General features: G+C 45.1%; 34 protein-coding genes (1 of these 34 running past the window's edge). 19 read left to right on the plus strand and 15 right to left on the minus strand.

What is annotated here, in order from left to right:
• The 9 genes from ACLI08_RS14210 to ACLI08_RS14250 form a co-directional block, all read left to right on the plus strand.
• Window positions 1-406: the end of an aspartate kinase gene (locus ACLI08_RS14210; RefSeq protein ID WP_411429167.1), read on the plus strand. The gene continues 854 nt to the left of window position 1, outside the view; 406 of the gene's 1260 nt are visible here — the last part of the coding sequence; the start codon falls outside the window, past its left edge; its stop codon occupies window positions 404-406.
• Between the two features lie 990 nt (window positions 407-1396).
• Window positions 1397-1810: a response regulator gene (locus tag ACLI08_RS14215; RefSeq protein ID WP_411429168.1), complete on the plus strand. Its 414-nt coding sequence runs from the start codon at window positions 1397-1399 to the stop codon at window positions 1808-1810.
• Between the two features lie 34 nt (window positions 1811-1844).
• On the plus strand, window positions 1845-2381 hold the full coding sequence (locus tag ACLI08_RS14220; RefSeq protein WP_411429169.1) for a heme NO-binding domain-containing protein: 537 nt from the start codon (window positions 1845-1847) through the stop codon (window positions 2379-2381).
• Between the two features lie 10 nt (window positions 2382-2391).
• Complete coding sequence (locus tag ACLI08_RS14225) at window positions 2392-4323, plus strand: PAS domain S-box protein (protein WP_411429170.1); 1932 nt, start codon at window positions 2392-2394, stop codon at window positions 4321-4323.
• Between the two features lie 3 nt (window positions 4324-4326).
• Entirely contained in the window at window positions 4327-5460 is a 1134-nt protein-coding gene (locus tag ACLI08_RS14230; protein WP_411429171.1) for an FIST signal transduction protein, read from the plus strand.
• Window position 5461: 1 nt separating this feature from the next.
• The gene (locus ACLI08_RS14235; protein ID WP_411429172.1) at window positions 5462-6517 is read left to right on the plus strand and encodes a sensor histidine kinase; all 1056 of its coding nucleotides are present in this window, start codon (window positions 5462-5464) and stop codon (window positions 6515-6517) included.
• On the plus strand, window positions 6490-6807 hold the full coding sequence (locus ACLI08_RS14240; protein ID WP_411429173.1) for an Hpt domain-containing protein: 318 nt from the start codon (window positions 6490-6492) through the stop codon (window positions 6805-6807). The genes ACLI08_RS14235 and ACLI08_RS14240 overlap by 28 nt, the downstream gene beginning before the upstream one ends.
• Window positions 6808-6821: 14 nt before the next feature.
• Window positions 6822-7604 carry a LytR/AlgR family response regulator transcription factor gene (locus tag ACLI08_RS14245; RefSeq protein ID WP_411429174.1) on the plus strand — a complete coding sequence of 261 codons (783 nt, stop codon included), beginning with the start codon at window positions 6822-6824 and terminating at the stop codon, window positions 7602-7604.
• A gap of 155 nt (window positions 7605-7759) precedes the next feature.
• On the plus strand, window positions 7760-8170 hold the full coding sequence (locus ACLI08_RS14250; protein WP_411429175.1) for a response regulator: 411 nt from the start codon (window positions 7760-7762) through the stop codon (window positions 8168-8170).
• A gap of 72 nt (window positions 8171-8242) precedes the next feature.
• Here ACLI08_RS14250 and ACLI08_RS14255 read toward each other — a convergent pair whose 3' ends face one another.
• The 6 genes from ACLI08_RS14255 to ACLI08_RS14280 all read right to left on the minus strand — a co-directional run bounded on the left by ACLI08_RS14255 (window position 8243) and on the right by ACLI08_RS14280 (window position 13631).
• Window positions 8243-9283 (minus strand): cytochrome-c peroxidase, encoded by a 1041-nt coding sequence (locus ACLI08_RS14255; protein WP_411429176.1) that lies wholly within the window; start codon window positions 9281-9283, stop codon window positions 8243-8245.
• A gap of 12 nt (window positions 9284-9295) precedes the next feature.
• A complete protein-coding gene (locus tag ACLI08_RS14260; RefSeq protein ID WP_411429177.1) occupies window positions 9296-10099 on the minus strand; it encodes an MbnP family protein in 804 nt (267 codons plus the stop codon).
• A gap of 176 nt (window positions 10100-10275) precedes the next feature.
• Window positions 10276-11232: a transporter gene (locus tag ACLI08_RS14265; protein WP_411429178.1), complete on the minus strand. Its 957-nt coding sequence runs from the start codon at window positions 11230-11232 to the stop codon at window positions 10276-10278.
• Entirely contained in the window at window positions 11232-12278 is a 1047-nt protein-coding gene (locus ACLI08_RS14270) for a cytochrome-c peroxidase (protein ID WP_411429179.1), read from the minus strand. Before ACLI08_RS14270 ends, ACLI08_RS14265 begins: the two co-directional genes overlap by 1 nt.
• A 12-nt stretch (window positions 12279-12290) precedes the next feature.
• Window positions 12291-13094: an MbnP family protein gene (locus ACLI08_RS14275; protein WP_411429180.1), complete on the minus strand. Its 804-nt coding sequence runs from the start codon at window positions 13092-13094 to the stop codon at window positions 12291-12293.
• 144 nt (window positions 13095-13238) lie between these two features.
• Entirely contained in the window at window positions 13239-13631 is a 393-nt protein-coding gene (locus ACLI08_RS14280; protein WP_411429181.1) for a hypothetical protein, read from the minus strand.
• Window positions 13632-13718: 87 nt separating this feature from the next.
• Between ACLI08_RS14280 and ACLI08_RS14285 the strand changes: the two genes are divergently transcribed.
• The gene (locus ACLI08_RS14285; protein ID WP_411429182.1) at window positions 13719-14186 is read left to right on the plus strand and encodes a hypothetical protein; all 468 of its coding nucleotides are present in this window, start codon (window positions 13719-13721) and stop codon (window positions 14184-14186) included.
• Window positions 14187-14262: 76 nt separating this feature from the next.
• The gene (locus ACLI08_RS14290) at window positions 14263-14652 is read left to right on the plus strand and encodes a hypothetical protein (RefSeq protein ID WP_411429183.1); all 390 of its coding nucleotides are present in this window, start codon (window positions 14263-14265) and stop codon (window positions 14650-14652) included.
• Between the two features lie 57 nt (window positions 14653-14709).
• Here ACLI08_RS14290 and ACLI08_RS14295 read toward each other — a convergent pair whose 3' ends face one another.
• Window positions 14710-14991: a hypothetical protein gene (locus tag ACLI08_RS14295; protein WP_411429184.1), complete on the minus strand. Its 282-nt coding sequence runs from the start codon at window positions 14989-14991 to the stop codon at window positions 14710-14712.
• 215 nt (window positions 14992-15206) lie between these two features.
• On the opposite strand from ACLI08_RS14295, the gene ACLI08_RS14300 reads away from it, so the two are divergent.
• Both ACLI08_RS14300 and ACLI08_RS14305 read left to right on the plus strand, forming a co-directional pair.
• Window positions 15207-15725 carry a hypothetical protein gene (locus tag ACLI08_RS14300; RefSeq protein ID WP_411429185.1) on the plus strand — a complete coding sequence of 173 codons (519 nt, stop codon included), beginning with the start codon at window positions 15207-15209 and terminating at the stop codon, window positions 15723-15725.
• 292 nt (window positions 15726-16017) lie between these two features.
• A complete protein-coding gene (locus ACLI08_RS14305) occupies window positions 16018-16863 on the plus strand; it encodes a hypothetical protein (RefSeq protein WP_411429186.1) in 846 nt (281 codons plus the stop codon).
• Between the two features lie 76 nt (window positions 16864-16939).
• Here ACLI08_RS14305 and ACLI08_RS14310 read toward each other — a convergent pair whose 3' ends face one another.
• Entirely contained in the window at window positions 16940-20617 is a 3678-nt protein-coding gene (locus ACLI08_RS14310; RefSeq protein WP_411429187.1) for a metallophosphoesterase, read from the minus strand.
• Between the two features lie 77 nt (window positions 20618-20694).
• On the opposite strand from ACLI08_RS14310, the gene ACLI08_RS14315 reads away from it, so the two are divergent.
• Window positions 20695-21882, plus strand: a complete 1188-nt coding sequence (locus tag ACLI08_RS14315) for a Pycsar system effector family protein (RefSeq protein ID WP_411429188.1) — start codon at window positions 20695-20697, stop codon at window positions 21880-21882.
• 102 nt (window positions 21883-21984) lie between these two features.
• Here the strand turns inward: ACLI08_RS14315 and ACLI08_RS14320 are convergent, their stop codons facing one another.
• A complete protein-coding gene (locus ACLI08_RS14320) occupies window positions 21985-24345 on the minus strand; it encodes a GAF domain-containing protein (protein WP_411429189.1) in 2361 nt (786 codons plus the stop codon).
• Window positions 24346-24577: 232 nt separating this feature from the next.
• Between ACLI08_RS14320 and ACLI08_RS14325 the strand changes: the two genes are divergently transcribed.
• A complete protein-coding gene (locus ACLI08_RS14325) occupies window positions 24578-25468 on the plus strand; it encodes an enhanced serine sensitivity protein SseB C-terminal domain-containing protein (protein ID WP_411429190.1) in 891 nt (296 codons plus the stop codon).
• A 109-nt stretch (window positions 25469-25577) separates the two neighbouring features.
• On the opposite strand, the gene ACLI08_RS14330 is transcribed toward ACLI08_RS14325, so the two are convergent.
• Window positions 25578-26399, minus strand: a complete 822-nt coding sequence (locus ACLI08_RS14330; RefSeq protein WP_411429191.1) for an alpha/beta fold hydrolase — start codon at window positions 26397-26399, stop codon at window positions 25578-25580.
• Window positions 26400-26651: 252 nt separating this feature from the next.
• On the opposite strand from ACLI08_RS14330, the gene ACLI08_RS14335 reads away from it, so the two are divergent.
• From ACLI08_RS14335 to hemL, 3 genes are read left to right on the plus strand one after another with little or no spacing between them, the layout of a single operon-like run.
• The gene (locus ACLI08_RS14335; RefSeq protein ID WP_411429192.1) at window positions 26652-27551 is read left to right on the plus strand and encodes a 1-aminocyclopropane-1-carboxylate deaminase/D-cysteine desulfhydrase; all 900 of its coding nucleotides are present in this window, start codon (window positions 26652-26654) and stop codon (window positions 27549-27551) included.
• On the plus strand, window positions 27548-28516 hold the full coding sequence (locus tag ACLI08_RS14340) for a glucosaminidase domain-containing protein (protein ID WP_411429193.1): 969 nt from the start codon (window positions 27548-27550) through the stop codon (window positions 28514-28516). The genes ACLI08_RS14335 and ACLI08_RS14340 overlap by 4 nt, the downstream gene beginning before the upstream one ends.
• A gap of 7 nt (window positions 28517-28523) precedes the next feature.
• Window positions 28524-29810, plus strand: a complete 1287-nt coding sequence (hemL, locus tag ACLI08_RS14345) for a glutamate-1-semialdehyde 2,1-aminomutase (RefSeq protein WP_411429194.1) — start codon at window positions 28524-28526, stop codon at window positions 29808-29810.
• Window positions 29811-30087: 277 nt separating this feature from the next.
• Here hemL and ACLI08_RS14350 read toward each other — a convergent pair whose 3' ends face one another.
• The gene (locus tag ACLI08_RS14350) at window positions 30088-32091 is read right to left on the minus strand and encodes an ATP-binding protein (protein WP_411429195.1); all 2004 of its coding nucleotides are present in this window, start codon (window positions 32089-32091) and stop codon (window positions 30088-30090) included.
• Window positions 32092-32378: 287 nt separating this feature from the next.
• Between ACLI08_RS14350 and ACLI08_RS14355 the strand changes: the two genes are divergently transcribed.
• On the plus strand, window positions 32379-33029 hold the full coding sequence (locus ACLI08_RS14355) for a response regulator (protein ID WP_411429196.1): 651 nt from the start codon (window positions 32379-32381) through the stop codon (window positions 33027-33029).
• A gap of 67 nt (window positions 33030-33096) precedes the next feature.
• Here ACLI08_RS14355 and ACLI08_RS14360 read toward each other — a convergent pair whose 3' ends face one another.
• The 4 genes from ACLI08_RS14360 to ACLI08_RS14375 all read right to left on the minus strand — a co-directional run.
• A complete protein-coding gene (locus ACLI08_RS14360) occupies window positions 33097-33963 on the minus strand; it encodes a DUF808 family protein (protein WP_411429197.1) in 867 nt (288 codons plus the stop codon).
• 140 nt (window positions 33964-34103) lie between these two features.
• A complete protein-coding gene (locus tag ACLI08_RS14365; RefSeq protein ID WP_411429198.1) occupies window positions 34104-35756 on the minus strand; it encodes an alpha-L-fucosidase in 1653 nt (550 codons plus the stop codon).
• Between the two features lie 141 nt (window positions 35757-35897).
• Window positions 35898-37112: a retropepsin-like aspartic protease gene (locus ACLI08_RS14370; protein ID WP_411429199.1), complete on the minus strand. Its 1215-nt coding sequence runs from the start codon at window positions 37110-37112 to the stop codon at window positions 35898-35900.
• A 141-nt stretch (window positions 37113-37253) separates the two neighbouring features.
• Window positions 37254-41382 (minus strand): T9SS type A sorting domain-containing protein (locus ACLI08_RS14375; protein WP_411429200.1); only part of this gene is annotated, 4129 nt, incomplete at its 5' end.

The raw sequence follows: 41382 nt of genomic DNA on the forward strand, positions 1-41382 counted from the left end.
TACCAGCGTAAGCAAGGGTGCCGACCTGGAGCCGCAAACCAGCTGCTTTATAGTAAAAAAGAACCAGCTGCTTATATCGCTTTCATCGCTTGACTTCTCTTTTATTATGGAAGAAAACATCAGCGAAATATTTGCCCTGCTGCACAAGTACCGCATGAAGGTATCGCTTATACAAAACTCGGCCATTAGCTTCTCGGTTTGCGTAGACGATAAATTTGGCAACTTTGCCGAACTTAAAAATGTACTGAGCAAGAAGTTTAAGGTAACCTATAATGATAATGTGTCGTTGTACACCATACGCCACTTTAACGATAAAAGCGAAGCCACAGTAACCACAGGCAAAGAGGTGCTGGTAAAACAAACCAGCCGCGAAACCCTGCAAATTGTTACTAAAGAAACAGAATAACGTTTTACACTACGTACGCTTAATTTTTTTAAAATTGAAAATCCTGCAGTGGGGGCACCGCAGGATTTTCTCATTTTTGGGGGGCTACGTATATATCTTTGTGTTTGTGGTTACTTTAGTAAAAGGGGGCTTTTTTACCAAAGCAATATTCTTTTAGGGGCTCTAAAAACACAGGTACTTTTTGGGGGCGTTCCTGTTTGTTTACATGGCAAATGTACTACAGGATTACAGGGTGCTAACGGGTTTTTCGACTAACAGCCCACCAAAAGCCCTTTAACTGCGCCGCTTTGTCGACGAATGGTAAAAAACCGTTATGGGAGTTTAAAAACGATTAACAACGACACTTAGCTAACCACCAAAAAACAAAAAACCTGCGATGGGGGCTCCGCAGGTTTAAGAACAGTTTTTAGGGGACTGTAACGTAATTTAGCATTAGTAAAGTGCTGTAAAAACAAAGGGGACTGTTTTATACAGCGTATATTGTTTTATAAAATAATCTATAGTGTTGTGCAGGATGGGATAAATTTCGCTTCCGGCATAATTACAATACAAAGGTAGTTTGCCGTATGGGTGTTTTCCCTAATTTTCGTTTATAGGTTTTTCCCTAACGATGAAGCGCATAATATGTGTCGACGAGTGGTAACACCTTAATAACTTCCTGTTTACAGATATTTAACATCTAAATTAATTCTTGTTATAAAGGGCATAACACCCCCGATTTTTGACACACAGTTGCTTGATTTGTGTTGTTTATACACCTTACCCCCGATATTTATGAGGTGAGCTATCGACAAAACGCAAAAAACATCGACAAAAAATGTAAAACAAATGTTAACAAATTTAAGACGATTTAAATTCTGAAACCGCTCACCGCTCTAAAACTACCATTCGCCGACACAAAAGCCACCTGCTACCGAACAAAACCTGCAATTAGCCTAACAAATGTTATTTTTGGAGTTATCAATCCAGCCTTAAGAAAAAAGCAACAATATGTCGGGGGTACTAAACATTTTACTTATTGAAGATGATACCATAGAGGTTATGAAGTTTAACCGTGTGGTAAAATCGCTGGGGCTTAACCACAAAGTGGTAGAGGCCGGTAATGGCGAAGAAGCACTTCATATACTTAAAGAACAAAACATTATACCCGATATTATATTACTTGACCTTAATATGCCGAAGATTAACGGTATTGAGTTCTTAAACATTCTTAAGGCAGATGAGGTACTAAAGTATATACCTGCCATAATACTAAGCACCAGTAACAACCACCGCGATGTTATGGAGTGCTATCGTATAGGAATAGCGGGCTACATAATAAAGCCGCTTAAATACGAAGAGTATACCGACAGGATACAAAAACTACTGGAATACTGGAGCGCCAACCAGCTTACTTCGCAGTAAACACTACTCACCTACTATAACTTCTATTGGCTCTATGTACGGAATTATTTATGTAGCCATAAAAGACTACGCAGAAACCGCCTTTGGCACAGAAACCTGGCAAAATATTGTAGCCGAAAGCGGCCTCAATCTAAATTTTAACCTTACCGAACAGCCGTATAACGAAGATACCGTTACTGCCTTTGCGTCAGCAATTGCAAAGGTTACAGGCATTAGTACCCAGGACGCCCTGTATAACACAGGGTACCAGATTGCAGGTACCACCTCTCAAAAATATCCTGATGTAATGTTATCCAGGGGTGATACTATACAAGAATATTTCCTAAATTTACCAGCATTCCATAACCGTATAAGCCTGATTTACCCTGAGCTTACCGCGCCGGAGTTTCGTATTACCGAAGCACAAGACCGCACTATGGTAATGGAATACCTCTATAAGAGGAAAGAGTTTTGGCCGTATGTGCACGGTTACCTTAACGGTATTGGTCATTATTTTGACCGTAACGCACAGGTAACCCCGCTGCCCGAAAAAACAACGGCAAGCCATATGGTTTATAAAATAAGCTGGTAAACACAACCTCATGAAAAACTGGATCTTTTCATTTGAAAAGGAAAACTTCGACAGGATTTTTCCTTTTTATTTATTGATAGACGAAAACCTCGAAATAAAATCATACGGGCGTAGCATACCTAAGCTGTACCCCGGCCTTCCGGTAGGGTATAACTTTGCCGATGCGTTTCGGTTTAAGCGCCCTTTTGTAGAAAGCATTACCTTTGCTACCCTGCAGCAAAACCTTAACCAGTTGGTTATACTGGAATGCAACCAGGGCAGCGAGGTTATACTGCGCGGACAGTTTGAAAAAGTGCATGACCGTATACTCTTTGTGGGGTCGCCATGGTTTGTATCGCTGGAAGAGATTAAAAAGCGAAGCCTTAACATACTGGATTTTGCTAATTACGATCCGCTCTTGGATTTGCTTCAGCTGCTAAAAACCCAGGAAATAACTACCCTGGAGCTTCGTAACCTGCTAAAGATAAATAACAACCAGCGCGAAGAACTCCGCAAAGACCGTGAAGAGCTAAACCGCCTGAGTATGGTGGCCAGCAGCAACCAAAACGGTATTATTTTTACCACCCCAGATGCTAAAATATTTTGGTGTAACGATGCTTACCTTAAGCACACCGGTTTTAGCAGGGAAGAAATCATAGGCCGTACACCGGTAGAGGTAGGCCACAACTCCGCCATAGAGCGCGAAGCGCTAAACAAAATGATTGACCTTTTTTATAAAGGCGAACCTTTTGACGTAGAAATTACCCACGGGCGTAAAGACGGCAGCTTCTTCTGGACCCGCACACAGGGCCAACCCATATACGACGACAACGGCCACATACTGCAGTACTTTGCCATGGTAGAAGACATGAGCGAAATTAAGCAGCAGGAAGAACAGGTAAAACTACTGTCGTTAATTACCGAAAAAAACATAAACAGCATAGTAATATGCGATAAAAACGGTGCCATAGAGTGGGCTAATGAAAGCTACCAAAAACTTACCGGATATTGCCTTGATGAACTAAAGGGCAATAAGCCCGGCCCTATACTACAAGGCCCGGATACCGATAACGAAACCAAAGCCTACCTGGCAAAACAAATTAAAGAAGGTAAACCTTTTAGCTGCGAAATACTGAACTATAATAAACGTGGCGAAAAATACTGGACTACCATACAGGGGCAGGCACTGTTTGATGACTGGGGCGATATAAAAGGCTACTTTGCCATAGGCGAAGACATAACCCAGCGTAAGAAATTTGAACAACAAAAAGAAGAACTGCTGGAAAGCCTTGCCAAAAGTAACCGGGAACTGGAAGACTATGCGCAAATTGTATCGCATGACCTTAAGTCGCCGCTACGCAGTATAAACTCACTTATCGCCTGGATTAAGGAAGATAACGAGGGCAGTATGAGCGAGCAAACGTCTATGTATTTCGGGATGATAGAAAACAAGCTCGAAAAAATGGAAAGCCTTATACAGGGCGTACTTACCTACTCGCGCATAGACCGTACCGATGTTAATAAAGAGCGGATAGACCTGGATGAAATTGTGGCAAACATTATCCACATTATAGACATACCAGCGCACACCACCATTACGGTAGATACTAAACTGCCTACGGTACTTGCCGACAGATTCCGTATGCAGCAGCTGTTCCAAAACCTTATAGGCAACGCTGTTACGTACATAGATAAGCCGGAAGGCAGGGTTAACATTGGCTACAACGAAACCCCTGTTGATTATACGTTTTACGTAAAAGATAACGGCCCCGGCATAGCACCCGAAAACCACGAAAAAGTATTTAAAATATTTCAGTCGCTCGTAAAAAACGAACGCTCTACAGGCCTTGGGCTATCTATAGTTAAAAAAGTAGTAGACCACTACAAAGGAAAAATATGGATAGAAAGCACCCCGGGCGAAGGCACTACATTTTTTGCGCGATTCCCTAAAACCGAAAAGTAGCGTATGAAAACTGTACAGGCTCTGTATACCCCGCAAGGCGGCTGGAACTACACATCAGAAAACCAACCTCTTAACAATCCGCTGGTACTGGTATTTGCCAACAGGCTTTTGCTGGAAGACAACAATGTTTTGGCACAAATACACCAGCAGTTTCCATATAATGATATTGTGTACATATCTACAGCAGGCGAAATCCTGGGCGATAACGTGTATGATGATTCGGTTACGGTTACCGCGCTGGAGTTTGAAAAAAGTACCTTTACTGTAGTAACCGAGAAACTGGAGCAGCATAACAACGACACCTTTGCCATGGCTAAGGCGCTGTCGGCAAAGCTGCCCGAAGAAGACCTTAAGCACCTTATGGTATTTGCATCGGGGCACTACATAAACGGCAGCGCGCTGGCTGCCGGTATAGCCGAAACGGCATTGGGTAACATACCCGTTACGGGTGGCCTTAGTGGAGACGATGGCAGGTTTGAAAGAACCCTTACCGGCTACAATACGCCTCCGCAAGAGGGTACCGGTGTGCTTATAGGCATTTATGGCGGCAACCCGGAAATTACGTACGCCAGCTTCGGCGGTTTTCAGCCGCTGGGTCCCGTACGTAAAGTTACCCGTGCAGAGAACAACGTGTTGTACGAGTTGGATGGCAAACCTGCACTAGACCTTTATCGCACCTATCTGGGTGACAGGGTAGAGCAAAAAATGGAATCGTTATTAGGCTTCCCGCTTCAAATTACCGCTCCCGGAAAAACCCTGGGACTGGTACGTACCGTACTGCGTATAGATACTACAGACGGCTCTATAGTACTGGCAGGCGACTGCCCGGAAGGTAGTAACGTACAGCTGCTTATGGCGTCTATGCACGGTATAGCATCGGGTGCTACAGAGGCAGCACGCCAGGCTACTGAAAATCGTAAAAACCCAGCCGAAGCGGCAATCATTGTTAGCTGCATGGGGCGTAAGGCTATTATGGGAATGCGCATAGATGAAGAAATTGAAATGATACGGGAAATCATAGGAGAAAAAGCGGCGTTTACAGGTTTTTATTCGTATGCCGAAATAGCGCCATTTGCCGGCAACCATATTTGCGAAGTACACAACCAAACCCTTACCCTAACTTTAATTAGCGAATGATATGAACTCGCTGCTAAAACGCCAGCTGAAAAAATACCTGCCCAATGCGGATACTGCCGCCATGGAGCAGTTTTTAAAGGCGGTAGACGACTCTTATACGCATTATGAAGACCAGATAAACCTGCTGCAACGTTCTATGACACTTAGCTCTGAAGAACTGTATGAGGCAAATGAAAAGCTGCGCGATGAGGCACAAACCCTTAAAGACCTTAATGCCGACCTAAATTCGGTATTGTTTTCCATGAAACTTGCCGCACATGCGCATAACCCGGAGGAGGAACATTTTAACCCCGCCGAATATATGCGCCGCCAAACCGAGGAAATTGTTAAGGCAAATAAACAACGGGAAGACCTGCTGAAAAACCTGGCCGACCAGAACCAGGAACTTAATGACTACGCCCACATGGTAAGCCATGACCTTAAGGCACCTCTGCGTACCATAAACACGCTCATAGCCTGGGTTATAGAAGACAACAAAAATAAACTGGACGAAGAGAGCCTGAAATCGCTGAACCTTATAGAGTACAATACCGAAAAAATGGAACTGCTCATTAAAGGTATTTTAGACTACTCCAGCATAGACCGCCACGAAAGCGAAAGCCGCCCTGTTGATTTTAATGAACTCCTTAAAGAGGTAGTCCTTGTGGTATCACCACCTAAGCACATAACCATAACCGTACCCGAAAACCTTCCTAAAATAGAGGGTAATTATTACCGTTTCAGGCAGCTTTTTCAAAATCTTATAGAAAACGCTATTAAGTATAACGACAAGCCCCAGGGCATTATAGAGATAGGTTTTACCGATAAGCCAGACGAATATCTGTTTTTTGTGAAGGATAACGGAAAAGGGATTGCCAAAGCGTATTTTGAAAAAATTTTCAATATATTTACGAAGCTTGATAACAACAGCCAGTCATCGGGCATTGGTCTTTCTATCGTAAAAAAAATAATCAACCGCTACAACGGCCGAATTTGGCCCGAGAGTACAGAACACGAAGGAACCACATTTTACTTTACCTTACCTAAAAAATGGAACAGCCTAACCTGGACTATATAAATGAACTGGCCGGAGACGACCAGGCTTTTAAAGCAAAACTTATAGCCACGATAAAAGAAGAACTGCCGCAGGAAATCGCTGCCTATCAGGAAAGTTTTAACAGCGCAAACTATGCCGCAGCCGCCGGCCACGTACATAAACTGAAGCATAAGATAAGCATTTTAGGTTTAGAAAAAAGTTATTATCTTGCCGCTGATTTTGAAGAAGAGCTCAAAAACAATCAAACCGGGCTTGCTACAGATTTTGAACAGATTATTACATCTATGAAAAATTTTGCCGCAGGCTTATAGCACGTATCCTAACTATGAATTGCATTATTGTAGACGACGAAACGCTTTCCCGAAACATACTGGAAGGCATGATAGCCAGAGACCCTGAACTTACCGTTACAGGACAATACAGCAATGCCATGCAGGCAATGAAACACCTAAACACCAGCGAAGAAAGCACAGATCTTATTTTCCTGGATATACACATGCCTGATTTTACCGGTTTTGATTTTATACAAACCATAAAAAATCCGCCTGCCATAGTACTGGTTACATCAGACAAAAACTTTGCTACCGAAGCATTTGAGTACGACTGCATTGTAGACTACATGGTAAAGCCCATAAATGAGGAGCGTTTTCAGCGTGCTGTGCGTAAGGCTAAGGCCCTAAAGGCATCTACTGCCGCACCGGCTGTTACCCCGGTAGGCACCACTACGCCCGTTGCAGAGCCTGTAATCCCTGCCACTTCAACAAGCACAACTACAACAAACATCCCGGCAGATACGCCTACAGAGTTCTACGTAAACATAGACCGCAGGCTTATTAAAATAGACATACAATCAGTAAATGTGGTAGAGGCAAAAGGCGACTATATACACATAAAAACCGAGGCCAAAAACTACATAGTACACAGTACGCTTAAAAAAATTGAAGAAAAGCTGCCACAACACCTTTTCCTTAAAGTGCACCGCACCTATATTATAAACACTAAAAAAATTATAGATATAGAAGACAACAGTGTACTTATAGGTAAAGACGTAATACCGGTAAGCCGTGCTAACAGGCCAGAGCTTATGAAGCGCTTAAATATGTTGTAATTAAACTTAACGTGTTAATTAAAAAATAAATAAATACTCAAAAAGCAATTCAACGGCAGTAACCTACCATTCAACGACACTGGGCAGCCGCCCGCCTATCATAAGCATTTTCAGACAAAAAGAGGTTGTATCTTTGTACCACTAAAATAAGTACAATGTCCAGACCTTTAAACATTTTATTAGTTGAAGACGACGCGATTGAGGTTATGAAGTTTAACCGCGTAGTTAAAAACATGGAAGGTCGGCACAAGATAATGGAAGCTCATAATGGTGAGGATGCTTTAAATATCCTTAAAGACAGGGAAGTAAATCCAGACATTATAGTACTGGACCTTAATATGCCAAAACTAAACGGCATAGAGTTTTTAAGAGCTATAAAGAAAGATGAATCGCGCAGGTGCATACCTACCATTATACTTACCACATCTACAAACTACTCAGATATTAAAGAGTGCTACAACATAGGCATTGCCGGATATGTGGTAAAACCGCTAAGGCATGACGAGTATATGCAAAGCACTACAAAACTGATAGAATACTGGAGCAATAACGAACTCATATCTTAAGTTAACTCCCGTATTGTGCCCCTAAAAAACAGAAGCGAAAAAGCCAACCTTACGGTTGGCTTTTTTTATATATCATTGTTCGCTAAAGCTGGGGTTAGTGGTAAACTCAGTATCGGTAAGGGTGTTTAAAAACGTTATTATAGCTGTTTTTTCATCTGCTGTAAGCGGTATGCCCCGGGTACCATCGGTATGGCGCAGTAGCGGATCCAGTGTGGGGCTATCGTAAACCCCATTGGTGTAAAAATTAAGCACAGACTCTAATGTACCAAAACGCCCATCGTGCATATACGGCCCTGTAAGGGCAATGTTCCTAAGGCTTGGCACCCTGAACTTATAGTAATCGGCAGCGTTTTGCGTAACCTTGTAACGACCCACATCGTTTATTTGTGGGTTTATGGGTAAGCCGTTATTACGGAACGAACCATCGGTTTGCAGGTCTGTAGCGTGGCACGAAGCACACTTTTGATTGAATAAAGCGAAGCCCTGTGCTTCGGTTGCGGTAAGTGTACCGCCGGCCTCTCCCCTGCGGTACTTATCAAACTTCGATTGGTCTGAAATCATCATTACCATAAACTGAGACATTGCTTTCAGCATATTTTCTGTGGTAATGCCCGTTTCCGGGAATGCATCGGCAAACATTTTTTTGTACCCTGCATCGCCCTTCATCATGGCAAGTATGGCATTTAGGTCGCCATGCATTTCTATTTCGCTGGTCAGCGGAATAAGCGGCTGTAGGTCGAGGTGCGTAGTAACGCCATCCCACATGTACGAACTCAGGAACGCCATGTTTTGCACCGCAGGAGCATTACGTGTACCCTCGCGGTTATCTACGCCGTGGCTTACCGTGTGCCCGTGGTGTGTAAAAGCACCTGCCTGTTCATGGCAAAAAGCACAGCTAACCAACCCGTCTGAACTTAGCTTGCCGTCATAAAACAGCTTCCTGCCCAGCTCAAAGCCCTTTTCGGTAACGGGATTATTTGTAAAATCATACGTCATTGCCGGGAAGTTAGCCGGCTGGCGCACAGCAAGGGGTTTATTGGTATAACTTTCGCTATCGTTATTACAACTGGCAAAAGCGAGCGGTAGCAGTGCTAAAAAGTAATGTAATTTCATAGATACCTTACCTTAGTTGTTATGTACTTCGCTTACGCTGAAAGCACCTTCCATATTGTGGGTAACTACAGGCGCCATAGTACCTCCCATTATGGTGGCTCCGGTGCCCTGGTCGTCTATCTGGGTAAGGTTTATTTTGGTAGCGCCGTCTATAATTTTACTAACATCTGTAGCTAGGTGTATACCGGGTGTTTGCCCTTTGCGCACCTGAAGCGTTTGCGGCAGGGTAAGTGTTACCGTGCCATAGTTGTCATCAGTAGACGTTTTTCCGGTATGTATAGAAAACGGCAGCGCATCGGCTACGGTTTCAGACGAGTAAGTACCGTCATAGGCAATAAACTTATAGCCTGCACTCCAGCTCCACAGCATTTCTTCGGCCTGGGCGGCGGCAAGAAAATCACCCTGGCCGGCAGCCCCCAGGTTAAACTGTGCCTGGTCTACCCCTATACCAAAATTTATTTTAGTATAATTACCCACCGGAATATCGGCAAGGCTAAAACCCAGGGGCGCTCGCTTAGAGTGGCTTACAATAAAATAGCTTTTGCTTTTCGGGTAGTTGTATACCGTACCGTCTGCCCTTGTAAGGCTTATGTTGCTTACAATGTATTTAATACTACCTACGGTAATATGCTCATTAAGGCTGGTGGTATATTCCTGCCCTAAAATAAGCGCATCAGTACCGTATTTATGAGCAAATTCTACTGACACCGCAGCAGTATCCTGCGTAGTGTTTGCCGGGGCATCATCATTATTGCAAGAGGTAAGGAACAGTGCCGGAACGGCTACAAAGGACAGTAGTGCTAAACGTATTTTCATAGTGTTGTTTATTGTTTGTTGCAAATTTTACAATATTGCACAACGAATTTGGAAAAACAATCTGAAATAAACAAATAAACTTTAAAATCTGTACATTTTTATTGAAATCAGCACGGTATATAACAAAAAAAGAGCGTTTGGTATAAACGCCCTTCTTGCTTTGTATGTACGATATTTTACAAGCTGTAGTTAAGGTTAATGCTCCAGCGGTAATTCGCCTCTACCTTACCCCCTGTAAGATTTTGAGATATGGGCAGCATGCCGTTTACGCCTATAGAAAAGTTATTCCTTCCGGCTTCAAGCCCCGCTTTGGCAAAAATAATATCGCCCTTGGTATTGGCCACATCTTCGCCATACTGCCTGTTAGTAGCATACACTTCGCCTGCCACGCCTGCCTGTGGCACTACGGTATACTTACCGGCATTAGCCATGTAAAAAGCCGTGGCAGCATAGTTAAACTGGTTGCCAAACTGGTAATACTTACGGTTCTCGGTTTTGTAAATATAGGTAGCCATGGCGTTTACACCAATATCTTTGCGGCGGATAACGTATTCGGCTACAGCCAAATAATCCCAACTGCCGGTACCCAACTGGAAACTGGGATTTACACTGCCGTTGTTGTTAGCGTTATACTTGCCTGTAGGCGCCTTAACCCCGCCGCCCACATGCAGGGTGTGGGTATAAGCGGCGCTGTCTTTTTTAGTGGCAAAAAGCCGGTAAAGCCCCATTACGGTAACATCGCCCAGTCCATCCATGTTTTGCGTACCCTTACTAAGGTTGCGGTTAAAGAAATGGTACGGCAACTGCGCCGATAACTGAAAACGCTTGCCCAGCGGAATACGCGACCACACCTGCACGGTATTAAAATTTTCGTCTACCCATGGCGAGTTGTTAAAAATACCATCTCGGCTGGTATAGCTTTGGTAAAAGTAGCGCAACCCCACAAAGTTGTTGTCTATCATAGAGCTGAAGCCCATACCTCCGCCGCTTGCCGAACAGCCACAGGCATCGCAGTCGTCGTAATCAAAGGCGTGTACATACTTGTTAAAATCAGGTGGTGGGGTGCCCGCTGCCATGCCCCGGTACGAAACCAGTGTGAACAGCAGTAATATAAGGACATTATAGTTTTTCATTATTGAAATTCGCTAAAGGATTTATCGGTTATAAACGTTTCGTCGGTAAGCGTGTTCAGAAACGCTATTATAGCCGTTTTTTCATCTTCGGTAAGGGCTATGCCCCGGGTGCCATCGGCGTGGCGCAACAGCGGATCCAGCGTAGGGCTGTCTGAAACACCGGTGGCGTAATAATTTAACACCGATTGTAATGTGCCAAAACGCCCATCGTGCATGTAGGGTGCTGTAAGTGCCACATTCCTTAAGCTGGGCACCCTGAACTTATAATAGTCTGCTGCCAGCTCTGTAATCTTGTACCGGCCCACATCATTTACCTGTGGGTTTACCGGCAGCCCGTTGTTACGGAACGATCCATCGGTTTGTAAATCTGTGGCGTGGCAGGTGGCGCACTTTTGGTTAAACAACGCGTAGCCCTGCAACTCCTCGGCTGTAAGGGTGCCCCCGGCTTCGCCGCGGCGGTATTTATCAAACCTGGAATCGTCTGAAACCATCATTATCATAAACTGCGACAGGGATTTAAGCATGTTTTCTACGCTCACCCCTGATTGCGGATATGCCTGTGCAAAGAGCCTTTGGTACTGGGCATCGGCTTTCATCATGGCAAGGATAGCATTAAGGTCGCCGTGCATTTCCACATCGCTGGTCAGCGGAATAAGCGGCTGAAGGTCAAGGTGCGTAGTAACACCATCCCACATATAGGAACTTAAAAACGCCATGTTTTGTACCGCAGGGGCATTACGTGTACCCACACGGTTGTCTACGCCGTGGCTTACGGTGTGCCCGTGGTGGGTAAAAGCATTTTCCTGTATGTGGCAAAATGCGCAGCTTACCAGCCCGTCTGAACTCAGCCTTCCGTCGTAAAACAGTTTCCTGCCCAGTTCAAAGCCCTTTTGTGTTACCGGGTTATTGGTAAAATCATAGGTCATGGCAGGGAAGTTAGATGGCTTTTTAACCACCAGTTCCAGGTTTTCGTAGTCGCTGTCAGTGCTGCCCCCGCAGCTTACCAGCAGGGGCAGTAATGCAGCTATGGTATATAATAACTTCATACCGGGTGGGTATTAGTCGTTATGCACATGGTCTACCCTAAACGACTCTTTTACGTTAGCCGTAATAAGCGGTAACTGGCTGCCCCCCATAATCATGGCTCCCATACCCATGCTGTTAGCAGCGGTAAGGTTAATTTTGTTAGTACCGTCTACAAACTTGGCTACGTCTGTAATAATGTGGATGTCTGGTGCTATGGTTTTGCGCACTTTAGCGCTTGTAGGCAGGTTAAGGGTAACCTCGGTATAGTTATAATCCGTACCGGTTTGGCCTGTATGTACCATGTACGAAGTATCTGTAGTAACGGTAGGCGATGTAAAAGTACCTTCAAACGCTACAAACTTATAACCCGCGCTCCAGCTCCATAGCATAGCTTCGCTCTGTGCCAGGGCAAGGAAATCGCCCTGGCCCTGGGCACCAAGGTCAAACTGGGCTTTATCTACGCCTACGCCAAATTTTATTTTTGTGTAATCACCCGCAGGCACGTTACTAAGTTCCAGCACGTGGGTATTAGTATCTGCTTCGTTTACAATAAAATAGCTTTGGCTTTTAGGATAGGTAAAGGTGGTACCATCTGCCTTGGTAAGTACTATGTTACTTATAATGTATTTAACGGTGCTCACTTTAAGTGCCTCGTTCTGAGAGTTGGCAGCATTGGCTACACCCAGTATAAGGTCGTTATCGCCAAAGGCGTTGTCAAACTCCACACCCAGCGAACCGGTGCCGCTAACGTCGGTTACAGTATCGTCTTTATCGCATGAGGTCATAGAAAGTGCTGACACAGCCAGTGCCGAAAATAGTATAGAACGGAATTTCATCTTTTTTGTAATGTTTATAAAAGTTATTGCTGAATAAAAATTTGGGGTACAGATATGCAGCACAACAGCAGGCGCCGTTGACCAAAATCCGTACATAACCAGCCCTGCCCTGACATGGGAACATGAGATGGGAGTTGAAAATTTTTATGCTGCAATGAGCGGGGGATGAAATACCGCGTATCCGGCAAGGTGCGAATACAGGTTTTTATAAACTGGAAGTTTTTTGTTTGATACTTGTAGTACGGGTATGCTAAATGCTATTTCGGCAAACGGCTGAAAAAATAACACCTCCGCTTCGGCATGGCCTGATTTTTTTTCAGAAACCGGCTTGTCCTGCTCGGCGGTTTTGGCAAGCTCTTTCATAAGGTGGCACTTACCGTTACAGTGTAGTTTCGGTTTTGCCTTGTTTTCACAAAGTACCGTGGCTATGTAATTGTAATTAACAGCATACTCCAGCACGGGCAGTACAGGCCGCGCTATCATAAAGAATACTATTACAAATACAAGATTTTTCACGCCTGCAAAGGTAATGGCCATTTGTTAAAATAAAGTAATTTTTGTCACATTATTAAACTTTTTTTGTAAACCACAGTCTTACAGGTATAAACTTTAAATTGATACACTATGAAAACGTGGATTTTAGCAGCTACACTGCTGGCAGGCGTAACCCTGGCAGCACAAACACCAGACCCGCAACCTATGCCTACAGGCAAACCAAGGGCAGAACGCCCCATGAAAGAACGCCCTTCGGCACAGCAGCGCGCGTCTATACACACTAAAGAGCTTACCCTGGCACTGGACCTTACCGACAAGCAGGCAAAAGATGCAGAACCGTTGCTATTAGCGGCAGAGCTCAAGAAAGATGAATTTATGAAAAAACGCGAGGAAAACAGGGCGAAAGGTATAAAACCTACCGCAGAAGAACGCGGACAAATGAGGGCTGCATTACTGGACGAGAAAATAAAGCTGAAACGCGACCTTAAAAAAATACTTACGGCAGACCAGTATAAAAAATATGAGGAAAAACTTGAAGCTAAGAGCGTTAGAAAAGACAAACCTCAACCTGGCCGTTTTGTAAGGAAACAGAAATAAAGCGTGTTAAAGTTTTGTGTAATCTGGCAAAATGAGTAGTTTTGAAAAGTTAAACACTAAACAAAACTATAATATCATGAAAAAAATAATTGCTCTGTCTGCCATTTTAACTCTGGGCTTAGGATTTACTGCAAGTGCCCAGCAAAAAAAAGCTGTTAAGCAAACAGTAAAAACTGCACCGGCCACACTTCCTGTAACTGATGGCGAGATAAAAGTTGCAGCTGACAAAAATGTAAGCAGCCTTAACAAAGTTATAGCACTTTCAGATAATGAAAAGCAAATGTTTCAGGGACTGTTTGAAACTAAATACCGTATGCTTGAGTATGCAGCCAAAAAAGGCAACAATGAGGCTGATAAAGAAACGGTTTATAAAAGCATAGAAGCTAAATTAAGAGCTACACTAAGCGCAGATAAAATGGCAAAGCTTGACGCTAAGCCTGCATTACTTAAAGAGCTTACCCACTAGTACATACTATATCCTAGTAAAACAATCCCCACCTGTTACAGGCGGGGATTGTTGTTTTTATAGAAACCCATCAGGATCCGGAGCTGTATCAGTTCGTACTATGTTTCGGCCTTCCCTAACCGCAGAGCGTTGCACACTCATGGGGTGTGCCTGGTTTTCCTCGGCTATATCTGTGGCACTGGCCTTTGGTGCCGGTTTTGGGAAACTTGCCAGCTCAGTAGGGTTTACAATCGCCGGATCTGTATACGGCAACGTAGTGTCCGGGGTAAGGTTTCTTACTTCGTCAAGGCGCCTGTTGTATTCTTCAGCAGACATCCTTTTGTTTTGGTTTGATTCCATAACAGTATAATTTTTATGGTTTTACTTCACGTTTGTAATATAAAGTTACGCCATAAGTGTGTTAAGCAGTTTGTAATTAACGCGTGGTTAACAGGCACATGGCAATGCACTTTATCGACACAATTTTGCATTTTAACGTTTTGTTAACGCTTTTTAGCGAATATACTTGGTTAGTTGTTAAGTTTGGTCAACAAACAAAAACAACCGCCGTTACCATGAAAAAAATTACATCTATAATCGCGCTGCTATTGCTCTTTGCCTCATGCAGTACAGACGACGACAGTCTGCAAACTGATACCGCTGTAACGGCAAAGAAAAGCACGTTTGATGCACCACCCATAATCACATCGCCAAAACCTCCTAAATATACTTTTGCTTGTTGGTCTAACCCTACGGCGCATTATGATAATGTAGGTTCGTTTGCCTCTCCCAAGTGGGGATTTATTGCCGATATTCCTCAAGGCATAGCACCAGACGGGCTATACAAGGTGACCCTGCAAATACAGCAAATAGAACCCGAAAACCTGGAGGTGGGTATAGGAAGCATAATTAGCTATACAGATAACATTGTATATAATAACGTTACTGTAACGCCGCCCTCTGTGGCACGTTACCCTTATCAGTTAATGCTTTATTACCGCTGGAGGCTTGTGGTTTCCCAAGTGAGTTTTAAAGATTATTCTACCATAATTTGTAGCCAGTCTACCCCGTGGTACGATACACCACTGGGCTAACTATACTAGCTAAATATTACTAAACACCAAACCGCCGCAGCAATGTGGCGGTTTGCTTTTTTAGCCGTAAACACTTCAACGATAATAATATATGTTTTAACGTTTTATTGCGTTTTTTATTTACAGAATAACTTTATCCCCTTACATTTGGTATCATAAAGGGGATTTTTCATTTACAAGACTAACTGATTTTAAGACAGAAGCCGTCGTGGTGCAAGCCACGGCGGTATTTTGTTTATAATAACTTTAAGTATTTTATAGTTATCTTTATACTATGATTAAAACTGCACACATGCGCCTTATTATTCCCTGCATTATTGCCATAGGATTTTATAACTGCGGAAACCAGCAACCGGCCGGCAACAGCCTTACCCCAAAAGAAATCAGTAAACTAAAGCTAAAAGAAATTTCGGGGCTAGAGTACGTAAACAATACCCTGTGGGGCATTGAAGACAGCGGTAACGAAAATGCCCTGTACAAAATAGACCCGCAAACCGGCACGCATACCGCCTATGTGGTAGATGCCCCTAATACCGACTGGGAAGATATTACCGCAGATACCCAGGGCAACCTATACATAGCCGATACCGGTAATAATGACAACGACAGGCGAAACCTGAGCATAATAAAGGTGAAACCGCAAGATCCCTCTAAAGTAGTACAGACTACTACATTTTATTACCCGGAGCAAAAGGATTTTCCGGCAAAGAAGGCCGACAGGAATTTTGACTGTGAAGGGATGCTAGAGCACAACGGATATTTTTACCTATTTAGTAAAAACCGATGCTTTAACAGCGATGGTACGGTGCTGATACATAAGGTACCGAACAAACCGGGCAACTTTGCCGCAGAAAAAGTGGGCAGCTTTATTAGCTGTGATAACTTTAGGCGATGTGCCATTGCCGGGGCCGATATAAGCCCTGACGGCAAAACCGTAGCCCTTATAAGCGGTGACAAGCTATGGCTTATAACCAATTTTACCGGCGATGATTTTGCCAAAGGCACCCTGACACCCTACGATTTAGGCGAAGTAACCCAAAAGGAAAGTGTATGCTTTACAGACAACAAAACCCTCTACATAGCCGACGAAAAATCTAAAAAGGAGGGCGGCAAGTTATACACCATAACCCTTAAGTAATCCCTACCGGTATATAAATACAAAAACGGCGTTTGTGTAATAGCACAAACGCCGTTTTTGTATTGTTACCCAGCTCTTATAAGCCCAGCGAAAAGCCAAAGGTAAACCTGCCGCCATCTTGCCCGTGGAAATAGTTTACCCTGCCCGTAACAGCATTGGCGGCATTTACCCAAAAGCCCCCACCAGCGCTTTGGTGCCACTTGCTGCTTTCTTCGCCATGCAGCCATACCCGGCCGTAATCATACCCCGCCGAAAAGCCGTATACCAGCGGCACAAAGCTCTTGGTACGCCCCAGGGTATAGCGCAGGTCTGTAGTATGTAAAAAGGCGTCGTTACCGGCAAAACGCTCACGGCGGTAGCCCCTTAAATCAGCATCGCCACCCAGTGTACTTGCCTGGTAAAACTCGTAGTTATCGTTAAAAATCATTTTTGCCTTAATACCGCTTACCAGCACCAGCCTGTCGTTACGGGTAAGCCTGTGATAAAAGGTAAGTGCGCTTTCGGCATGGGCAAAGTTGCGCTCAAAAACATCCATGCTTGCCTTCCAGCCGCCTTTTACATAAAAAAGCATTCCCATGGCAGGCATGGTAGGATTATCATAATTTTCAAACTTATACATACCCTGTACCCCTGCATACTGCATATGCTCAAACAGGTAAGGGTTTATAGCACCCGGCTGGTTTACATAGCGGTTTACGGTGCCATCTACCTCAATGGTTTCAAAATCAGCTTTCAGTTCCATAAAACCACCGTTTGGCCCCTGCTTAAATATAGAGGGAGACACCCGGAACACCTGCAGCTTTACACGGTTGTAGTTCATGCCCAGTTTATCGTCGTTGTTTACGGTTTCGTTGCCCAGGCCAAAGTAGTTAATACTAAAGTTAGGGCTTGTAAAGCGCGCATCGAGCCCCAGGTTCCATTTACTTACCACGTTCATAACCTTGGCAGCATAGGTAAGTTCAAACCCCTGAGTGGCAAAAAAATAGTTGGCCCCAAAGGTATGCTTACGCGAATAAGGCCTGCGGTTAAAGTTATTTACCGTATAGCTGGCTGTAGCCCCCAGCTTCACCCCATCGTCTGGGTTAAAACCCGCCATGGGGTATCCTGCCCAAATGTTGTAATCAGGTTTTTTGTAGTCATACATATTGGTTTCGTAATCATCGGTAAGTCGCAGGGCGGCATTCGCGGTATTGTAAGTGTTGTTCTTACTTTTAAAATCGTAAATTTTTACCTTATGCCCATCTTCTACCGTATAGGTGTCGTGGTTCTGCCCGCCTATAAGGCGCAGGGTAATAGGGTGGCTGGCTTTGCCTTTTACCTCAAAGGCATCGTCATCATCAAGGCCATAAATCCAAAGCTCTTTGGTTTCGCTGCGGCGGTACGTGTGGTTAAACACCAGCGAATCGCCTTTTTTACCCACATTGTACAGTTCCACCTGCGTTATGCCATCGGGCTGGCGGGTAATTACAAAACGGTCTTTCTTTTCGGTACCCGTAAGCAGTACGGTACGCAGCAATACCTTTCGGTACTCCAGTGCATACTTTTCCAGCTTATCGCGGCGGCTTTTCAAGCAGCGTTTTATGTTTTCGGTATCATTGTCTATAACCTCTTTAGGCAGCTGCGCAAAAGCACTGTCTATAACGGCATCGGTAAGATGTTGTTTTATATATGCAGCCTGCTCCAGCCATTCTTTTTCGCCGCTTTTTGTTATAAACGATACATCTTGCGTATAGCCTTGTTTTGCCTGCCACTTTACATTCGGTATATCATCGGTATAGTTTTTCATTTTCCTTAGCGCGGGTACTTTCATAAGCAACGAAAGCAATGCACCATCTATCTTAGGGAACGCCTGATCCCTGTCGCGCGGAATGGGGCGGTAATACGTGCTGTCGGCAGTTTTAAACTTAGCCCAACGCCATTGATCCGAATGGCGGTCCCAGTCGCCTATGGCCAGGTCAAACAATCGTGCGCGTATGTAAGCCTTTTCATCTATTACATTCTTTTTGCTTTTTTCGAGTTTTGCGTGTACGTCATCAGAGCCGTCTATGCCATCGGCATTGCCAAAGCTGTCTATTTTGGCAAACTCATCGGTAGGGCGTTCCTCTACCATGTACAGCCCATCGCCATAATCGGTATTGTAATTGCCCAGTGCCGTTTGTTTCGGAATATAATACAGCTCAGGGTTGGTGTGGTAAATACCCACTGCCTCTTCTAAATGGTGGATAATATACGGTGTATAAGGATGTGCTGTGGTATAAAAATCGAGCAGGAAACGCTCTGTAAACGTACCTTTAAAGTCGTTACCTATGTAGGTTGTTTTAAATGCCGTAGACTGTAAAAAGCGTGATGCATCTTTACGCTGGGCGCGCATTACATACTCCTTACCCTCTTTATCGAGCAGGCGTAGCGAATTACTTTGATGCCCGCCACCGGCACGGGTTACCGTTAGCCCGCCCTGAAGCGTATCCAACACTGCCACGCGTGCCCTTACCGGGGTGCTGTAGTATTTACGGTAGTGCTCACCAAACAAAAAGCGGTAAAAGCCTCCGTAGGCAGTTTCATTTTTAGTATAAATGGTAGCCGTGGTATCTTTAGGGAAGTTTGTGGCAAACTGCTGCGTAGCTACCGGCAGTACGGGTTTTTCAAGCAGTTTTTTGGTAAACACCTCCTCCTCCGTGGTATCGGTTACTTTGTAGTAATGCACCTTTGCAGTACCGTTTGTAAACACATCGAGCACGGCGTAGCCCCTGCCCCCGTACGAAAAATCGTTAACACCCATGGCGCGTGCCGGTTCTTCCTTGCTTCCGGCTCCGCTAATAATTTGCTTTATATTATCTTTTTCAAGGTATTGCAGGTTATGGTCGTGGCCAGATACCACCACAACATTATCCCTGCCCTGTATAAGGGTTTTTATGCGTTTGCTCAGTGTATTGTATTCGCGGTTTTGCAGGTCCTGATCTATAACCCCGCCGGTACTGCGCAGCAAATTGCCCAGCGAACCCAGTACAGGCAGCGGTATACGGGTGTGCAACGGGAAAATTTCTTTTTCAAACGAAAACTGCCCGCCGTGCGCACCACCACTCATAAGCGGGTGGTGCATGGCAAGGAGTACCGTTTTGTTTTGGTTTTTATTCAGCAGGCTTTCCAGCTCCAGGAAAAATGCCTCGCGGGTTTTAATATCGCAATCGTCGTTTATGGTAGGATGATTGTCCCAGTTTGCAAAATACCATTGGCTGTCTGCGGTTATAACGGTAATACTATCGGTTACCTCAACACTGTTTATGGCGCATCCCTTCCCCGGCTGAAAGGCCTTTTTGCCCAGCGCAGCCGCTACCAGTTTTTCCTGTTCCTTAAGCCCATCGAGTCCGTGGTACCAGTCGTGATTACCGGGTATAAAATAGGTTTTACCGCTAAACTGCCCTGCCAGGGCAATTTGGCTGTTTAACGATGCCTCGGCTTCGGCCCTGCCCTTTTTACCTTCCTTTGGCATACCCAGCGGATATATGTTATCGCCCAGGTACAGCAGGGTGGTTTTTTCACCTTCTGTTTTCAGTTTGTTCCCTACCAGCGCCAGCAAGCGTTGCGAATGCGGGCTGTCGGCATAGCCGGCATCTCCTATAAGGTAAAAGCGGTGTGCTGTTACCTCAGCGGTGCTTGTGCTGTCTTTACCTTTAAGCAGTACGGCGTTTTTGCCATACTGTTCGTGCCGGGTAGCGCAGCCAAAAAGGGCAAGCGCAGCCGCCACGGTAGCCATTCTGCTAATATTTTTTGAAAGCCTACTGCTGTGCGGAAAGATTTTCATAATTTGGTAGTATCAATAATTTATGCCAAATGGACATTGTTTCTAAAGCGGAAAACCACGTATTCCACCTATTCAAAGATAGGCTATCTCCCGATTATATTTACCATAATTTTAGCCATACTTTGCGCGTGGTGCGCGCCGCCGAAACCATAGCCCGTGCCGAAGACGTAGATGCCGATACCCTTGAAGCCCTGATGCTTGCGGCATGGCTGCACGACAGCGGTTATATAGATGGCGCAGAAAACCACGAGAAACGCGGCGCAGAAATCGCAGAAAATTTCCTGAAGGGGCATAATTATGACACCGACAAAACGGCCCTGGTAAAACGCCTTATACTGGCTACAGAACTGCACCACGAACCGGCAGACCTTGCCGAACAAATTATAAAAGATGCCGACTGCGCGCACTTTGCCGACCCAAATTACCTGCAATTGTCTGAACTTTTGCGCAGCGAATGGGAAATTGTAGACGGAAAACAGTTTACTGACCTGGAATGGAATGTGGGCAACCGTTTGCTGCTGCTGCATAAACACCGCTTTTTTACGCACTATGCCAAAAAGCACCTGCAACCCCAAAAAGAAAACAACATAGCCGCGCTACAGGAAGCTATAAACAACCTCAGCGCCAAGCAGGGCAAAAAAGACAAAAAGGGTAAAAAGGACGAAAAAGAGAAGAAAAAAGAGGACAAGCCCGACAGGGGGATTGACACCCTGTTTAGGGTTACACTAAGCAACCATACCCGCCTTAGCGACATAGCAGACAGCAAGGCAAACATACTGCTGTCTGTAAATACCATTATCATTTCCATATCGCTGAGCACGCTTATACCCAAGCTGGATAGCCCGGCAAACGCGCACCTGGTATTCCCTACATTTATTATGATGCTGTTTAGTACCGTGAGCATCATCTTTGCCATACTAAGCACCAGGCCTAAGGTAAATACCGCCACCTACAGTAAAGACGACATTAAGCAAAAACGCATAAACCTGCTGTTTTTTGGTAACTTCTACAAGCTGAGCCTGGAGGAGTACGACACCGCCCTGCGCGAACTGATGACCGACCGCGATGATGTGTACGGCGCACTGATAAAAGACCTCTACTACCTGGGGCTTGTACTAAACAGAAAGTACCGCCTGCTGCGTATTACCTACAATATTTTCATGGTAGGCATTATACTATCGGTAGGGGCGTTTGTAGTGGCGTTTTACAGGCTGTAGTTTTTGTGTAAGATTTAACGTTAGTACTATTCTAAAAATAACAAAGCCCCATAAAGGGGCTTTTGTGTTTATGGTAGTGTAGTGTTTTGTCTTATAGGTGTACTATTTGGTTTGTAGCTCTTTAAGCAGGTCTTCGTAGGTATAATTGCTGCCAGTTTGTGCACCGTAGTTAATAGATACACGCAGTGCCTTAAGCCCGGTTACGCCCTGTAGGTCCTCTACATCAAAGGTTTCTACCACATTGCCCAGCAGGCCTTTGTGTTGCAAAAACTGTATGTAGCGCCTGTACTCGTTTTCTTCCTTACGCTGAGAAAATACTATGGTGATTTTTCCCTTTTGGGTAATGCGCTCCTTAGTACCTTTTATGTTGCTTTTGTCTATACGTTTTTTTACCACCTCGTAGCGGGCGTTGTAAGTGCCGTCTACATCAAAGCGTTTTTCGTCCATACGGAAACGTATGCTTATAGGCGAACTAAACACCAGTATTAACGATGTTACATCGAGGTCATAAGGTAATGATGGCTTAATGCGGTAGTATTCGTTTTCCATTTCGCACATTACCTGCAGCTGCCATAACCTAAGGTTGTTTAGGTACAGCGGGTTGTACTGGTGCTTAGGCGATATGCTGGCGCCAATGTACAGGTTGTGCTCTACGCCATCAGTCTTAAAGCGCTCGTAGTAATGCGGGAAAAACGCCTGTGCCACCTCCTGCTTTTTATCCAACAGTGCCGCCATTTGCTTGTTAATGGCCGAAAGCGTACGGTCAAAATCCTTACGGCTCTGGTATACCATGTGCAGCTTGGCATCGAGCGAATCAAAGTACTCTTTAATGCGTGATTTTACTGCGGTATTACTGCTTTCAAAATGGTTTAAAACCGGGTGCACCTCGTTTATAATATAGCTTTGTATGGTAGCTTCGGTATCGGCCTTTAGCGGATCGCGCAGTTTATCTTCCAGGCTTTCCAGCTCATAAATATGCTGTTCCAGCAGTGGCAAAGGCTCCTGCTCAAATATAAAACGGAATACCGAAAGCAGCGTTTGCACCTGTAGCATAAGGTCTTTCTCTGTACTGTCGTTACGGGCTGTGCTGCTTCCCCTTACGTCGAGCTGGCCGTATAGCGGGTACACCTCGCGGAATACAATATCTTTAAACGCCTCGCGGTTGCCACGCTGCAGGTGCTCCAGGGCTTCTTCCCTAAACTTCCAGTACACGCTGTGGTGTATGGCAGTGTATTCGTTTTGTATAATGGCATCTACCTCGTTTTGCAGCTCGCTGTAGTAGCGCTCTATGGTATCTGTAATAAACGGGGTAATAAACTCCAGCTTATTGGCATTAATGGTATTAAGTTCGCCGGGGCGCGCCGAAACCAGTTCTATAAACCCGTAAAAACGGTTGTTCTTAATTATGGGTGCCAGTATAACGCTGCGTATGTCTTGCGAAATCAGGTGCTTACCAAACGATACGTCTTCGGGGTTTGATTTTACAAACTCCTCTACATCGCTTATAACCATATACTTGCGGTCCTGCAATATTTCGTCCAGCGAATCACTGCAAAACATGGCATCGCATTTCATTTCGCCCAGGCCGTTTAGTATGTGGCTCTTTATGTTTATAAAAGGAGCCAGCTTAAACAGGTTATCATCAGTATTCACCTCGGTAAACCCTACCCTTAAATCTGCAATACGGAAAATAGACCTGAAAATACTTTCTACATTATCTTTGGTCAGCTCTGTAAACTCCTCGGTAATAAGCAGGTTGCCTTTAAGGTTGCTTATGGCACTCTCTGTAGTGGCATCAAATAAAGACACTATGCCAAAGCCTTTAACCTCCCAGCTGCCTTCGGGGAATTTTTGTTTCCAAAGCTCCAGGTCCTCAAAATTATCCATCAGTAGCGTAACGTCCTCTGCCGATATGGCTATAGCCTTTTCGGTAGGAATGATTTCCATAAAATCAGCATTATACGTTATGCGGTAATGGTGAATAATCCCCTGCTCATCGGGTATATCATAAAACAGCGGTTTGCTGAAATCAAAGTTATAGCCGTAGTACCCGTTTAAGACCAGGCAACAGCAAAACACATAAAACTGGTGTTCGCTAAAATCGCGTATGGCCATATCAAAATCGGCACCCGCGTTGCTCAGTATTTTCTTAAATCGTTCGGTATGGTTAAACGTAAAGTTAAAAAACGGCAGTGTTACCGCCTTAATTTCGTTGTAGGTTAATGCCGTAGGGAACAAATCGGCAAGCAGGTTCCGTATAAGCCCTTCATGCGTGGCCAGCTGCTCCAGGTTGTCCATACCGGTGCGTATTTCGGGGAACGGTGCGGCATGGTTTAGCAGTGCCTGTGCGTATTCGGCACGGTAACCGGTTTCGTTGTTGGCTATATTCTCCAGAGCCTCAAGCACTTTATGAAACGATAGCCGGGGTACAAGCGGCCCCTTTGTTTGTTTGGCTGCTTCCATTTTTTTATTAAGATGTGTGCCTGCAAAGATACGTAAAAAGCGAACACGCAAAATTTTAGGCGCCCGGTTTTATGCATTGTGCGTAATTCATAAAAGTTTTTGGCACATAAATCCCATATATTACAAACAAATTAACAGTAGCGTTAATAATCAAACTTGCACGCGTGGGGCAAATTCACGTTCTTTGGCAATACCAACATATTTATTTTTTACTTAATACAAAACATAACAGATGGGAATTTTAGACCGGTTCAAGAAAAAGAACACCCCAGAAAATGAAACACCTCAGCCGGAAACTGCACAACCGGAAAACATACAGCCCGAAACCGTAGCAGAGCCTGCCCCACAAACGCCGCAGCCGCCACAAACCGAAGCAGAAATACCTGCCGAAATACCTACACTGCCGTTTGAAGCCCTTATGAAAGAGGCCGTAAACAACGTAAATGTGCGTTATGATTTTTACCGTAACCTGCCACTACAGCAGGTATATGTAATTACATCGGGTAAAAATGCGCCACAGGGCCAGCAGGTGCTGGAGGAAAACGCCCAGGTAGAACTGGCTACGTTTTCTGATGGTAAAATTCCGTTTTTTACCGCACTGCCACGCATGTTTGAAAAAGGCGTGATAAAAGGCGAAGTACCCTACATGGAAATGAAAGCCGGCGACCTGCTAAACCTTACAAAAGGTGCTACGCTTGTACTAAACCCGTTCTCTGATTTTGGTAAAGAACTGATACCCGAAGAAATAGCTCAGGTGCTGGATGGCAGTATACTGGGTGGAGCCATACATGAGGTGGCGGTACCAAATAATACAGAGGTGCGCATAGGACAGCCTTCGAGCCTGCCTACCGCCATGCTGGATAAGCTGATTACCGTATTTAGCAACCGCGATGACGTAAACGAAGCATATCTTGCCGTGGTAGAAATGCCTGCTACCGGTAACCCGCCACGCTTTTTATTAGCGCTGGACATTAGCGGCGACCGCCAGGTTATATTTGAGGAAACCGGGCGTACCGCACAGCAGTTCCTTAAACAGGGCGAGTCTATAGACATTATGCAACTGGCTCCGGAAAATGGCATATCGGCGTACTTTAACGACCAGCAGCCTTTTTATAAGAAGTAACACTTAAACATACTAAATCCTGTTAAAAAGTAGGTACCACAGTACTACAGCAGTACGGCAATTACATTTTTAACAGGATTTTTTTATGCCTTATAGTTACTAATGGGTGTTACCCGTTAATAAAGTTTAGTATATCGTTGCTAATAATATCGGCGTGGGTTGTAGGCATTCCGTGAGGGAAACCAGGGTAGGTAATCAGTGTACCGTTCTTTAAAAGTTTTGCTGCTTTTATAGCCGAGTTTTCTATAGGAACAATTTGGTCGTCGTCGCCATGCAGTACTAAAACCGGAATTTCTACCGCTTTAAGGTCTTCTGTAAAATCAGTTTCAGAAAACGCCTTAATACCATCATAATGCGCCACAATACCGCCCATCATGCCCTGTCTCCACCAGTTTTGCTGAACGCCCGGCTTTATAACGGCACCTTCTCTGTTATAGCCATAAAACGGCACGGTAAGATCCATATAAAACTGCTGCCTGTTGTGCAGGGTTTGTTCCCTTATACCATCAAACACATCCATAGGAACACCATCAGGATTGTTTTCGCTTTTTACCATTACCGGCGGAACCGCGCTAACTAGTACGGCTTTTTTAGCCCTGCCCTTAGCGTATTTGTTTACGTAGCGTATTACCTCTCCCCCACCGGTAGAGTGCCCCACATGCACCACATCGGTTAAGCCAAGGAAATCTACCAGCTCTGCCGCGTCTGAAGCGTATTGCTCTATGGTATGGTTGTATATGTTTTGGCTAGATCGGCCGTGGCCCCTCCTGTCATGGGCAATTACCCTGAAGCCTCTTTGTAAAAAGAAAATTACCTGTGCTTCCCAGTCGTCTGAAGACAGCGGCCATCCGTGGTGAAACATAATAACCGGCCCCTGGCCTTGGTCTTTGTAAAAAATCTCTGTACCGTCTTTTAGTTTTAGTGTGCTCATTTTTATAATTTTTTTTAGTTAATAATCACTGCTGCAGTAGTATAAGCAAACGGCAACCCTAAAACCATAAAACACTAACCAACAGCAATTTAACAAAACAACAACCAAACATAGATTACGACATATCGTAATTTTTACACATTGTTTTGTCCAGAAAGACTGTATCAAATCAATTACACAAGTTTATTCGCCTGACTCCGAATAACCAAATAACCGCTTTACCTTATAACCAAATAACCGTAAATTTGTGGTATGAACCAAAACGTTGCTATACCGCTGCCCAACGGCATTACCCTTACCATAAAGCGGGAAGATTTGCTGCACCCGCACATATCGGGCAATAAGTTCCGAAAGCTGAAATACAATGTATTGGAAGCTAAACAGCAGGGCAAAACTGCACTGCTTACCTTTGGCGGGGCGTACAGCAACCATATAGCGGCCGCAGCGGCAGCGGGCAGGGAATACGGTTTTGCTACCATTGGCATTATACGCGGCGATGAACTTGCCGATAAAATTGATGCTAACCCCACCCTTGCATTTGCGGCAGGCTGTGGTATGCAGTTTAAGTTTGTATCTAGGGAAGACTACCGCCGAAAAACCGAACCAGAGTTTTTAGATGCCCTTACTGCCGAATTTGGCGATTGCTACATATTGCCGGAAGGCGGCACTAACGCTCTTGCTGTAAAGGGCTGCGAGGAAATACTTACAGATGGCGATGCAGGCTTTACGCACATTTGCCTTGCTGTAGGCACGGGGGGCACCATATCCGGGGTTATAAATGCCGCACTGCCCCACCAGCAGGTTGTGGGGTTCCCGGCGTTAAAAAATGCGGCTTTGTGGGATGATATACGTACCTTTGCCACAAATAACAACTGGCAGCTGGCCGAAGACTTCCATTTTGGAGGATATGGAAAGGTTACAGCGCAGCTGGTAACGTTTATTAATGATTTTTACGACAAAACAGGTATTCCGCTGGATCCTGTGTATACAGGAAAAATGGTTTTTGGCGTTATAGAACTGGCACATCAGGGATTTTTTCCGCCACAATCGCACGTGCTGCTTATACACACGGGCGGCCTGCAGGGCGTAGAGGGCATGAACCTGTTGCTGAAAAAGAAGCATTTACCCACAATAAAAACCCAAAAGGTATGATTAAAAAAATCGGAACTTTTGTACTACTGGCACTGCTGGCCTCGTGTGGCAGTACCAAGCCTTACATTCAAACTACCAAAAACGACAAAGCCCACAAGCAACCGAAAGCCAAAACTCCGCTGCCTAAAAAGCCGGTAGCCGGTAAAGACGATAAAACCCTTACCCTGGAAAGTACCAGCCGCACTACGGTATATGCAGAACAGGTAAAACAATACGTAAATAACTTTAAAGGCATAGCGCAGGATAACATGAGGCGCCACGGCATACCGGCAAGTATAACCCTGGCACAGGGCATACTGGAATCAGGTGCCGGGTATGGCGACCTGTGTGTAACGGCTAACAACCACTTTGGTATAAAATGCCATAAAGACTGGACAGGCGATACGGTGTTTCATGACGATGATGCCGCCGGCGAATGTTTCCGCAAATACGACCGCGCAGAGCAGTCTTTTGAAGACCACTCTAAGTTTCTTACCACACGCAGCCGCTACTCTGCTTTGTTTCAGCTGGAAAAAGACGACTATGCCGCCTGGGCACGTGGCCTTAAGGCTGCCGGATATGCCACTGACCCGCGCTACCCCGAAAAACTTATAGGGCTTATAGAGCGTTTTGAGTTGGCAAAATACGATGCCGAGGTTACCGGTAAAGCAAGGCCTGCTATAGACAAAAGCACGCCCGTTAAAGGCACCGTACCTGCCGATGTAGCCGTAAGGGAGTTGCCTAAAGTAGCTCCGCAAACGCCTGTAACCGTACCCGATACCCCTAAGCCCAATACGGTAATAAACCTGCCTGAACCTACAACCACAGTACAGCAGGCACCTACAGCAGATACCCACCTGGTAGCTAAGGGAGATACCTTATATTCCATTTCTAAAAAATACGGTGTAACCGTAGACGATATAGTAAAACTTAATAACCTTAATGGCAATGCCATAAGCATAGGCCAAACACTAAAAGTTAAGTAAAATAACCATGTTATACGAACGCAGCAGCCGCCTTTTTATCGAAGCATCTGAAGTAATCCCGGGTGGCGTAAACAGTCCGGTACGTGCCTTTAAAGCCGTGGGTGGCACGCCTATTTTTGTAAAAGAAGCTAAAGGCGCTTATCTTTTTGATGAAGATGGTAACCGCTATATAGATTACATAAACAGCTGGGGGCCCATGATACTGGGCCATGCCTACCCGCCTGTGGTAAATGCCGTAATAGAACGCGCTAAAAAAGGCACCTCATTTGGCACCCCTACCGCACTGGAAACAGAAATCGCGGCACTGGCCGTATCTATGGTGCCTAACATAGATAAAATCCGTTTTGTAAACAGCGGTACCGAAGCTTGTATGAGCGCCATACGTCTGGCACGCGGCTTTACGGGGCGCGAAAAAATAATAAAATTTGCCGGCTGCTACCACGGCCACTCTGATTCTTTCCTTATACAGGCTGGCAGTGGCGCGGTTACCTTTGGCAGCCCTAACAGCCCGGGCGTAACCCAGGGTACGGCTAAAGACACCCTGCTGGCTACTTATAATGACCTGGATAACGTAAACTCCATTTTTGAAGCCAATAAAAACGAAATCGCTGCCATAATCATAGAGCCCGTAGCGGGTAATATGGGGTGTATACCTCCGGCTTCAGGATTTTTACAAGGGCTTAGGGATTTATGCGATGCGCACGGGACACTGCTTATTTTTGACGAGGTTATGACGGGCTTCCGCCTTGCAAAGGGTGGTGCGCAGGAGCTTTTCGGCATTACGGCAGATATTGTTGCCTTTGGTAAAGTTATAGGCGGCGGGCTACCGGTAGGGGCATTTGCCGCACGAAACGAAATCATGAACTACCTTGCCCCTGTGGGCCCGGTGTACCAGGCAGGTACGCTTTCGGGTAACCCGCTGGCCATGGCGGCAGGGCTGGAAATGCTTAAGGCGCTTAACAACGACCCCGAAGTATTTGTACGCATAGACGCTAAAACCGCTTACCTGGAAACCGGCATAAGAAACATACTGGAAACTAAAGGCATAGCCCACACCATAAACCGTACAGGTTCTATGATTTCGGTACACTTTGATGCCAGGCCGGTAACTGATTTTGCCACCGCCGGATACGGTAACAACGATACGTTTAAGAAGTTTTTCCATGGCCTGCTTGATAATGGGGTATACATAGCACCATCGGCATACGAAACCTGGTTTATAACCGATGCCCTAACGTATAACGACCTTGATTTTACCCTTGCCGCTATAGAAAAGGTAGCCGCAACACTGTAATAAAGATAAGAACTGCATAAAAGCACAAACGCCCCAATACAGGAAACTGCATTTGGGGCGTTTGTTTTTGTAAGAAAACCTACACTCGATTACGGGTTTTCCGCAATTAACATTTGCAAATAGCACCTATCATTGTGAAAAAAGATCTAATTTATTAGGTTTGCCCCCGAATCTTAACAAACCCGGGGCTGAACCCTTTTTTCCAACTAAATGTTTTAATGAACTAAAACTACTCCAGCCTGGAAGATAAAGCGCCTTAATCAGGCGCTTTTTTTTATTACATAACCGCCTCTATAACCACGCCTTGCCCTTCGGCAGAAGTAACGGTAAGGCTACCGCCAAGGTCTTTTACGCGGTCTTCCATATTTTTAAGGCCTATGCCGCTTTTCTTTTTACCGGTGTCAAAGCCTACGCCGTTATCCCAAATACGCAGCTTTATTTTATCGCCCTGAGACATTACGGCTACATGGCATTCTGTAGCACCGGAGTACTTCAGTACGTTATGGCATGCCTCCTGTATTATACGCAGCAGCGCCACACGGCACGCTGGTGAAACTCCTGCCCAGTTTATAAACTTATCTATATACACATCAAACTGTACGGTACCGGCACACGAATTACGCTCGGCTTCCTTACGCAAAATATCGGCAAAGCTTTCGGCATCGCCTGCAAACGCGTCTTTAAGGTCGTGAGACAGTTTCCTGATTTCGTCTTGTGTTTCCTGCAGCTCGGTTACTAACTGCGTACGCTTTTCTTCCTGCTCGGTTTTTAGCTGCATCAGGTTAAAGCGCGTGGTAAAAATGCGGTTTATAATCCCATCATGCAGTTCCATTGCCAGGCGGTTCCGTTCTGCAACACGGGCGTTTTCGGCTTCCATTTCCTGTTGCAGCAGCAGTCCGTATATTTTTTCATTGGCTTCCTGTTGCTGTTGGTTGTATACCAGCTCCTTATTGCGCGAGCGCAGCCTTATAATAAGTATAATACCCACCGCCATAAACAGCAATACCACTGTAACTGCTACAGCCGCGTTGTACCTGCGGTTAAGCGCCTTGTTTTTGGTTTCAACCAAATCTGTATCATACGAAATACGTGCAAATTTATCGCGTGCGGCACGCTCTGCACTGTGCAGGCTATCGGTAAGCCTAAAGTATTCTTTAGAGTGCTTTACCGTGTGCTTATGGTCTGCGGTAAGTAGCAATGCCAGGATTTCCTGCATATCGTCGGCGCTTTCCGCTATACGGGCATCGCGGTAGGCAGCTTTAAGCAATGCCACCCCCTGCAGGGTATCGCCCTGGCGCAGGTAGTGCTTTGCAATACTTTTTTCAGGATCCAGTTTATGGAAATCAGCACCTATACTATCCAGCACCCGCAGCGATTCCTGCAAATCAGGCATGTATTCTTCCTCAGGCCGGTTAAGCATCATTTCTGCATACCCGCGGTTGCCTAAAAACACCGCCTGCTGGTGACGCTCTAAACCTTTAATATTAAAAGCCTGGTTATAATAGTCGAGTGCTTTAGTGTAATCCCCCTTTTTGTCGTACACTACACCTATGTTGCCGTAAATTAGCCTCAGGTAGTCGTTGTAGTCCTCCGGGGCAAGGTCTTTCTTTTTTAAAACATTTAGCTCGGCAAGCGCCGTTTTGTAGTATTCCAGTGCCTTATCGTATTTATGCATTCCCACCAGGCATCCCGCCAGAGCCACGTAAGAGCACACCATGTCTTCAGAATCGTTTATGGAACGAAACAACTTTAGCGCCTCTACCTCCAGCACCTCGGCCTCAGCATAGCTGCCGTGCTGCATTAGTATTTTTGCAGTGCAATGTTTGGTAAGGCCTATATTAAGCGTGTCGTTTAGGTTTTTATACATTTTGCCGGCACGCAGATGATAATAGTAAGCACTGTCTGTAACGTTATCCGCATCGTAAGATGTACCTATGTTATAAAGCGCATACGCCATGGAAACCGAATCGCCACGCTTTTCGGCCTGGCTGTACATGCCCCGCATAATGGCGCGTTGTTTAGGGTATTCCTCATCAAAATAATACAGGTACGCCACCAGTTTCATAACCTGGGTGGTTAGCTGGGTTTGCGGTTGCTTGTCTGTAGCTTTCCACACGCTGTCCAGTATGTGCAAACGCTCCTCGCGCGACAGGTGCTCTGTGTCCCACAAATATTTCAGTTCGCCTTCGTCCTGATTTGCCACCACGGGCTTTTTCTTTTGGCAACAAACTATGCATAGCGCCAAAAATACCGTTACAGCACCATATATATACCTGCGCATAAGGTGTAAGAGATTATGTATTAACAAACTACCGCTACCGGAAAAATCCCAAAACAGCAGCCAAATGTATGTTTTTTTACATAATTACCCATAGCTTTATATACTTTATGATAAACTAAAAAAGAGAGCGCAACGTTAATGTTAAAAAACGGCACGCTTTTTGGCTGATGCTATAAGAGTTTTTTAGTAATTTCGAAAACTGGTTTTTGTTATAATACCGTAAGCACCGAAAAAACCAAAAGATCCAAGACCTAAAACATTAGTAATCCAACCTTAACCGGAATTATATGTCTGTAAAAATACTATTGGTAGATGACCATCCGCTTACTGTGGGCGCTTACAGGCAGGTACTGCAAGACAACCTGCCCGAAAACAGCTATACCACTGCCATAGCGAACAATGCAGAACAAGCGTACCACACCATAGCAGGCAGCAGCACTGATTTTAATATAGCCATTATAGACCACGGCCTGCCCGCATACGAACCGCAGAACCTGAAATCAGGGCTTGATATAGCCATGATGCTGCGCCAGCGTATGCCCGAATGTCGCATAATAATGATAACCGCCCATACCGAAATGCTTATTTTGTATGATATATACAAGCTGGCAAAACCGGAAGGATTTGTAATTAAAAGCGAGCTTACGCCGCAAATGCTGTCGCAGGTAATAACTACGGTAACCGAGGGCGACAACTACCGTAGCCCCATGGTGCAAAACTGCATTAAGGAAATATGGAAAAAAGAGCTTATGGTAGATGATATAAACCGCCAGATTTTATTTTTCCTGTCTAAAGGGTATAAGATGAAAGAGGTAGAAGACATGGTGTTTTTATCGGGTAGTGCGGTACAAAAACGCATTGCTTCCATGAAAAAAGCTTTTGAGGTAAGCTCTGACGGCAGCTTGGTTAAAGAGGCCGTAAAACAAGGATTCCTGTAAGTACAAATACAAAAAAACGCCCGGAAGTTCATCCGGGCGTTTTTTGTTGTATCAGCTAAATCAGGCCTTAGCCTTTTACCAGCGATACTACTTTTTTACCGACGGTAATAATTATAAGGGCTATAATGCCGCCCACAATACCCATGGTAAATTCTTTTATTATAGAAGGCCAACTCTCTAAAAAGTGGTGTAGCTGGTCTATGTTGTGTACAAAAATTCCGCCCGATACCAGCAATAATGCCAGTGTACCTATAACGCCAAGGGCCTTTATAACCCACGGCAGGGCCTTTACCAGCAGGTTACCCAGCGCAGTAAGGAAGCCTTTGTTGTGCGAATGCCTGATAAGGCTAAAACCGGCGTCGTCCATACGTACTATAAGGGCTACGATTCCGTAAACCCCTATGGTAGCTATAAGCGCGGTTATGCACACGGTAAGTATTTGTATACCCAGCGGCTTATCAAGCACGGTGCTCAGGGCTATGATTACAATTTCCAGCGAAAGTATAAAATCAGTAGTTATAGCTGATTTTACTTTTGATTTTTCGGCTGCGGCATCGTCCTGGTTTTGGTCGGCAGCATCATCGGCATGTGCATCGCCATGATGAAAAAAGTATTCTACCACCTTTTCTACCCCTTCATATGCCAAGTAAAACCCGCCTATAATAAGCACGATTTTTATGGCGATAGGGAAAAATACGTTTAGCGCAAGAATGATAGGGATAATAATAACCTTGTTTAACAATGAGCCTTTTGTAATGGCCCATAGTACCGGTAACTCCCTTGAAGATACAAACCCGGTTGCCTTTTCGGCGTTTACCGCCAGGTCGTCGCCCAGTATACCGGCTGTTTTACTGGTGGCCATTTTACTTGTGGCGGCCACGTCGTCCATTAAAGATGCAATATCATCCAGTATTGCAAAAATTCCTGATGCCATTAATTAGTTTTTGGTTCCGGCGGTAAAAATAGCGAATTAAATGCAGAAAATTTTGTTAAGCCGGAGCCTAAAAGCAGATCATTACGCTTTTAGTACTCCGGCTGTACACTTCTATCTCTCAACTGTTACTTAAATGACTGTTAGCTTATTTTAAGCGCATTGGCATAAGAAGCCTCCGGTCGGTTAGCCGGAAATGTTACCACAAGGCCTTCGGCGGTTTGTTTAAACTGTAGCAGCTCTTTAGTCGCTACAAGTTCTACACGGTTTATTTTTTGATTTCCTGTAGCTAAACTCTTTATAACAGCCGTACCGGTTTCCGGCCAGGCCATTATGGTAGCGTACAGGTAGTTGCCTTTGGTTACAAAGCGCACATCTTTATCGGTAAACGGCTTGCCCTTACCTTCGTTAAAACCCTGTGCCGTTAGTGCCGCAGCTCCTTCCTGGGCAGGGCCTTCGCCAAATATCTTCCACGGGTTGGTGCCGTAAATGCTTTCGCCATTAGCGCGCATCCACACGCCTATATCTTCTACAATTTTACGTTCCTGGTCGTCTATGGTACCATCGCCACGCACGGGTACATTCAGCATAAAGTTGCCGTTTTTACTTACCACATCTATAAGGGTATGGATTACGGTTTGTGCTGATTTATAGCCCTTACGGTCATACACTTCGCGGTTGTAATGCCAGTCGCCTATACAGGTATCGGTTTGCCAGGTAAAGGGTTCTATGCTGTTACTCTGCCCGCGCTCTATGTCCCAAACCACCGCTTTGCGCTGCTGCTCGTCCAGTATTTTTCCGGTAATAACTGCCGTAAGCTTACCGTTGTCTTTAATACTTTTGTTGTACATGTGCGCCGCTATACGCAGCCCCACATCGCTTACCGGCCATAGCGGCAGTGCAGTATCGTCAAAATAAATAAGATCGGGCTTGTACTTGTTAATCAGGTCGATGGTACGGTTATAAAACTTTTCGCAATATGCTTTAGACGGAACCGAAGCACCATTACCCCAGTTCCACTGGCGGTGTATGGCACCATCGTCATCGCTGTTTTGGCTCAGCGGATGGTTTTGTTCATACAACGCCTGAGGGTCTAGCCCGTTCCACCATTTACCGGCACCGTCTTTTTTAGTAAGATTACCATCATACGGAACGCCTGCATAAGGGCCGTTTTTATCGGCGCGTGTGGCTACTTCCAGCCAGCTCCAGGTATGGGCGGCGTGCACACTTACCCCAAACGGAAGCCCGGCTTTTTTAGCCGCCTTTGCCCATCCGCCTATAATGTCTTTTTTAGGGCCCACTTTAGTACTGTTCCACTCGCTCTGATATTTACTGTCATACAAATCCAGGTTATCATGGTGGTTAGCCAGTGCCATAAAGTACTGTGCGCCTGAGTTTTTATATAAGGTAACCAGTTCATCGGGATTCCAGTTTTCGGCTTTCCATTCGTTGATTACGTCTTTAAATCCAAATTTAGACGGGTGCCCGTATTTCTTTACGTGAAACTCATACTTGCGGCTGCCTTCCATATACATTTCGCGCGCGTACCAGTCGCCTGCTTCGGGCTGGCACTGCGGACCCCAGTGTGCCCACATACCAAATTTAGCATCGCGGTACCAGTCCGGAACTTTATATTGTTGCAAGGACTGCCATGTAGGCTTAAAAGGGCCTTTTTGCATAGGTTCGTACGCCGGCTCTAAAAGGCCGAGCCCCTGTACCGGAGCCGCAAGGCTTTTCTCTAAAATAAGCGCAGAAATAAACGCCGAACCGCCTTTTAATAAACTTCTTCTCTTCATAAAAATGGTGCTGTTTGTTTTATGTGTATTTACACCAATAAAATAAGTGTGAATACAACACCATAAAATAAATAAAAAAAATTGACTTATTTTACATTAAGTATAAAACTCAATCGAAATAGTTACGACTACCGTAGCGGTTTACATTTTTGAGTAAAAAAGGCTGTTCGGTTTAAGGTAAATGGTTTCGTTTGTAAAATCAATAACGGCATTAAAACGCTTTAAAATGTTGTTACCCACATTTTCGTTAATGCCTGCGCCTTCCACCTCCTGTTGTTGTATAGACATCCTCAACTGGTACAGCTCAAAACCACCCAGTATCATTTTAGGCAACAGCACTTCTTTATTCTCTATTGCTATGCCCACGCTGCCCTTGCTTTTATTTTTACGGAGCATTTTCATGCTGTTGTTTAAATCATTTTCGCGGGCAAACTTCTGGCCAATGAACGCTGTACCATTAGACCCCGTATCAAAATCAAACCACGTTTCACTTTCTTTGCCGTTTACCACCAGCTTTACTTTTATGTAATGAATACCTTCAATCAGCTTAAACTCCGATTTAGAATACTCTCCCGATAATTTTGGCAGGGAGCTGTGCAAAATTATCTTCTGCAAATCGTAATCAATTTCTACAATCTTATCCTCAAAAACCATCCAGCCTAGTACGGCATCAAACGGAAAATCGGTTTTCGACTTATAATCTACCGCCAGCAGCGGTACGTTTTCCCACACGTACAAACCTATTTTAATGGTATTACGCGCGCTTGTCTGCACTTCGGTAATACCGTCCATTCCCCTGTTTTTGGTGGTACCGTCTATCCTTACTTTTACCCTGTTACCTATTAACGATTTTGTAATGGCGCTTATGCCCGCCCCTGTATCGTATATTAAATCCAGCGTATCGCTATCGTTTATTTTACCGGTTATGTGGATGCGGTTGTCTTTACCTAACCGAAACGGTATGGTATCTGTAGCCCACTTGTAGCCGGGGTTGGTATTATAGTAGCTTAAATGCGGCTCAAGGTTTGGCGTGTTATTTTTATAGGTATTTATTTGGGTATGGGCTTTTTCGGTTCCGTTCAGTAAAATGATAAAATCATATTTCTTATTTGGTTTTACGGTAAATGCCAGCGTATCTATATCACTGTAAAACACTATTTTTTGCGTACCCTTAAATGTATTGGCATTAAACACATCGGGCTTAACCTCAGGGGATACTTCCCAAATGTCTTTATAGAATGATGAGCCTTCTTTTATGCTGATGAGCCTAGTGTTTGATTTTAAAATTAACGGTGTTTTCTTTGCTGCTATTACAGGGCAAATAAACAGCAGTACTAAAGCTAGTATATACTTCATTTTACGTTGGTTTTTATTTCATTTGGTTTTGGCTAAAATAAACAAAAACAGCAGTAGCCGGGAGGTTACTGCTGCTTTATTATTGGTGTTTGCGCCGTGCAGGTATCCTTTTAACGGAATACCCGTGCCGTTGCAGAAATATTAGTGGCCTTTAGCTATCATAAAGCTTTGCGTTTTAGTACCTGTGTACACACGTACAATATACGTAGCTTCTTCCAGCTGCACCATGTTAAGTTGGCCCGAAAGCGCATTCCAGGTTTGGCTTATTACCTTTTGTCCGTGCAGTGTATACACTTCTACAAGGCTTATTGACGAACCCGAAATAATGTTTAGCTGATCTTTTACCGGGTTAGGATAGTAGCTGAACTTAATACTGTCTTTAGCGTCAGTTTTTAGTACCACTTCTACCGTCACTTCAAGATAAGCCGACTGACAGCCGTTAACCGTTTGTGTAGCGTAATACTTAGTTCCGCTAACCAGTTCTGTGCCTTGTGCAATAGGAGTACCCGCCTGGATGTCTTCTACAGAGGCATACCATTGAATGTTTTCGCCCATTACCACAAGATCTTCAACAGTTGCATCAGCCGGAACATCTACCGTGATTACCTGTGTAGCTTCACCCGTTGGGGTCGCTACAGCATTTACAGTAATTTCTACCGCAGTCCTTTCGCCCTCGCAACCGTTGATGGTTTGAGATACGTAGTAAGTGCCTGTAGCAAGAGTCGCTGTTGAAGCAAGAACTTCTGTTCCTGTAGCATCAGCGTACCACTTAAGGTTTTCACCTGTAGCAACTAAGCTGGCAACTGTAGCGCTGCCGCAGAAGGTTTGTGCTTCTGCAACCGCAGCAGGCGTAACGTTTACAGTTACCGCTACCGCTGTCCTTTCGCCCTCACAACCGTTGATGGTTTGAGATACATAGTAAGTGCCTGTAGCAAGTACTGTAGTTGGACTAAGCAGTTCTGCACTTATTGCATTAGCATACCATTTAAGGTTTTCGCCTGTAGCAACTAAGTTAGCTACCGTAGCGCTTCCGCAGAATGTTTGTGCTTCTGCAACCGCAGCCGGAGTAACGTTTACTGTTACCGCTACCGCAGTCCTTTCGCCTTCACAAGCGTTGATGGTTTGAGATACGTAGTAAGTGCCTGTAGCAAGTGCCGCTGTTGAAGCAAGAACCTCAGTTCCTGTAGCATCAGCATACCATTTAAGGTTTTCGCCCGATGCAACTAAGCTGGCAACTGTAGCGCTTCCGCAAAATATCTGTGCTTCTGCAACCGCAGCAGGCGTAACGTTTACAGTTACCGCTACCGCTGTCCTTTCGCCCTCACAACCGTTAATGGTTTGAGATACATAATATGTACCTGTAGCAAGTGCTGTAGTTGAACTAAGTAGTTCTGCGCTTATTGCATCAGCATACCATTTAAGGTTTTCGCCTGTAGCAACTAAGCTGGCAACTGTAGCGCTTCCGCAGAATGTTTGTGCTTCTGCAACCGCAGCCGGAGTAACATTGATAGTTACCGCTACCGCTGTTCTTTCGCCCTCACAACCGTTGATGGTTTGAGATACGTAGTAAGTGCCTGTAGTAAGTACTGTAGTTGGACTAAGCAGTTCTGCACTTATTGCATTAGCATACCATTTAAGGTTTTCACCTGTAGCAACTAAGTTAGCTACTGTAGCGCTTCCGCAGAATGTTTGTGCTTCCGCAACCGCAGCCGGCGTAACGTTGATAGTTACTGTTACCGCTGTCCTTTCACCCTCACAACCGTTAATGGTTTGAGATACATAATATGTACCTGTAGCTAGTGCTACTGTTGAAGCAAGAACTTCAGTTCCTGTAGCATCAGCATACCACTTAAGGTTTTCACCCGATGCAACTAGGTTAGCTATTGTAGCGCTGCCGCAGAATGTTTGTGCTTCTGCAACCGCAGCCGGAGTAAAGTTTACAGTTACTGTTACCGCTGTCCTTTCGCCCTCGCAACCGTTAATGGTTTGAGATACGTAGTAGGTTCCTGTAGCAAGTGCTGTAGTTGAAGCTAGGACTTCAGCGCCTGTAGCATCAGCGTACCATGTAAGGTTTTCGCCTGTAGCAACAAGACTGGCAACTGTAGCGCTTCCGCAGAAGGTTTGAGCTTCTGCAACCGCAGCCGGAGTAACGTTTACAGTTACCGCTACCGCTGTCCTTTCACCCTCACAACCGTTAACGGTTTGAGATACGTAGTAAGTGCCTGTAGCAAGTGCTGTAGTTGAAGCAAGAACTTCTGTTCCTGCAGCATCAGCGTACCACTTAAGGTTTTCGCCTGTAGCCACAAGACTGGCAACTGTAGCGCTTCCGCAGAATGTCTGTGCTTCTGCAACCGCAGCCGGAGTAACGTTTACAGTTACGGTAAAGCTTCTTTCAGCAGTACATTGTACTATGTTGCCCGCAGTTGCGTAAATATAAATCGTAGAAGTCTGTGTAATCACCTCACCTGCATGCAGCAGCGTACCCTGACCGTTTGGCGCAGTGTAGTAGTTACCTACACTCAGCTGTGGCAGCGTATAACCCTGACAAGCAGTTACATTACTTATCGGAGCAATTACCGGAGTAGGAATAATAATTACGTCAAACCACTGCTGATCGAATCCGCAGCTATTAGATGCGTACACATAAATCCTTTGGCTTGCCGTGATTAAAGTACCGGCTGCAATTTCGATACCTGCACCACCCGGAGCGCTGTAATATGCACCGTTTGTAAGCGGAGGTAAAGCGTAGCTGGTACAAGCCTGTACATCTGTTAGCGGAGTAATTACCGGAGCCGAATTTAGGGTAACAACAACCGGAGTCCTTTCGCTAACACAGCCGTTTACGGTCTGCGAAACGTAATATGTACCGTTTGTTAGTGCCGTAGTAGAAGCAAGAGCAGTTGTTGCTTCATTGCTTAAGAACCACTGTAAGTTAGTACCGTCGGCGGTTAGCTCCGCTACCGTAGCACCTGTACATACCGCCTGAGTCGAAGCAACTGGCGCTGATGGTGCTGAAGCAACCGGATTTATCGTTACCGAAGTCGAAGTCGAGATACAACCCGCAGCGTTTTTAGCCGTTACTGAATACGTACCTGCCGCAAGAGCTGTAAAGGTAGCTGATGCCTGGTAGTTAATACCATCAATACTATACGTAACCCCTGTAGGAGCAGTGATTGTTATTGAACCTGTAGCAACTGAACATGTTGGTTGAACCAAAGTAGCAGTCGGCGCAGTCGGCGCAGCCGGAGCAGCGTTTATCGTTACCGAAGTCGAAGTCGAGATACAACCCGCAGCGTTTTTAGCCGTTACTGAATATGTACCTGCCGCAAGAGCTGTAAAGGTAGCTGATGCCTGGTAAGTAGTTCCATCGATACTGTACGTAACACCTGTGCCCGTTGGAGCAGTTACGGTTATCGAACCTGTAGTAACCGAACACGTTGGTTGAACAGTCGTTGCTGTTGGAGCCGCTGGCGTAGACGGAGCAGCGTTGATCGTTACCGAAGTCGAAGTCGAGATACAACCCGCAGCGTTTTTAGCAGTCACTGAATATGTACCTGCTGCAAGAGCTGTAAAGGTAGCTGATGCCTGATAAGTAGTTCCGTCAATGCTGTACGTAACACCTGTTCCTGTTGGAGCAGTTATGGTGATCGAACCTGTAGCAACTGAACAAGTAGGTTGAACACTTGTTACTGTTGGAGCCGCTGGCGTAGCCGGAGCAGCGTTAATCGTTACCGATGTAGCCGTTGAGATACAACCCGCAGCATTCTTAGCAGTTACTAAATATGTACCCGCTGCAAGAGCTGTGAAGGTAGCTGATGCCTGGTAGTTTACACCATCAATACTATACGTAATACCTGTTCCTGTCAGAGCAGTAATTGTAATACTTCCTGTAGCAACTGAACATGTTGGTTGAACCAAAGTAGCAACCGGAGCCGCTGGCATAGAAGGAGCAGCGTTTATCGTTACCGATGTAGCCGTAGAGATACAACCCGCAGCGTTTTTAGCTGTAACAGAGTACGTACCTGCTGCAACACCCGTAAAGCTAGCTGATGCCTGGTAAGTGGTTCCATCTATACTATACGTGATGCCTGTTCCTGTTGGAGCAGTTACGGTAATCGAACCTGTAGTAACCGAACACGTTGGCTGAACAGTCGTTGCTGTCGGAGCTGCTGGCGCAGCCGGAGCAGCGTTTATGGTTACTGAAGTCGCCGTTGAGATACAACCCGCAGCATTCTTGGCAGTCACCGAATACGTTCCTGCTGCAACACCT

The organism is Flavobacterium sp. RNTU_13, assembly GCF_046614455.1.
GTDB lineage: Bacteria > Bacteroidota > Bacteroidia > Flavobacteriales > Flavobacteriaceae > Flavobacterium.

Coding starts and splice junctions, on each gene's coding strand:
- ACLI08_RS14230 (WP_411429171.1), top strand. CDS start 4,327: ATGAAAACTGTACAGGCTCTGTATACCCCGCAAGGCGGCTGGAACTAC.
- ACLI08_RS14305 (WP_411429186.1), top strand. CDS start 16,018: ATGCGCCTTATTATTCCCTGCATTATTGCCATAGGATTTTATAACTGC.
- ACLI08_RS14250 (WP_411429175.1), top strand. CDS start 7,760: ATGTCCAGACCTTTAAACATTTTATTAGTTGAAGACGACGCGATTGAG.
- ACLI08_RS14365 (WP_411429198.1), bottom strand. CDS start 35,756: ATGAAGAGAAGAAGTTTATTAAAAGGCGGTTCGGCGTTTATTTCTGCG.
- ACLI08_RS14280 (WP_411429181.1), bottom strand. CDS start 13,631: ATGGCCATTACCTTTGCAGGCGTGAAAAATCTTGTATTTGTAATAGTA.
- ACLI08_RS14340 (WP_411429193.1), top strand. CDS start 27,548: ATGATTAAAAAAATCGGAACTTTTGTACTACTGGCACTGCTGGCCTCG.
- ACLI08_RS14325 (WP_411429190.1), top strand. CDS start 24,578: ATGGGAATTTTAGACCGGTTCAAGAAAAAGAACACCCCAGAAAATGAA.
- ACLI08_RS14260 (WP_411429177.1), bottom strand. CDS start 10,099: ATGAAAATACGTTTAGCACTACTGTCCTTTGTAGCCGTTCCGGCACTG.
- ACLI08_RS14245 (WP_411429174.1), top strand. CDS start 6,822: ATGAATTGCATTATTGTAGACGACGAAACGCTTTCCCGAAACATACTG.
- ACLI08_RS14285 (WP_411429182.1), top strand. CDS start 13,719: ATGAAAACGTGGATTTTAGCAGCTACACTGCTGGCAGGCGTAACCCTG.
- ACLI08_RS14315 (WP_411429188.1), top strand. CDS start 20,695: ATGGACATTGTTTCTAAAGCGGAAAACCACGTATTCCACCTATTCAAA.
- ACLI08_RS14255 (WP_411429176.1), bottom strand. CDS start 9,283: ATGAAATTACATTACTTTTTAGCACTGCTACCGCTCGCTTTTGCCAGT.
- ACLI08_RS14295 (WP_411429184.1), bottom strand. CDS start 14,991: ATGGAATCAAACCAAAACAAAAGGATGTCTGCTGAAGAATACAACAGG.
- ACLI08_RS14320 (WP_411429189.1), bottom strand. CDS start 24,345: ATGGAAGCAGCCAAACAAACAAAGGGGCCGCTTGTACCCCGGCTATCG.
- ACLI08_RS14275 (WP_411429180.1), bottom strand. CDS start 13,094: ATGAAATTCCGTTCTATACTATTTTCGGCACTGGCTGTGTCAGCACTT.
- ACLI08_RS14310 (WP_411429187.1), bottom strand. CDS start 20,617: ATGGCTACCGTGGCGGCTGCGCTTGCCCTTTTTGGCTGCGCTACCCGG.
- ACLI08_RS14225 (WP_411429170.1), top strand. CDS start 2,392: ATGAAAAACTGGATCTTTTCATTTGAAAAGGAAAACTTCGACAGGATT.
- hemL (WP_411429194.1), top strand. CDS start 28,524: ATGTTATACGAACGCAGCAGCCGCCTTTTTATCGAAGCATCTGAAGTA.
- ACLI08_RS14235 (WP_411429172.1), top strand. CDS start 5,462: ATGAACTCGCTGCTAAAACGCCAGCTGAAAAAATACCTGCCCAATGCG.
- ACLI08_RS14370 (WP_411429199.1), bottom strand. CDS start 37,112: ATGAAGTATATACTAGCTTTAGTACTGCTGTTTATTTGCCCTGTAATA.
- ACLI08_RS14300 (WP_411429185.1), top strand. CDS start 15,207: ATGAAAAAAATTACATCTATAATCGCGCTGCTATTGCTCTTTGCCTCA.
- ACLI08_RS14335 (WP_411429192.1), top strand. CDS start 26,652: ATGAACCAAAACGTTGCTATACCGCTGCCCAACGGCATTACCCTTACC.
- ACLI08_RS14350 (WP_411429195.1), bottom strand. CDS start 32,091: ATGCGCAGGTATATATATGGTGCTGTAACGGTATTTTTGGCGCTATGC.
- ACLI08_RS14215 (WP_411429168.1), top strand. CDS start 1,397: ATGTCGGGGGTACTAAACATTTTACTTATTGAAGATGATACCATAGAG.
- ACLI08_RS14330 (WP_411429191.1), bottom strand. CDS start 26,399: ATGAGCACACTAAAACTAAAAGACGGTACAGAGATTTTTTACAAAGAC.
- ACLI08_RS14220 (WP_411429169.1), top strand. CDS start 1,845: ATGTACGGAATTATTTATGTAGCCATAAAAGACTACGCAGAAACCGCC.
- ACLI08_RS14265 (WP_411429178.1), bottom strand. CDS start 11,232: ATGAAAAACTATAATGTCCTTATATTACTGCTGTTCACACTGGTTTCG.
- ACLI08_RS14240 (WP_411429173.1), top strand. CDS start 6,490: ATGGAACAGCCTAACCTGGACTATATAAATGAACTGGCCGGAGACGAC.
- ACLI08_RS14360 (WP_411429197.1), bottom strand. CDS start 33,963: ATGGCATCAGGAATTTTTGCAATACTGGATGATATTGCATCTTTAATG.
- ACLI08_RS14355 (WP_411429196.1), top strand. CDS start 32,379: ATGTCTGTAAAAATACTATTGGTAGATGACCATCCGCTTACTGTGGGC.
- ACLI08_RS14290 (WP_411429183.1), top strand. CDS start 14,263: ATGAAAAAAATAATTGCTCTGTCTGCCATTTTAACTCTGGGCTTAGGA.
- ACLI08_RS14270 (WP_411429179.1), bottom strand. CDS start 12,278: ATGAAGTTATTATATACCATAGCTGCATTACTGCCCCTGCTGGTAAGC.